We start from the raw sequence: 57101 nt of genomic DNA, 5'->3' as shown, positions 1-57101 counted from the left end.
CGACGGGCACGCCGTCGTACAGGTTCTTGACGGTTTCGGCCAGGATGGCTTCGGCATCCACGTGCGCCTCCAGGCCGACGCAGGCGGCGGCGATCAGGGCGCGCACTTCATTGATGTCCAGCGGACGGCTCTGGCCGTCTTCGGTCACGTGCAGTTGCGGTGCAGCCACTTCGGTCTTGGTGGCGGCGCCTTGCTGGGCACGCTCTTCCATGCGCTTGGCACGGTACAGCACATAGGCACGGGCCACGTCATGCTCGCCCGAACGCATCAGAGCCAGCTCGACCTGGTCCTGGATGTCTTCAATATGGAAGGTGCCACCGGTGGGCTGGCGACGCACCAGTGCCGAGACCACGCTGGTGGTCAGTTGCTCGACCATCTCGCGCACGCGCGCCGAGGCCGCACCCTGACCACCGTTGACGGCCAGGAAGGCCTTGGTCACGGCGATGGAAATCTTGGAAGGTTCGAAACCGACCACGGCGCCGTTGCGGCGGATGATGCGGTATTCGCCCAGGCCTGCGGTATGGGAGACGATGGACTGGCCTTCAGCGGAGCCTTCCTGCTCGGCGGAAACGCCAAACGGGGCGGGCGATTTAACGGAAATTTCTTGGGTTGAGCGCACTTAGCCTCCTGGGGTACATGGGCAGACGAACGGGGTGCATCGCCTGCGTTGCTGATAACTACCTCTGGATCCCCGAACTGCCGGGGATCGACGAACGACAGATGCGTCCCACAATGACTATCCCTTGCGTGGACATTCATGCTGACGCAAAAACTGCTTGAAACTGATGAGTGAAGCGACGGAATAAAAGAAGGAAGAACCGGGGCGTTATCGTACTTGGTTACTGCCTCGCGGGTCTTGCACCTTCCGAAGCACTGCCGGAACTAGGGCCCCTGAAGAGGGAGACCCGGCTACCACAATAAGTTCAACTGAACACTACATCTAGTACCAAAACATCGAATGGGACTAATTCTAGTGGCGCCCCAAGGAGGATGCAACCGCTATTTCGAGAATTTTTCTGCTGCTCAAGCTTGACTTTTGTGAAGGCCAAGAGGGAAGCGCAATTGCGCGTGGTTAATCATTTTTACCATTTCGTTGTGGTAGCCTGCCCAGTCGAAGAAGGGGCCGGGATCGGTCTTGCGTACCGGTGCGATGTGCTCGTGACCGACCACGGCGGTCAGGCCATAGCGACTTACCAGGGCCTGAGACAGCTTGACCAGCGCCGCATACTGGGCCTGGGCGAAGGGTTCGAAGTCGGTCCCTTCGAGCTCGATACCGATGGAAAAATCATTGCAGCGCTCGCGCCCCTCGAAGGTAGACACCCCGGCGTGCCAGGCCCGCCGATGGGCCGGGACGAACTGCACCACTTCGCCATCGCGACGGATCAGGAAGTGCGCAGAGACCCGCAGCGGCCGCAACTGCTCAAAGTAAGGATGGGCATCGTAGTCGAGACGATTGCAGAACAGGTCCGCTATATAAGGACCGCCGAATTGCCCCGGTGGCAGGCTGATGTTGTGGATCACCAGCAGATCGGTAACCGCTCCCTCGGGCCGGTCATCACAGTTGGGCGAGGGCTCGCGGCGGGCGATGTTGCACCAGCCGTCGCCATCGATGATCCAGGCGGCGGCGTCAGGCAGGACGGTATGCATGGCTTAGAAGGAGGCCAGTCGGCGATGCTCTTCCGAGCAATAGTGCGCACCGGAGGCATGAACCACTGCCTCGGAGGCCGGGAAGTGGATGCCGCAATGGGCACACTGCACCATGGTCTCGACATTGCTGTCGCTGCGGCGACGAAAGCGCGCCGGCTTGGGGGGCGGCATCCCGGGCTCGGCGTTGTTGGTGTCGGCGGCGGAGTCGTTACCGGCCAGCATGGATTTCTTGGCGCGCTGGAACCACACCACCACGGCCAGCAACACGACCAGCCAGATCAAATATTTCATGTCAGTACCCGATGCAGCACGACTTCAAGCACGAACCGGCTGCCTACATATGCCAATAAAAGGATGGCGAAACCGGCCAGCGTGAAGCTCAGCGCAGTCCGCCCCCGCCATCCCTGCCAGCGACGGCCGGCCAGGAGCAGGCCGAACAGCAGCCAGGACAGCATGGTGAAGATGGTCTTGTGATCCCACTTCAATGGCGTCCCGAACAACTGCTCGGAGAAGACCACGCCCGATAGCACCGTCAGCGTCAGCAAGGTGAAGCCGAAGGCGATCAGGCGAAACAGCAATTTTTCCATGGTCAGCAGCGCCGGCAGACGATCCAGCGCCAGCCCGAACCAGCTGGACTGGGCCACCGGACCCGGCCGGGTATGCAGACGCGACTCCTGCAATACCATCAGCACCGCATGGAAGGCGGCGATGGTCAGCGTGCTGTAGGCCAGAATGGAGATGGCGATGTGCGCCAGGAACCAGTCGGACTTGCCGGCCAGCGCCACCAGGTTGCCGGGGAAGACGGTCGGCAGGATCACCGCCAAGGCCGCCACCGGCAGCACCAGGACACGCATACTATCGAGTGAGAAATTGCGATTTTCCAGCCAGTAGGCGGCCACCGAAATCCACAAGGTAGAAGAGAGCATCACCGCAAAGCCCACCCGTAACGCGTCCGGGGCGAACATATCCGACAACAGTGCGCCGCCATGCAGCACCCAGCCCACCACGATACCCAGCGAAATCGGCGCGCGCCGCTGCGAGGGCATGAAGGCGCAGCCCAGGTAGAACAGCGCCGCCAGGATGAAAAAATAAGTTTGCATCGTCCAAGTTTACACTATCTCGGCCCGCCGCCCGCTTGCGCCGGGTCAGCCGGTGCCTGGATCGCTTCCCTGAAATGCGACACGGCAGGGGTTGCCTGCCGTGTCCGAGTACTGCTTACAGCAGGACGGCACCCACTCAATCGACGGCGGCGGCCTTCATCTCGGCATTGTGATGGCGCTGCTGCTCCTCCATCACCAGTTGGCCCAGCTCGCGCTTCAAGGCATTGAAATCCGGGTCGGCCGGATCGCGCAGGCGTGGCAGATTGACCAGCATGTCACGCTTGACGGTACCAGGTCGGTAGGTCATCACCACGATGCGGTCGGCCAGGTAGATCGCCTCTTCGATGCTGTGGGTGACGAAGACGATGGTCTTCCTGAACTCATCCCAGATGCGCAGCAGCTCATCTTGCAGGTTGCGGCGGGTCAGCGCGTCGAGGGCACCGAAGGGTTCGTCCATGAGCATGATGGGCGAATCCAGCGCCAGCACGCGGGCAATGGCCACCCGCTGGCGCATCCCGCCCGACAGATCCTTGGGGAAACGGGTGCGGAAGTCGATCAATCCCAGCTTGTCCAGCAACTGGCTCACGCGCTGGGCGATCTCGGCCTTGGGACGGCCCTTGATTTCCAGGCCGAAGGCGACGTTCTGCTCCACCGTCATCCAGGGAAACAGCGCATATTCCTGGAACACCATGCCACGGTCCGGTCCCGGCTCGGTCACCGCCTTGCCATCGGTGAGGATTTGGCCGGAAGAGGGCAGCGCAAAACCGGCAATGGCATTCAAGAGCGTGGACTTGCCGCAGCCGGAGGGCCCCAGCAGGCAGACGAACTGGCCATCGGGGATGGCGAGGTTGATGTCCTTCAAGGCCACCACCTCGCGCTCATCGGTCTTGAAGACCTTGTGCACGCTCTGTATACAGATGCGGGGAGACGAATTGCTCGGGTTCATGTCAGTTCTCCAGCCCGCGATGCCAGCGCAGCATGTAATTGTTGAGGCGGCTCATGCCCAAGTCGATGGCCAAGCCCAATAGGCCAATGGTGATCATGCCGGCGATGATCTTGTCCGACCAGAAATATTCACGCGCCTCCATGATGCGAAAACCCAGGCCATTGCTGACCGCAATCATCTCGGCCACGATCACCACGATGAAGGCGGTACCGATGCCGATGCGCACCCCCGAGAGGATGTAAGGAACGGCAGCCGGCAGCATCACCCGCAAGAACAGCGTGGACTGGCTCGCCCCCAGATTGCGGGCGGCGCGCAGGTAGATGCTGTCGACCTGGCGCACCCCGGCGATGGTATTCATCAGCACCGGGAAGAAGGCCCCCAGCGAGATCAGGAACAGCGCCGGCGGATTGCCCAGCCCGAACCACAGGATGGCCAGGGGGATATAGGCAATCGGCGGAATCGGACGGATCACCTGCACCGTCAGGTTCATCAAGCCATAGATGCGCTGGCTGGAGCCCATCAGCAACCCCAACGGCAAGGCCAGCCCGGCGCCGATCAGGAAACCCGCCACCACCCGGTACAGGCTGCCGATGGCATCCATGATCAGCTCGCCCGAAAAGGCCCAGGCCAGCCAGCTGCCGGCCTCGGGATCATAGGGTTTCAGAGGGGTGGCGTATTCCACCCATTTCTTCAGCACCGCCCAGGGCGAGGGCAGGATCTGTGGATTGATCCAGCCCGCCCGCGAGGCGCCCTCCCACAGGGCGATCACGATGATCGGCACCAGCAGCCCCTGCAGGAAGCTGCCCTTGTTTTGCTTGGCCATGCGCAATTTCCCCTTGGTTTACTTCAGGTTCATGCTCTTCTTGGCCTGCTCCAGCAGATCGGTCTTGACCCAATCCTTGGCCAGCGGCGGCTTGGCCATCTTGCCAGTGCCGTACTTGGCCATGGTGTCGGTGGTCACCTGAATGTGCTCGGCGGTGATGTCGTAGGCATAGGGCGAGTTGCCGATGGCGTCATAGAAGTCTTCCTTGGTGATCTGGTTCTTGAAGATCACTTCGCGCACGTACTTTTCGGCCACTTCCGGCTTGTCGATGAAGGTCTTGGTCGCCTCCAGGAAGCAGCGCATGAACTTCTCGGCCAGCGGGCGCTTCTCGGTATAGAACTTCTCGGTCATCACCATGGTGCGGTAGGGCTCGCCGATAGGGGTGTCGTAGGGCTTCATCACTTCCACCCCGAAGCCCTTGTTGATGGCCTGCGAGGATTGCGGCTCGCTCTGCATCATGGCATCGATGTTCTTGCCCAGCAGGGCTTGGTTCAGGTCGGCGAAGGCCAGGTAGACGATGGTGACGTCCTTGGCGGAGAGGCCGTTCTGGCCCAGTTCGGCGTCCAGCAGCACTTCATGGATGCCGCCGCGGGTCACGCCCACCTTCTTGCCCTTCAAGTCCTTGACCGACTTGATACCGGAATCCTTGCCCGCCACCAGGCGCGCGCCGCCCTTGGCGAAACCTGCCACCACATAGATCGGTGCACCGTTGGCGCGGCCCGAAATGGCCGCTTCGGAGGCGGTCGTGCCCACATCGAGCTCACCGGCCAGGATGCCCTGCATCACGTCCGGGCCCTTGGCGAAGACTTTTTCATCGACCTTGATGCCGCATTTGGGGGCGATCTCCTTGATATAGGACACCGCACCATAATGGGCGAACTTCAGGTTGCCCAGGCGGATCACGTCGTCGGCCGCATGACTGGGGGCCGAGAAACCGGCGCTGGCCAGCAGGACCAGGGCCATCCATTGTGTTGGTTTTTGCATTTCCACTCTCCTCTTGTGTGTATCGTTGTTGATACGGCGCGCCGGAACCAGCAGTGCAGGGCCGGCAGTCTCGATGGCGTTGGCCCCTGCTGCGTGGCGGGGGCCTTGGTTGTTCTATGCGCTTGGAAATTCAGCGCCCATGTATACACAAAGAGCGCAGGCTGTACAAGCTGTTAATTTTACGTAGCGTCCCCATCTGCAGCCCACGCGCCGGCAGGGGCGCAGCAGGGCTGATCGGTTAGAATGCAGGATTGCCCGCCGCCGCGCCTACCCTGTTCGTCCCGGCCTGCGGCCATCCACCTATTTGCAGATATCACCATGCTAGACAACCTGACCCAACGCCTCGCCAAAGTCGTCAAAACCATGCGCGGCGAGGCGCGACTGACCGAATCCAATACCGCCGAGATGCTGCGCGAAGTGCGCCTGGCCCTGCTGGAGGCCGACGTGGCCCTGCCCGCCGTGCGCGAATTCATCGCCAAGGTGAAGGAAAAAGCCATGGGCGAAGAGGTCATCGGCTCGCTCACCCCGGGTCAGGCGCTGGTCGGCGTGGTCCAGCGCGAGCTGGCCAGCCTGATGGGGGCCGACCTCGGTGCTGAAGCCTCGCAACTGAACTTTGCTACCCAGCCGCCAGCGATCATCCTGATGGCCGGCCTGCAGGGTGCCGGTAAGACCACCACCGTCGGCAAGCTGGCCAAGTACCTGCGCGAGAACAAGAAAAAGAAGGTCTTGACCGTCTCTGCCGACGTCTACCGCCCGGCCGCCATCGGCCAGCTGCAGACCGTGACCGGCCAAGCCGGCGCCGACTTCTTCCCCAGTCAGCCGACCGACAAGCCAGTCGACATCGCCCTGGCCGCGCTGGATTACGCCAAGAAGCACCACCACGAAGTGCTGATCGTCGACACCGCCGGACGTCTGGGCATCGACCAGGCCATGATGGATGAAATCCGTGCCGTGCACGCCGCCATCAAGCCCATCGAAACCCTGTTCGTGGTCGACGCCATGCTGGGCCAGGACGCCATCAATACCGCCAAGGCCTTCAACGACGCCCTGCCGCTGACCGGCGTGGTGCTCACCAAGCTGGATGGTGACTCGCGCGGTGGCGCCGCGCTGTCGGTGCGCCACATCACCGGCAAGCCCATCAAGTTCGCCGGTGTGGCCGAAAAGCTCGATGGCCTGGAAGCCTTCGATCCCTCGCGCATGGCCAACCGCATCCTCGGCATGGGCGACATCCTGGCCCTGGTGGAAGAGGCGCGCAAGGGCGTGGACATGGAAGCCGCGCAGGACCTGGCGCACAAGATCAAGGGCGGCGGCAAGTTCGACCTCAATGACTTCAAGGCGCAGCTGTCGCAGATGAAGAAAATGGGTGGACTCACCAGCCTGCTGGACAAGCTGCCGGCCCAGATGCAGGCCGCCGCCGGCAACGCCAACATGGACCAGGCCGAGAAACAGGTGCGCCGCATGGAAGGCATCATCAACTCCATGACCCCGCAGGAGCGCGCCAAGCCTGAACTGATCAAGGCCACCCGCAAGCGCCGCATCGCCGCCGGTGCCGGGGTGCAGGTGCAGGAAGTCAACCGCATGTTGTCGCAGTTCGAGCAGATGCAATCGATGATGAAGAAGCTCAAGGGCGGCGGCATGATGAAGATGATGCGCAGCATGAAGGGGATGCTGCCGGGTGGAATGCGCTGACCATCACCGGCCGCAAAGCCTTGCAGCAATTGGCTTTGCGGCTGCCCCCCAGTCCCGGGCAGCGTCCCCGCTGCCTGAAACCTTCCCTCCCCGCCTCGTTTTCCTCCTCTCTTTCGCAGCCTTTCGACGACCTCCTTCAGGGTGCAAAAGCATGTCCTTCTTGCATCGTCTGCATGAGTTCTCCGCGGCCCTGCAAGCAGCCCTTTCCCGAGCCTGGTCGATCCGCCGCGATCCCTTTACCGGCGCGGCTTGACGGCGGATCGCTGCGACTCGTTGTTTCCGCGCGCTTTGGCCTGGAAATCCTCTAAAAAATACTTGCGTGGCCGTGCAAAGAGCACCACTATTAGCGGTGCGTAAATGACGCATTCATCTCATTCTTGTGAGGAGTCTTTCCGATGGCCACAGCAAAAAAAGCAGCAGCCGCAGTAAAGAAGCCAGCAGCAAAACCCGCCGCCAAGGCCGCCGCCAAACCGGCAGCAAAGCCAGCAGCTAAAGCGGCAGCCAAACCGGCAAGCAAAGCCGCCGCCCCCAAGGCTGCAGCCAAACCCGCCGCCAAGCCGGCAGCAAAGGCAGCTCCGAAAGCCGCCCCGAAGGCAGCACCCAAGAAAGCCGCAGCAAAACCCGCCGCCAAGCCCGCTGCAAAACGTACTCCCAACGCCGCCTTCATGAAGCCGCTGACCCCATCGGCTGCCTTGGGCGAAGTGGTCGGCGCCAAGCCGCTGCCGCGCACCGAGGTGACCAAGAAGGTGTGGGAATACATCAAGAAGCACAAGCTGCAGAACGCCGAAAACAAGCGCAACATCGATGCCGATGACAAGCTCAAGGCAATCTTCGGCGGCAAGAAGCAAGTCACGATGTTCGAAATGACCAAGCTGATCTCGGCTCACCTGAGCTGATCGACGCCCGCGGTTTGCAAGCGACTTGCAAACAAAAACGCCCGCAGAAGCCATGCGGGCGTTTTTGTTTCCGGATGTTTCAGGAGTTCGTGCGTGCGCTGGCGCTGCGCCCGTCTTTTCCGCTTGTCTGACGCCTCTTGCAGCACTTCTCTGATGGCAGGCAGGTCGGGAGCCGCCTACCATGGCGGTTCTGGGCGGTGCGACGCTGCCTGCAATACCTTGTAACAAGCTTTCCGGTTCATATTGCGGCTCATCGAACAGAATAGAAGAACCGAAAAACAGAAAACGGGTCTACCCTGTGCCATTCACAGATGAGCTTGGAAGCTCATGACCAAGAGAAAGGAAATGACCATGCCAAATCAACCCGCGCCTACCACCTCCCTGCGCCACCAACTACTGCGCTCGGCCTGCGCTATCGTGATCGGCCTGGCCGCCCTGAGCGCTGCCTCGCATGTGTTCGCTGCCGGCAAGCCAGGCAATTCGGAATACCAGCAACAGATCGCCGCCTGCAAGAGCGGCAGCTCCACCGAGGATCGCGCCACCTGCCTGCGGGAAGCCGGTGCCGCCCAGCAAGCCGCCGCCCGTGGCACCCTGACCGACCCGAGCCCGGCGCAACTGAAGGAAAACGCCCTGCGTCGCTGCGAAGGCCTGCCGCAATCGGACCGCATCGATTGCGAAAAGCGCGTCAATGGCCAGGGCCGGGTGGACGGCAGCGTGGCTGAAGGCGGTATCTTCCGCGAGACCGTGACGATCGTCCCGGCCAAATAAGTAAGACATAAAGCGGACCGGCACCGAGCCACGCCTGCCAAGGCGCGGCCCAAAAACAAAGGCGGACGCCACGGCGCCCGCCTTTTTCATGCCTGTCTCTGCAATCCTCAGACGGCCAACTTGCCCTTGATGAAGGCCAGCGCCTCAGCCAGCGGCACCTGGGTGGCCTCGGTATCGCGGCGGCCCTGGTATTCGATGTTGCCATCCTTGAGGCCACGGTCACCCACCACGATGCGATGCGGCACGCCGATCAGTTCCCAATCGGCGAACATCGCGCCCGGGCGCTCGCCACGGTCGTCCAGCACCACGTCCACACCGGCTTCGGTCAATTGCGCATAGAGCTTGTCGATCTCGGTCTTGACCGCTTCGCTGCGGTCGTAGCCCATCGGGCAGAGCACCACTTCGAAGGGGGCAATCGAGGTCGGCCAGATGATGCCGCGGTCATCGAAGTTCTGCTCGATGGCCGCGCCCAGGATACGGGTCACGCCGATGCCATAGCAGCCCATCACCAACGGTTGCGGCTTGCCGGCTTCGTCCAGGTAGGTGGCCTTCATGGCTTCCGAATACGTGGTGCCGAGCTGGAACACGTGGCCCACTTCGATGCCGCGCTGGATCGCCAGCACACCTTTGCCATCCGGCGAGGCGTCGCCTTCGACCACGTTGCGGATATCGGCCACCTGCGGCTCGGGCAGATCACGGCCCCAGTTGGCGCCGGTGTAGTGGAAATCGGCTTCATTGGCACCGCAGACGAAGTCGGCCATGTTGGCCACCGTGCGGTCAGCCACCACCTTGACCGGCTTCTTGGTACCGATCGGCCCCAGGTAGCCGGGCGGGGTGCCGAACCATTCGACGATCTCGGCTTCGCTGGCGAAGCGATAGGTCGCCAGACCCGGTATCTTGCTGGCCTTCACTTCGTTCAATTCGTGGTCGCCACGCAAGAGCAGCAACCAGATTTCCTTCTTGGCCGGATCTTCATTGTCCACTGCCAGCACGATCGACTTGACCGTGCGCGTCAAGGGCAGGCCCAGCAGTTCGGCCACGGCTTCGCACTTGGATTTGGCCGGCGTGGCGGTCTTTTCCAGCGCCTGGGTGGCGGCACCACGGCTGCTGTCGGCGGGCAGTGCTTCGGCCGCTTCCATGTTGGCGGCGTAATCCGACGTCGGGCAATAGACCAGCGCGTCTTCGCCAGTGGCGGCAATGACGTGGAATTCGTGCGAGCCGGAACCGCCGATGGCGCCGTTGTCGGCGGCCACGGCGCGGAATTCCAGGCCGAAGCGGGTGAAGATGCGCACATAGGCGTCATACATGGCCTGGTAGGACTTCTTCAAGCCATCGACGTCGCGGTCGAAGGAATAGGCATCCTTCATCGTGAATTCGCGGCCGCGCATCAAGCCGAAACGCGGACGGCGTTCGTCGCGGAACTTGGTCTGGATGTGATAGAAGTTGACCGGCAACTGCTTGTAGCTGCGCAGCTCGGAACGGGCCACGTCGGTGACCACTTCTTCCGAAGTCGGCTGGATGGCGAAGTCGCGGCCATGGCGATCCTTCACGCGCATCAACTCGGCACCCATCTTGTTCCAGCGCCCGGTTTCCTGCCACAGCTCGGCCGGCTGCACCACCGGCATCAACAGCTCGACGGCGCCGGCGCGGTTCATTTCCTCGCGCACGATGGCCTCGACCTTGCGGATCACGCGCAGCCCCATCGGCATGTAGGTATAGATGCCGGCGCCCAGACGCTTGATCATGCCGGCGCGCATCATGAGCTTGTGGCTCACGATTTCAGCGTCGGAAGGGGCTTCTTTCAGGGTGGAAATAAAAAAACGTGAGGCGCGCATGACGGTCGGTTCTTTTTAAAAAGAGGAGGGTTATAATCATTCCAATTTTAAAGGATTAGCTGGCTGATGCGCCCTTTCTTTGCAGATTTGCTCCCAGTTTCAATGACATCCGTGCATCGATGTGATTGCTCCTGACCCGTCTGGCGTACCGGTTTTTCCGTGTATGCCCGCAGTCGCATGAGCCTGCCTGAAAGGGACTTCCAGCCGCAGAAAGTTTGAGGATCACCATGCTGGATCGAGAAGGCTTCCGCCCGAACGTCGGCATCATCCTGCTCAACGCCAATAACGAGGTGTGGTGGGGCAAGCGCGTGCGCGAGCACTCCTGGCAATTCCCGCAAGGCGGCATCAAGCACGGCGAGACCCCCGAACAGGCGATGTTCCGGGAACTGGAAGAAGAGATCGGCCTGCGTGCCGAGCACGTGAAGATCATCGGCCGCACCCGTGACTGGCTGCGCTACGAAGTCCCCGATCATTTCATCAAGCGCGAAGTGCGCGGCCATTACCGCGGCCAGAAGCAGATCTGGTTCCTGCTGCGCATGGTCGGGCGCGATTGCGACGTCAACCTGCGCGGCACCTCGCATCCCGAGTTCGACGCCTGGCGCTGGCACGACTACTGGGTGCCGCTGGACGTGGTGATCGAATTCAAGCGCGAGGTCTATCAGCAAGCCCTGCAGGAGTTGTCGCGCTTCCTGAACCGCCCCGGCCACGCAGCCCGCCGCCCCGAGCAAGCCGGCCGCGTCCTTGCTCCCCACAAGAAACCGGGCCAGGCACCGCAATGCCAGCCCAGCAACGGCGCGCCCACGCCCGAATCCAAGTGAACCAGCCCATGCCCTCTTTCCCGCAGATCGCCGCACCCACTTCCCTGTTCACCCCGCGCATCCTGCGCCGTGCCGTTCTGGCCTGCGCACTGCTGGCCGCTTGCGCCGGTGCGCTGGCGCAGAGCTTCGATGAAGACTTCGACGATGAAGACAAGCCCTGGCAGGAAATCGCCGTGCAACTGCCGCCCACACCGCAGCAGCAGAACCTGGCCGAGTTCTACCTCAGCCCGAATGCCACCATGAAGGCCTATGTCGACCTCAACTCGGTCTCCATCGGCACCGACAAGGTAGTGCGCTACACCGTGGAGACCAAGACCGAAGGTGGCGCCGTCAACGTGATGTACGAAGGAATGCGCTGCGAGACCTGGGAAAAGAAGACCTATGCCTTCGGCCACCCCGATGGCACCTGGTCGCGCTCGCGCCGCGACAAGTGGCAGCCGATCCGCGATATCGGTGTCAATCGCATTGATGGCGCCTTGTTCAGGGATTATTTCTGCGAAGGCAAGATGATTGCCGACAATGAAAACGTGAAGAGCATCATCAATCGTCTCAAGACCCAGACCCGCATCGATCCGGTGCGCCGCTGATGGCAAGCGGGGCAAGCAATAAAAAACGCGGCCAGGCCGCGTTTTTTTGTTTGAATCATCGATATCGTTTATATTCTTTATATCGTTTTGATGATTTAATTCACAGCAACACCAGGTTGTCCCGATGCACCAGCTCCGGCTCCTCCACGAAGCCCAGGATGGCCTGGATCTCGGAAGAAGGATGGCGAATGATGCGGCGCGCATCCGAACTGTTGTAGTTGCTCATGCCGCGCGCAATGGCGCGTCCAGCCGCATCCACGCAGGTAATCACGTCCCCGCGGCCGAATTCGCCGGCCACTTCCACCACGCCGATGGGCAGCAGCGACTTGCCTTCCTGACTCAGTTTCTGCACCGCCCCGGCATCCAGCACCACGCGACCGGCGGTCTTGAGATGATCGGCCATCCACTGCTTGCGCGCAGTCAGTTGCGCGGTCTCGGCATTGAGCTGGGTACCGATGGCCTCGCCGGCCGCCAGGCGGGTCAAGACCTGATCTTCACGGCCCCAGGCGATCACCGTATGGGCGCCGGAAGTAGCGGCCCGCTTGGCCGCCAGGATCTTGGTCAACATACCGCCACGCCCGATGCCGGTGCCGGTGCCGCCCGCAATCAACTCCAGCGAGGGGTCGCCAGCGCGTGCTTCGGCAATGAGAGTGGCATGGGGATCCTTGCGCGGATCGGCGGTAAACAAGCCCGGCTGGTCGGTCAGGATGATGAGCGCATCGGCTTCGATCAGGTTGGCCACCAGCGCGCCGAGCGTATCGTTGTCGCCGAACTTGATTTCATCGGTGACCACCGTGTCGTTCTCGTTGATGACCGGCACCACGCCCAGTTGCAGCAGGGCAAACAGGGTGGAGCGGGCATTGAGGTAGCGTTCGCGGTCAGCCAGGTCGGCGTGGGTCAGCAAGACCTGGGCGGTGTGCAGCTCATGCTTGCGGAAACTGGTTTCATAGATCTGCGCCAGGCCCATCTGGCCCACGGCGGCGCAGGCCTGGAGGTGATGGATGCCGGTGGGGCGCTTGTCGAAGCCCAGGCGCTGCATCCCTTCGGCGACCGCGCCGGAGCTGACCAGCACCACTTCCTTGCCGAGCGCGCGCAATTGCGCGATCTGCTCAGCCCAGCGGGCGATGGCATTGGCGTCCAGGCCCTTGCCATCATTGGTGACCAGGGAAGAGCCCACCTTGATGATGAGCCGCTTGGCGCGTTGAATGACCGATTGCATAGTGTTCCGGGTTCTGATTCTTCTGGGAGCGACGGAAAATCCGACAGGCAGAGATGATAGCCCGAACCGCCCCCGCGCGCACCCTGCCCGAGACAAGGTCGCACGCGTGAACTCACACTCAGTCCAGGACCTTGAAGCGCGGATCGTCCGGGTCGATGCTGGAGATGGCGCGGGCTTCCTCGGTCATCTGCGTCTCTTCCGAGCGATGCTCTTCGGCGCGCTTGGTTTCCAGATACTTGTAGATCTCGTTGATGAGATCTTCACAGCCATCGCGATTCAGTGCCGAGATCTCGAACACCGGCCCCTTCCAACCGAAGCGCTTGACGAAATCCTTCACCCGCTTGGCGCGCTCGGCCTCGGGCACCACGTCCAGCTTGTTCAACACCAGCCAGCGCGGCTTGTCGAACAGCGACTGGTCGTATTTCTTCAATTCCTTGACGATGGCCTTGGCTTCCTTGACCGGATCGACTTCGTCATTGAAAGGAGCCAGATCGACGATGTGCAGCAGCAGACCGGTGCGCTGCAGGTGGCGCAGGAACTGCACACCCAGGCCTGCACCATCGGCCGCACCTTCGATCAGGCCGGGAATGTCGGCGATCACGAAGCTCTTCTCGTGGCTCACGCGCACCACGCCCAGGTTGGGATGCAGCGTGGTGAAGGGATAGTCGGCGATCTTCGGACGGGCGTTGGAGACCGCCGTGATGAAGGTCGACTTGCCGGCATTGGGCATCCCCAACAGGCCCACATCGGCCAGCACCTTCAGTTCCAGACGCAGTTCGCGGCGCTCGCCTTCCTTGCCCTCGGTCTTCTGACGCGGGGCGCGGTTGGTGGAAGTCTTGAAGTGGATGTTGCCCCAGCCGCCCTCGCCGCCCTTGGCCAGCATCACGGTCTGGCCATGGAAGGTCAGGTCGGCGATGTGCTCGCCGGTATTGATGTCCACGATCAGCGTGCCCACCGGCATACGCAGGTAGACATCGTCGGCGCCCTTGCCGTAGCAATCCGAACCACGGCCGTTCTCGCCGCGACCGGCGCGGTGCAGCTTGGCGTAGCGATAGTCGATCAGGGTGTTGACGTTACGGTCGGCCACGGCCCAGATGGTGCCGCCCTTGCCGCCGTCGCCGCCGTCGGGACCGCCAAAGGGGCGGAATTTCTCGCGGCAGAAGCTGGCGACACCGTTGCCGCCATCCCCTGCCACGACTTCAATGCGTGCTTCGTCGATGAATTTCATGATATGGACGCCTCGTGGGAGCCGCTAACAAAACGTCGATCCATCCTGGACCTGGTGAGGACCAACCCCTGCATTGCATAGGAAGCAGAGGCTCGGCGCTTTGTTGACGGCTCTTCAAAAAACCAAAAAGGCTCCACCATCGGCAGAGCCTTTTTAAGCCTGGTTCCGGGCGAACCCGGATGACAGGAACGCTTACGCCGGAACGACGGTTGCGTATTGACGCTGTTGCAGACCCTTGACAACGAACTTGACCTTGCCGTCCTTCAGGGCGAACAGGGTGTGGTCCTTGCCGACGCCGACGTTTTCGCCAGCGTGCACGCGGGTGCCGCGTTGACGGACGATGATGCCGCCAGCGTTGATCACTTGGCCGCCATAAACCTTGACGCCCAGGCGTTTCGATTCTGAGTCACGGCCGTTGCGCGTAGTGCCGCCGCCTTTTTTGTGTGCCATTTAAAACTCCTTGATGACTTTGGATGAGCAGTTCGTTTGGTTCAACGCTTAGGCGTTGATCGAGACGATTTGCAGTTCGGTGTAGTTCTGACGATGGCCTTGACGCTTCTGGTAATGCTTACGACGACGCATCTTGAAGATCCTGACCTTGTCATGGCGACCTTGTGCTACCACAGTAGCCAGCACCGTAGCACCTGCGACCAGCGGCGCACCGAACTTCACGGTTTCGCCTGCGCCCACTGCGAGCACTTGATCCAAAGTGATTTCGGAGCCAATGTCAGCCGGTATCTGTTCTACTTTGAGTTTTTCGCCAGCAGCAACTTTGTATTGTTTGCCGCCGGTTTTTATGACCGCGTACATGTGAAACCTCACGAATGATTAATAAGAACGATTTTCCCCTGCCGAAACAGGAAAACCCCAAATTATACATGCACTTAGCGACACGGTCAAAAGACTTGACACTTTGCCGGGCCTCTGCACAACACAGTTTCCGGCAGGACAATGAGAAGCCCCTTGTCTGAATGGCAAGCAGGATTTTCATCCCGACAATGAAAAACCTACCCATCCCACCCACAGGCTCTTTGGCGTGCCCCCTGCTTGTCATCGTATAATCCGGGGAATAACCATTTCCCACAGGTTCCGCCTTGTCTGCCGCCGTACAAAACGCTTCGCAACAAACCATCATGCAACCGATCGTCGCCGACATGGAGGCGGTCAACGCAGTCATCCGCCGGCAACTGTACTCGGAGGTACCGCTGGTCAACCAGGTCGCCGAATACATCATCAGTGCCGGCGGCAAGCGCCTGCGCCCGGTGCTGGTGGTGCTCATCGCCAATGCCTTCGGCTACAAGGGCGAGCACCATCACTCGCTGGCGGCCGTGATCGAATTCATTCATACCGCCACCCTGCTGCATGATGATGTGGTCGACGAATCCTCGTTGCGCCGCGGCAAGCAGACTGCCAATGCCATGTTCGGCAATGCCGCCTCGGTGCTGGTGGGCGACTTCCTGTATTCGCGCGCGTTCCAGATGATGGTCGCGGTGGGTAACCCCCGCGTGATGGAAATCGTGGCCCACGCCACCAACGTCATCGCCGAGGGCGAAGTGCTGCAGTTGCTCAATATGCACAACCCGGATGTGGATGAAGCCGGCTACCTGCAAGTGATCCGCTCCAAGACCGCCAAGCTGTTCGAGGCCGCCAGCCAGATCGGCGCCTTGATTGCGGGCGCCGACGAAGCCGGCATCGAAGCCGCTGGTGAATACGGCCGCTCCATCGGCACCGCCTTCCAGTTGATCGACGACGTGCTGGATTATTCCGGCAACAGCACCGAGATCGGCAAGAACGTCGGCGACGACCTGCGCGAAGGCAAGCCCACGCTACCGCTGATCTGGCTGATGCAGCACGGCACCCCGCAGCAGCGCGAACTGGTGCGCACCTGCATCGAGAATGGCGACGAGCAGCATTTCGACGAAGTGCTCTCGGCCATCACCCATTCCGGCGCCCTGGCCTATACCCGCGAACAGGCAGAAATTGCTGCGCGACGCGCGGCGGACGCAATTATTTCACTTCCTGATAGCCAATTCAAAAAATCCCTGTTAGAATTATCGGCTTTCGCAGTAGATCGAAATCACTGACTTAGATCTCACTCGACGGGGTGTAGCTTAGCCTGGTAGAGCGCTACGTTCGGGACGTAGAGGCCGGAGGTTCGAATCCTCTCACCCCGACCAGAATTACCTTGTAGACCAAGGACAAGAAAGCCCAGCAGCGATGCTGGGCTTTTTTATTGCCCAATCAATTATTCACCATACCCTTCAAAACCAGGCCACTTCACTACTGTAGAAGAAGAATTCTTCATTTCGACAGCCTTGAGCCCTGTACCGCCCCCCTTCTGCATCACCTTGCGCCAAGCCGCTCAAATCCCCTAACCGTCGCTATTCACAGACACAAGTCGCCCAAGGTCCGCCATCGAGGACATTAAGCCGATAAAGACTGCGATTACGGACATGAAACGGGAAGAAGCCGCTTGTGGTAAGCCTCAGTAGCACAATAGAATAGCGCGGCATTCGATTCAATTTTGTTAAGAATCTGGGCCATGGCATCAAGCTGCGCGCAAAAACCTCAGCATCAGTCAGCATTTTTGCTGCACAGCAACAAATCGTCAATCCCTACGGATCCCGGCCCCGGTTCTCCCGCCCCTATGTCCGCGTATCAATCGGAATCAGTACAGGAGTTACTGCATGAGTATTCCCGTCACAGTCGGCAGCACCGCGGGTGCTGCGCGCTTTTCCGGCTATCGGCCCTGGCTTGATGGCGTCAGAGCGGTCGCCATTCTGCTGGTGCTGCTGGAGCATACGAATCTGTTCAAGCAGTACAACCTCGGTGGGGTCGGGGTCGGCATCTTCTTTGCCTTGTCCGGCTATCTGATCACCGGTCTGCTCTGGGATGAGTTCGCGCGGGAAGGCCGCCTGGCACTAGTACCGTTCTACATCCGGCGCTTCGCCCGGCTGGCGCCGGCCTTGCTGCTGGTGGCGCTGATCGCGGGGCTGGCCTTCTTGCTGGAAGGGCAGCGGCGCGCTGCTTTCAATGCCATCTTCGCCGTCACCTACACGACCAACTATGCCGCCATCTTCAGTGGTCACCACCTGGCGGGCTTCGGGCATACGTGGTCGCTGGCGGTGGAAGAACACTTCTACCTGATCTGGCCGCCGCTGATGTTGCTCCTGATGCGACGCATACCAACTGCCAGCTTCGTCAAGGCGGTGCTGGCCATTGCCGTGATGGTGCTGTGCTGGCGCGCTTTCCTGTTCGGGGTCTTTGGCGAGCAGGTCAGGCTGATGCTCTATGCCGGCAGTATCGAACGACTCGATTCCCTGCTCTATGGCTGTGCGGCCGCCGTGGCGGTCAGACAAGGCTGGCGTCCGGGTAACGGTGCGATGGCAGCGGGCGTGGTGGCGCTGGCGGTGAGCGTGCTCTGGATTGCGCCCTTGAGCAGCGTATTGGGCCCCACCCTGATCGGCGCTGGTGGCGCCTTGTTCATTGCGGCGATCGATTGCGAGCGCCGGGCAGTGCTGCAGCAGGTACTGTCGACCAAACTGATGGTGCGCACCGGGATACTGTCCTATGGCATCTATCTGTGGCATATCCCGCTGCTGCAACTGAGCAGCAAGAATGGCGAAGGAAGCTTGCCCAGCATCCTGGCGGCCATGGCATTGGCGGTGATCCTGGCGCATTTGTCGTACCGCTATTGCGAAGTGCCGATACGTGACAGCGTGCGACAACGACTGGCGCAGAAAAAAGAACCGGCCTTGACCTGAAACGCCCGGTCCGGTGCGACCTACGCCGCACCGGACCAGGTTCACCGTCTTACCACTTGTCGTCCTTGGCCGGTGCGCTGGGCTTGACTGCCTCGGTGGCTGGCGCAGCCGCTGCCGGCTTGGTGCTCTTGGCCTTGGCCGCTGCGGATGCAGTCGCAGCCGGAGTGGAGGCAGCCTTACCTGCCGCCGCACTGGCCTCGACCGGCGCAGCCTTGGGCAGTTGCCCCCGCAGTTCGATGGCGCCGGCCACGAAGGGCTTGTCTCCCAGCTTGCCGCCCTCTTCCACGGTGCCATACGAGGTCTGCGCGGCAACGCGGTCAATGCGGATCGTGCCCACCGGCGTCTCCTTGCGGCCCAGCGAATTGCCGGTCTGCGGATCCTTGAGCTCCTCGCCCAGATAGACCGCCTTCCAGCGCTGGCCCACTTGCAGTGATTCGCCACCCTGACTCAACACCACCTGATCGCCCTCCAGCGACACTACCGACACCGGGAAGATCTCGGTCACGATGGCGCCACCGATCTGGCTGGACAATGCATCCATCAGCCCGGATGCCATGCTCTTGCCATCGATCACGCGTGGCATCGTGCTGGGGTCGGCACTGGCCAGCTTGTGCTCGAAACTCTGCGACATCACGACCTGGCCGGTGGCCGCATTGACCAGGCGCAGCGTGATGCGCCCGCCCCCCGAGTACGACACCAGCTCTCGATCGGACATGCGCAGCTTGCGCACCGACTTCGGATATTCGAAGCGCTCGATGGTCGGGATCAGCAACAGATCCGTAGCCAGCTGCTGACCGATGCGTGCACTGTCCTGGGCACGCACATTGCCACTGTTGATGTGATCAATCTCGGCTTGCAGGTCGGCACCGAATTCGCGATCCAGCACGATGAAGCGCTTGGTCTGGGTGAGGATGTCCGACAGGCGCCCACGCACGGCGCGCGCCACTTCGTCGGCCGGCACCTGGCTATCACCCACCGGATAGGTCTGCATCAGGGTCTTGGGCAAGACCACCACGATCTTGGGCTGCCCCTTTTCGTCGGGCGCCTTGTACTGGGCGATCTCGGCGCGCAGCTTGACCTTCCAGTAGCTGCGCATCTTCTTGTGACTCAGGTCGGACGAATAGGAACTGGCACCCCGCTTGACGTCGACATTGGCCGATTCGCTGGAAGCGGACGAACCGGAATAGGAAGCGGAGGCACTGGCGCTGGCATCGCCGCCACGGGCACTGCCTTCGCCACTTGCCTTAAGCTTCACATTGCTTTCGGAAGAGGCCGATGCCGAGTAGCTGTAGCCGCCATCGCTGGCGCGAACCTTCGCTACCACCTCTTCATCGACCTTATCCACCTCTTCCTGGGACAGGATTTCGTAACCCAGCACGCTGCCCTGGGAACCGGCCACCATCTTCTGCTCGAAAGCATCGGCGCGGACCGAGCCTGCATTCTGACCATCCACGCTCACATCCAGCCCCTGGCGCAGGCTTTGCAACTGGCTGGCGACCTTCACACCATTGACCTGCGCCACTGCCGACTGCAAAGCCGAGACCACCGCCAGTTCCAGGGTACTGCCCACGGCCTCGACCTCGCGGCTGACCTTGGTGACGCCCCCGAAATCAGGCGCGCTGCGCTTGGGCTGCTGCGGCGCGGCCGCCACGGGCTCGGCCACTTTCTTCGGCTCTTCCTTTTTATCGCACGCCGACAGCAGCGCCATCGTCAACGCAATAACACCCACTCCAATTCGTCGCTGCATATCAAACTCTCTTGTCGGATGCGATCATCGGGAATCAGAGCACGCTGGTGGCGTCAGCCGGTACTGCCACGCCATTGCTCTTGGCGAAGTCCACCGCGTTCTTGAGCACGTCGGTCAGCGTGGAAACATTGGAGGGCAGGGTCTTGGCCACATAGGCACCGGCCTGCAGGCCAGGCAGCTGCATCGGCGAGGCACTGGACAGACCGTTGGCGAAGCTCTGGGCATCGTTGCGCAGGCCGATGTACTTCTTCAGACCGGTTGCCAGCGACAGCAAGCCCTGGGCGAATTTCTTCTTGGATTCGCCATCTTTCAGAGTGGCACCCTTCTTGAGCGCATCCGAAACCGATTGGGCGTTGGCGCTGATGGCCTTGTCCTTGGCTTCGAGCTCGCTGGCCGACAGCGAATCGGAGGTGGCCGAGGCATCAATGGATTGCAACTTGATACCCAGGGCCTCGCCGATGTGGGTGTTGGCGGTGCCCACATCCTGGCCCGCAGCCGCGTAGTTGCGCACCAGCTGAGTCTGCAGGCCCGACAGATCAGTACCGCCGGCTGCGGGCTTGCTACCGCCCAGCAGATTGCCCAACTGCGCCGACGCGGTCATCGGCAGGGTCATGGCGAGGGAAACAGCGGCCAGGGCGAGGATCTTTTTCATGGTTTTTCTTCCTTGATGAGGTAAGGGATGGATGAACAAACGGGAACTACAACGAGGGGAAATGCGCAGACAGCACAGCGCCATCAGGGTGCGAACGACATCCATGCGCACGCCATCAGCGCACGGATGCCATCCCGCCAGACCGGTAAGCTCAGCGCAGACCCATGGTGGTCATGCGGCTGGAGAGTTCTTGCGCGGCATTGCTGGCAGCGGCCTTGAGGGCATTGCCGCGTGCTTCATCTTCGGTAGGGCCGACACCGGCGTAGGCCACCGGCCCCACGGCCAGGCGGGTACGCGGGATGGGCTTGGTGACATCCCACACCTTGGCATTGACCGTGACGGCCACGCGCATGAGGCCGGTTTGCGGATCCTTGTCCGGCAGGCCGACGTCGAGCGTACCCAGGGCGATATAGGGAATCTGGTTTTCCTTCATGCCGGCCGCGATGGCGCGCAGGGTCTGCGGCTGCAGATCATTACCCGACTTGTAGTCGGCTTCGATGTTGGCGATCTTGAAGACGGCCGACTCCACCATGGCAGCCTCGATGACGTCATAGCCGGCTTCGGAGAACTTGGAGACGAACACCTGATTCAGGTTGGCGCTGGGCAGCACGCGCCAGGTGGTCTCGGTCGCCTTGCGGGTGGTACTGCCACCGGTTTCGGAAGTCACTGTGGTCTTGACCGACACGTCCACGTTCTGCCCTGTCTCGCGAGTGGCCGAACCGCTGGTGCTCACGCGCGACTTGCGCACTGACTCACCTTCGCTGGTGGATTCCTTGTAGCTATCCTTGCTCACCGCCGAGCCGGCCAGTTGCGCCGAGTTGTCCTGGCGCTTGTAGACGCGATCGTCATAGGACTTGGCCGAATCCACCTGGCGCGAGACGAAGACGAAGCTCATGGCTGACTTCTCGCCTTGCGCTGCCTTGCCGATGGCCGAGGATGCCTGCACCGCATTGCGCAGATTGGCCACGTTCAGCGAGACGCGCACCGCGACCGTGTAGCGCAATTCCTTCGGATCATCGGTCTCGGAGAGCACCGTGGTATCGAGGATGTAGCGATCCTGGTTTTCCAGGATCTTGGCGCGGATCGCATCGAAGTTGGCCGACTCCGATTGTCCAGCCTCGGCATAGTAGCTCTCGACAGCCTTGAGCGCCGCTTCCTGTCTGGCCTTCTGCTTGATGGGTGCCGGCGCTTCCTTGCGGTCGAACACGCCAAGCGCGTCCTTGTAATTGATCGAATACTGGCCGCGTGCCTGCTGGATCTGGGCGCTGGCCGGCAGCAGCAACATCGCCAGCATCAGCGCAATGAGGGTTCGGATTACTTGCATGACTTCATCAACTCCTTGGTTTGCACAATCTGCTGTTCAATGGCACTGGCCGCGGCCGCACTCTTGATCCACTTTTCGTCGCCAGTGCCATCGATGACCTGCGCCAGCTTGACGAACATGCCGTTGAGGGCGTCATAGAAATGCGGGAAGTCGTCCACGTACTGCTGGCTGGCCGGGATGATGCGGGTCTCGCCATTCTTCAGGGCGGTATCGAGATAGACCTTGTTGCCCAGCGGCTCGACGATGCGGATTGCACCATAGGCGCCATAGACGTAGGTGGTGGCACCACCGGCCACTTCACTGAACTTGATCTTCTTGAAGTTGGTCAGGTCCACGCTGATCTCGTAGTCGGGCTTGGGCAACTTGAGCTGCCATACCGTCCCATCGGAGACGCGCAAGGACATTACATTGCCGATGGCATAGCCCTTGGAATACGGCACGATGGGCACGCCGGCACGGGTGGAGATGGCTTCGCCCACCAGGTCGGCGGCCCAGGTCTCGACCGCCCCCGGCTCGGAGCGGAGCGACGCGGGAATCACCGCCTGCGCCTCGGGACTCACGCGTACATTGACCACCTGCAGGTAACGCGTGACCTGCGCCGGAATCTGCGCCTTGGCCACACTGTTGACGAAGCGCGCCAGGATGCCCGGCTTGTCGCCAGTCCCTTCGTAGACCAGCCTGACGCGCGCCATGATTTCATCTTCGCGGGCGGCATGATCCAGAACATCGACATAGGCAAAGCTGACCGGATACGAACGCACCACGTTCATCGACTTGAAGTCGAAGAACATCACCTGCGCACGAATGACCACCATCAGCTTGTGCACGTTGCCGAAGGTCTCATCGGAGACGGTCTCATTGCCCACCACCAGCGCCACGGCCAGGGCCTGGTCGCGCCCCTTGAGCTCATCGAGCTGGGTGGTGATGCGCAAGTGCGTCGGTGGTGTCGCCTGCAACTGCTGCATCAGCAACTGATAGACGGTCTTGCCGGCGCTCTGCTGCGTCGCTTCATAGCGCTGTGAATATGGGAAACGCGCCTTCATGGTGCTCTCGCCACCGGCGAAGGCAAACCCGGCAAAGGCCACGTCCGGTGGCTGTTGCGCCCCAGCGAAGGACGACATGATGGACAGCAGCAGCAAGGCCCCCAGCCGCTGCCGGAAATATCTGAAGTAAATCACCCACCCCCCAGTGGTTGAAATCGTTCATCTGGAATGAAGATGGAACGACTTGTTATCGTCCAGGATCATTGGATGGAAGGAGGATAGCGTTACCTCGCTGGCACGGCTCATGCACTGCTCATGTCGCGTTCCACCCCACATGGATCGCGACCACCATCCCAGTACAGTCGATGGTTGAAGCCTTGCCAGGAAATGCGCCGCTCCCCGCAGCCCTGTTTTCCCAGACTCTAAAAATTTTTTTCGGTACATTACCATCGCGCTTCACGTTTGCCAATCGCCTTACGTGATTTTGACGTAATCGATTATCTATCTTCAGCAAACATGACGTGAGGCAACGAAGAAGATCCGTCTTCTTCGGAAAAGGGCTCCACGTTCTTCCACGCCGGCATCTTATTTATAAAATATATTTAGATTCTATATTTATATAGACTAAACTTGACTTCGATCAGAAAAACTTTTCACGCGAACGGATGGATCGATGAGTCAAACTCCTTGCGCTCAACAACAGCACGCCCAGTCCGATGCTTCGGATTCTGGTGGTATTGATCATCTGGAAGATAGCCCCTTGATACGGATGCTGCAGTACTGGGGCCTGTTCACATTTAATCTGCAGAGGAATCAAGATGGGTGCTAACAAGCGAAAACGGCACATGGATATCTATGTGCGCTTTCTGGAACTCATAGAATCGATTCATGATCTGCCCACGCTGGAGCCACTGGAAAAGAAAATCTTCGACCACATCACCAGGGCACTGCACGCCGAGGACAGCCTGTCGGTGACCGACGTGACCGGGGATGCCTCGCTGGGCTCGCCGGTGACGGTGCACCTGCGACTGAAGTCACTGGTGGCAAAGGGGTGGATCGCCCTGTCCGAGACAGAGGACGGCAGGCGCAAGCAGATCAACCTCACCGAGGCGGCCCAGCAACATCTGGTGAAGGTCTCGCAATGCCTGATCAAGGCGGCCGATAGCGGACGTAGCCGCTAGGGGCAGAAGGCTCACGCGGACCACTCTCCATCCAGCGTCGGATCAAGCTGATCAATCACCGCCCTGGCCCACGCCATGCCACGGTCAATGGCATGGGCGGCGCTGTCGGAGCGACCGGGAAGCGGTCGCTTGGGAAACAGTGGTTCTCCCTGAGTCAGACTATCGACGATGCGCACGGCACTGACTTCCCACTGGTCTAGCCTGCCGGTGCAGCGCAGCCAGACCTGGAAACCCTTGTACTGCTCCTGATGCTCGACCGGAGTAGGCATATTGTTTTTCTTTCGCAAAACCGATCCGGTAAAGGGCTGACCCTCCCCCCAGGCAGCGCGCGTGCGCCGCAGTCTTAGCGGCGGCGGAAGCCCGGACGGGGGCCGCTGGGGCCGCGCTGCTCCAGGTGACGGAAGATGATGCGACCCTTGTTGAGGTCGTAGGGAGACAGTTCCAGCGTGACCTTGTCGCCCGCCAGGATCTTGATGAAATTTTTCTTCATGCGACCGGCCGTGTAGGCGATCAGCGAGTGGCCATTGTCCAGTGCCACACGGAAACGGGAGTCGGGGAGGACTTCGGAGACTTGTCCTTGCATTTCGATCAGTTCTTCTTTTGCCATTTTCTCTTTCTTGTGCGTGAGCGCGCGACCTCCAGCGAGGAAGGGCTCGGGGTATCAGCAATCTCTGGCTTTGACGGACTGGCCACGCAACGCGGCGGCCGGGAGCGTTAAGGTCGGAGGGCAGGTGAACGCGCTAGCGGTGAGGCCGGTAGCGCAGATTCTTTACTCGGGGAAGCGGATGAAGATGCGAATCACGCGGATTGCAGGGTTCGGGTACGACAAGGCGCGTGGGGATCAGGATTTCCGCTCTTTTCTTGAGCGATCCCTGCATTATACGCGCTTTTGCCCTTACTGCCAATGTGCGGCATTACTGCAAGGCAAGCCGCTCCGGCCTGCTTGCGGGATGCGCGCCCATCGTCTAGACTTTGGCGCTCGCTGGCCGCCCTGGCTTGCCTGTCATGACGACAAGCAAACAGGCCCGCCGACTCCCTCCCGTGCGCGAGGGCAATCAACTGACGGCAACGTTTGGATACCGTACCCATATGGGTGCAAGCTCTTGCACTCCTGATCCTGATCCTGCTCTCGGCCTTCTTTTCCATGACCGAGACCGCGCTGATGGCCGCCAACCGTCATCGCCTACGGCACCTGGCCAAACAGGGCAACCGTGCCGCCATCACCATCCTGTGGCTGCTGGACCGCACTGAACGGCTGCTCTCGCTGATCCTCATCGCCAATACCGTCATCAATGCACTGGCCACGGCGCTGGTGACTGCATTGGCCATCGCCGCCTTCGGCAACCACCAGCGTGTCATCACTGCGGCCACCGCCTTCGTGGCAGCGCTGCTGATCGTCTTTGCCGAGATCGTGCCCAAGGTGATCGGCGCTACCCATCCCGAGCGCATTGCGCTGTTCACCAGCTTCATCCTGAAACCGCTGATGCGAGTGGCCAAGCCGCTGGTGTGGTTCGTCAATATCTTCGTCTCGGCCATCCTCAAGCTGCTGCACATCAAGACCGGCGCGCGCGCCGCCGAGCAGCGCATCTCGCCCGAAGAACTGCGCTCCATCGTGCTCGAAGGCGGCAGCTTCATCCCGCAAAAGCACAAGAGCATTCTGCTGAACCTGTTCGACCTGGAAAAGATCTCGGTGGAAGACGTGATGACCCCACGCGCCCAGGTCGAGGCCCTGAACCTGGCAGCACCGGTGGAGGACATCCTGCACCAGCTGGCCACCTGCTATCACAACAAGCTGCCGGTGTTCGAGGGTGAGATCAACCACATCGTAGGCATCCTGCACGTGCGCAAGACGGTGTCGCTGTTCCGCCAGGAAGAAGAGATCAGCCACGACGACATCCGCGCCCTGCTCTCGGCGCCCTACTACGTGCCGGTGGAAACGGATATCTTCACCCAGTTGCAATACTTCCAGGAAAACCATGAACGCCTGGGCATCGTGGTCGATGAATACGGCGAGGTGCAGGGCCTGGTGACGCTGGAAGACATCATCGAAGAGATGATCGGCGAATTCACCACTTCCTCGCCCGGCTCTTCCGGCGAAGGCTTCAGCTGGGACAAGGAGGGTACCTGCCTGCTCGAAGGCAGCACCACCCTGCGCGATATCAACAAGCGCCTGGGCCTGAAGCTGCCGCTGGACGGTCCCAAGACCATCAATGGCCTGCTGCTGGAAACCCTGCAGGACATCCCCGAAGCCAGCGTGGCCGTGAAGATCGATGGCTGCGTGATCGAGATCGTGCAGGTGCAGAACCAGGCCATCCGCATGGTCAAGCTGATTGCCTTGCCGCCGCCCACGACACCCGACTAAGACGCTACGCTGGCGCCACATCGAACTCCACCGACATTGGCCCACGCAAACCGCTGACCCGCTTTGCCGCCGTCGCACTGCATGGGAGACTTGCGCTCCCTGTACGTTGCCCTGCGCGCGAGGTCTCCCATGCAAGCTCCCGATACGGCGGTAGCCGACGACGATGTCCCGGTGGTGCGCCTGCTGCACAAGCTGCTGGCCGATGCGGTCGGTCGGGGCGCCTCGGATCTTCACTTCGAACCCTTTGAATCGGTATTCCGGGTACGCCTGCGCGTGGATGGCGTGCTGCACGAACTGGCGCAGCCGCCCTTGAGTCTGCGCGAGAAGCTGGCCACCCGGCTCAAGATCCTGGCGCGCCTGGACATCGCCGAAAAACGCCTGCCCCAGGACGGCAAGATGCGCCTGGCGCTGGCCGAGCGCAGCGTGGATTTCCGCGTCTCCACGCTGCCCACGCAGTTTGGCGAAAAGATCGTGCTGCGCATCCTCGATACCGCCCAGGCCACGCTGTCGATTGCCGAGCTGGGTTACGAACCGGCCCAGCAGCAAGCCCTGCTGCACGCCATCACCAAGCCGCACGGGCTGGTACTGATGACCGGGCCGACCGGCTCGGGCAAGACCGTCTCGCTGTATGCCTGCCTGCAGCGGCTCAACCAGCCGGGCGTCAATATCGCCACCGCCGAGGATCCGGTGGAAATCAACCTGCCCGGGGTGAACCAGGTCAGCATCAATGAACGCACCGGGCTGGACTTCGCGCTGGCCCTGCGCGCCTTCCTGCGGCAAGACCCGGATGTGCTGATGGTGGGCGAGATCCGCGACCTGGAAACCGCCGACATCGCCGTCAAGGCTTCGCAGACCGGGCACCTGGTGCTGTCCACCCTGCATACCAACGATGCCCCGGCCACCCTGACCCGCTTGCTCAACATGGGCGTGCCGGCCTACAACATCGCCGCTTCGGTCAGCCTGATCGTGGCCCAGCGGCTGGTGCGCAAGCTCTGTCATTGCCGCCGCCCGGCCGGGGGCACGCCGGCCACCTTCGTCGCGCAGGGCTGCCCGGCCTGCAACCACACCGGTTTTCGTGGGCGCACCGGGATCTATCAGGTCATGCCGGTCAGCCCGGCCATGCAATCGCTCATCCTGGCCCAGGCCGGCACCCTGGAGCTGGCGCGCCAGGCGCAGGCCGAGGGCATCATCGACCTGCGCCGCGCCGGCCTGCTCAAGGTCTTGCGCGGTGAAACCAGCGTGGGAGAAATCCTTGCCTGCACCTGAACGCCAACCCTCGACTCGCCCCTTCCGCTGGGAAGGCCTGGACCGTCACGGCCGGCCGCAGCGCGGCCTGCTGCAAGCCACCGATGAGACCCAGGCGCGTGCGCAATTGCGGCGCCAGGGCTTGCGCGTGGCGCGCTTGCGGGCCGATGTGCAGGCGCACGCCCCTAACCACGCCGGCCCCCGCCCGCGCCCGCTCGCCAAGGGTCGCATCAGCGACAAGCAGATCGCGCTCTTCACGCGCCAGTTGGCCACCATGCTGCAAGCCGGCCTGCCGCTGCTGCAGGCGCTGGACATCGCCATCCGCGGGTCCGGCCAGGGCGCCATGGCCGGCCTGCTGACCTCGGTGCGCCAGGCGGTCTCGCGCGGCGACAGCCTGCACGCGGCACTGGCGCAGCATCCACGGCACTTCGATGCGCTCTTCTGCAACCTGGTGCGGGCCGCGGAGGACGCCGGCCTGCTCGACACCATGCTGGAACGCATCGCGCTCTATCGCGAGAAATCACTGGCCTTGAAGGGCAAGGTGCGCGCGGCATTGGCCTACCCTTGCGCGGTGGTACTGGTGGCCATCGTGGTGACGGTGGTCATCATGCTGTGGGTGGTACCGGCCTTCGAGCAGATGTTCCAGCAATTCGGTGCCGAGCTGCCGCTGGCCACGCGCATGGTCATGAGCACGGCACGCCTGCTGGGCCAGTACGGGCATCTGCTGTTGCTGTCAGGGATCGCGCTGGCCGTGCTGGTCCGACAGGCCTGGCTGCGCTACCCGCCCATGCGACGGGCAGCGCAGCGCCTGAGCCTGTCCCTGCCGCTGTTCGGCCCGCTGCTGCGTCAGGCGGCGCTGGCGCGCTGGAGCCGTACCTTCGGCGCGCTCTTCGGGGCCGGCATCGCCTTGGTGGAAGCGCTGGAGACGGTCGCGGGTGCCGCCGGCAACGTGGTCTATGCCGAGGCTTCGCTGGCGGTGCGCGATGCGGTACGCAATGGCGCTTCGCTGCATACCGCCATGCAAGCCAGCGGCGTCTTTCCCGACCTGGCCATCCAGATGACGGCCGTGGGCGAGGAAGCCGGCGCCCTCGACGCCATGCTGGGCAAGATCGCCGAACTCAATGAACGCGAGGTCGACGATGCCGTGGCCGCCCTCACCAGCCTGATGGAACCCGTTATCATGGCGGTGCTGGGTGTGGTCATCGGCGGCCTGGTAGTGGCGATGTACCTGCCGGTGTTTCGCATGGGTGCGCTGGTGTGAGCCGAGCTGGCGCCTTCTTCCTTTTTATTCACGATCAAGACGATTGAACCGACGATGCCTTTTCTGGAAGCCTATGCCGTCTCCGGCAGCCCCGTCCTGTCTGGCGTAGCTGCCCTGCTGGGCTTGCTGGTGGGCAGCTTCCTCAACGTAGTGATCCATCGCCTGCCGGCCATGATGCTGCGCGAAAGCGCCAACTTCGTCGCCCACGAACGCGGCGAGGCGCTGCCCCATACCGAACGCTACAACCTCTGGCTGCCGCACTCGGCCTGCCCGCATTGCGCCACGCCGCTGGCGCTGCATCACAAGCTGCCGGTCTTGAGTTGGCTGCTGCTGCGCGGACGGTGCGCCTACTGCAGCGCGCCCATCAGCCTGCGCTATCCGCTGGTGGAACTGCTGTGCGCCGTGCTCTTCGCGCTACTGGCCTGGCGCTATGGCCTGGGGCTGACCGGCTTGGCGCTCATGACCGGCGCCGCCTTCCTGGTGGCGCTGGCCTTCATCGACGCCCAGACCATGCTGCTGCCCGACGACCTGACCCTGCCGCTATTGTGGCTGGGCTTGCTGGTCAATCTCACGCATCGCCTGGTGCCGCTGCAGGATGCGGTGCTGGGGGCGATGGCCGGCTATGGCGTGCTGTGGCTGATCTTCTGGTGCTTCAAGCTGACGACCGGCAAGGAAGGCCTGGGCTATGGCGACTTCAAGCTGATGGCCGCGCTGGGCGCCTGGCTGGGCTGGCAGGCGCTACCCCTGGTGCTGTTGCTGGCCTCGGCGCTGGGTGCGGTGCTGGGCTTGGCGCTGATGCTGGGCGGACGGCATCAGCGCGGCCAGGCCATCCCCTTCGGCCCCTGCCTGGCCCTGGCCGGAATGCTGGCGCTGGTACTGGGCCACGACTGGCTGAACCTGATTCTCTACGCTTTCTGATCGACTTGATCCCATGACTTCTCTGACTGAACGCTTCACCGTCGGCCTGACCGGTGGCATTGGCAGCGGCAAGACCACGGTGGCCAATCTGTTCGCCGAACTCGGCGCCTCGCTGGTCGATACCGATGCCATCGCCCACGCCCTGACCGCTCCTGATGGCCTGGCCATCGCCCCCCTGCGCGAACACTTCGGCGACGACTTCATCGACGCCCACGGCGCCATGGACCGCACGCGGATGCGCCAACATGTCTTCGGCAATCCGGCCGCGCGCCATGCGCTGGAAGCCATCCTGCATCCGCTCATCCGTAGCGAGACGCTGCGCCAGGCCGAAGCCGCCACGGGCAGCTACGTCATCTTCGTGGTACCGCTGCTGGTGGAGTCCGGCACCTGGGTTGGGCGCGCCAGCCGCATTCTGGTGGTGGATTGCCCGGAAGAAGTACAAATTGCGCGGGTCATGCAGCGCAATGGCCTGCAACGCGCCGAAGTGGAAGCCATCATGGCCGCCCAGGCCAGCCGCCAGGCGCGGCTGGCCGTGGCGCATGACGTCATCGACAACGGTGGCGACAACGCCGCGCTGCCGGCCCAGGTAGATCGACTGCACGCGCATTACCTGGCCTTGACCGCAAGCTCCTGAGCCCCCCGAAGCGCGGCGAGAAGCCCATTGCAGCGCCAGCAGTACAGTCGGGCAGGCGGCCAAATCCGAGGCGCTAGCCCAGCTTCATTTGATGCCGCCTGCATTTGTATTTTTCTGCTGCATGGGTCAGAATCACAAACATTGCAATGTTGACGAGGTTTTTGCACACGCCTGGCCTGTCAGCGGCCTTAACCAGTCCGGTTCAACCAATAAAGGGATCATGCTTTGATCGTCTACGAATACCCTTTCAATGAGCGTATTCGCACGCTGTTGCGACTGGAAGACCTCTACGAAAAGTTCGTCTTCTTCCTGCACCAGGAAAGCCCGCATCAGCATCACATCGCCCTTGCCACCATTTTCGAAATGCTGGAGGTCGCCGGACGCGCCGACCTCAAGTCCGACCTGCTGCAAGAGCTGGAACGGCAAAAGCAGATCCTGCTGGCTTACCAGTCCAATCCCAATGTCGAGCCCGAGATGCTCAATGCCATCCTGGCCGAGGTGGACCAGGCCAGCAGCGCCCTGGCCGCCGCACAAGGCAAGACCGGCCAGAACATCCGCGACAATGAATGGCTCATGAGCATCCGCGGTCGCACCATCATCCCCGGCGGCGCCTGCGAATTCGACCTGCCGGCCTACTACGCCTGGCAACAGCATCCCTTCGAACGCCGTTTCAACGACATTTCCAACTGGTTCGCGCCGCTGGTGCCGCTGTTCGACGCCATCGGCATCGTCATGCGGCTCTTGCGCGAATCTGGTCATGCCGTAAAGATCAATGCAGAAGGCGGCAGTTACCAGCAGATGCTGCAAGGCAAGGTCTACCAGATGTTGCGCTTGTCGTTGGATATCGAACTGGGTGCGATTCCCGAAATCTCGGCCAACAAGTACATGCTGTGGGTGCGTTTCACCCAGCAGGATGGCGACGAGAAGCCGCGCTCCTTCGAGGGTGAAGTGCCCTTCGAACTGGCGCTGTGCGGCTTTTGACCTGTAAATTGAATTGAATGAAGTGAAGTAGACGTATGGCAACGATCGTAGACTGCCCGACCTGTGGCACCAAGGTGGAATGGAGCGAGAAGAACAAATTCCGCCCTTTCTGTTCCGAACGCTGCAAGCAGATCGACCTAGGTGCCTGGGCGGAAGAAAAGTACACCATCCCCGCAGTGAACCTGCCCCTGGAAGACGAAGATGACAAGCCCGTGCAGTGATCACGGGCTTTTTCCTTCATATCGCCTCAAACCCACCCATCTTCAAACCTGGTCGCCGTACCTCAGCTGATCGAGCCATTGGATCAGCGGGATGGTGGCCGGCAGCAAGGGTTCCACGCCCACGCTGCCCTGCCAGGCGAAGGCCTGTCCCTCCAGGCTCTGCGGTTGGCCGCGCCACTGACGGCTGATGTAGAAGTGCAGCCGTACGTGGGCATGGGGATAGACGTGCTCCACCCCGCACCAGGGCTCGCCATCGATGACCTCGATGCCCAGCTCTTCCTTGAACTCGCGCTGCAGGGCCGCAAAGATGCTTTCGCCCGGCTCCACCTTGCCGCCCGGAAATTCCCAGTAACCTTCATAGGGCTTGCCTGCCGGGCGCTGCCCCAGCAGCACGTCGCCATTGGGCTGCATCAGGATGCCCACGGCCACGTCGATGGGCTTGCTCGGGCCACTCATCAGGATTGCGCCCGACCGGCATAATCGCGCGCGAACTGCCAGGCCACGCGACCCGAACGGGAACTGCGTTGCAGCGCCCAGCGCAGGGCATCGGCGCGGGCTTCGGCGATCTGGTCGTCAGTGCAGCCGAAGTGGCGCAGCCAGTGCGCGACGATGTCCAGGAAATCGTCCTGCTTGAACGGGTAGAAAGTCACCCACAGACCGAAGCGCTCGGAGAGCGAAATCTTTTCTTCCACCGTCTCACCGGGATGCAGGTCGCCATCCTCGGTGTGGGTGTAGGTGCTGTTGTCGGAGAGGCGCTCCGGCATCAGGTGACGGCGGTTGGAAGTAGCGTAGATCAGCACGTTGTCGGACTGCGCAGCGATGCTGCCATCCAGCGCCACCTTCAGGGCCTTGTAGCCGCCCTCGCCTTCCTCGAAGGAGAGATCATCGCAGAAGACGATGAAGCGCTCCGGGCGCGTGGCCACCAGTTCGACGATGTCCTGCAGATCGTGCAGGTCATCCTTGTCCACCTCGATCAAGCGCAGACCCTGGTCAGCGTACTGGTTCAAGCAAGCCTTGATGAGCGAGGACTTGCCGGTACCGCGTGCGCCGGTCAGCAGTACGTTGTTGGCCGGGCGGCCGGCGACGAACTGGCGCGTGTTCTGGTCGATCTGTTCCTTTTGCGGGCCGATATTGTGCAGGTCGGACAGAGCGATCTGCGAGATATGGCCCACCGCCTGCAGGTAACCGGGACGCTGGGCGGTGGCGCCGCGCCAGCGGAAGGCGACGGCGGCGTTCCAGTCCGGTTCACGGGTAGCGGCCTGGGGCAGGATGGCTTCGACGCGTGCCAGCAAGGCTTCGGCACGCTGCAGGAATTGGTCTAGCTGGGTCATGAGGCGGCCATCAGGAACGGTAGTCGGCGTTGATCGACACGTAGTCGTGCGACAGGTCGCAAGTCCAGATGGAAGCCTTGGCACTGCCGCGCGCCAGCTTCACGCGCACCACGATCTCGGCCTTCTTCATGACGCGCTGGCCATCTTCTTCGCGGTAATCCGGGTTGCGGCCACCGTCCTTGGCGACCCACACATCATCCAGCCACAGGTTGATCTTGGAGACATCCAGGTCATCGATGCCGGCATAGCCGATGGCGGCCAGGATGCGGCCCAGATTCGGGTCGGAGGCGAAGAAGGCGGTCTTGACCAGCGGCGAGTGGCCGATGGAGTAAGCGATCTGGCGGCATTCCTCGACGCTCTTGCCATCTTCCACGGCCACTTCGATGAACTTGGTGGCGCCTTCGCCATCGCGCACGATCTGGTGCGCCAGGTGTTGCGACAGGTCGGTCACGGCAGCGGCCAGTTGCTGATATTCCTCGCTGTCGGCGCTGGTGATCTCCAGTTCGCCGGCACCCGTGGCCATGAGGATAAAGGAATCGTTGGTCGAGGTATCGCCATCGATGGTGATGCAATTGAAGGAATGATCGGCGGCATCCTTGACCAGCTGGTTCAAGAGCGCCTGCGGCAGCTTGGCGTCGAAGGCCAGGAAGCCCAGCATGGTGGCCATGTTGGGCTTGATCATGCCAGCCCCCTTGCTGATGCCGGTCATGACGACCTGCTTGCCAGCGATGGTCAGGGTACGCGAGGCGGCCTTGGGCTGGGTGTCGGTGGTCATGATGGACTCGGCCGCATTGAACCAGTTGTCGGCATTGAGGTTAGCGATGGCTTGCGGCAGGCCGGCGATGATGCGATCGGCCGGCAGCGGCTCCAGGATCACCCCGGTGGAGAACGGCAGGATCTGTTGTGGTTCCAGGCCCATCTGCTCGGCCAGCGCGGCACACACCGACTTGGCGCGCTGCAGGCCTTCTTCGCCGGTGCCGGCATTGGCGTTGCCGGTGTTGATGACCAGAGCGCGGACGGGCTTGTCGGCGCTCAACTGGGCCAGGTTGGCCTGGCAGATCTGCACCGGCGCGGCACAGAAACGGTTCTTGGTGAACACACCCGCCACGGTGGCCGTCTCGGCCAGCTTCATGACCAGCACGTCCTTGCGATTGGCCTTGCGCACGCCCGCTTCGGCATGGCCGAGTTCGATGCCGGCAACGGCTTTGAGGTCGGAGGAAACGGGAATCGGGGAATTGACGGCCATGGCGAGCTTTCAGCGTAAAAATCGGAACGCGTATTTTAAACACTTTCCGTCACCGGCTGATGACGGGGCGCGCCGCTTTCAGGATTTAGGGCAGCAGGTTCTTGACCACCACCAGCCAGGGCCGCTGGGCGATCGGCTGGGCCCGCCCGCCGGAGTCGACCGGGATCAGCGATTCGGACACCGAATTGAAGACGTTGCCGCCAATCACCCCGGCCCAGCCATCATCGGCGTGGACTTCCACCACCAGATCGCAATGCCCGGCCAAGCCTGGGCGGATTTCATCGATGGAGGTGATGTTGTTGTTGCCGCGCGGGGCGCAGATCAGGTCGCCGGGGGCGATGGATTCGGTCTCGGCCGGACGCAGCACGAACTGCGGCGAGGGGCGCGACTGGCGCTCCTTGAGGAAGCTCAGGTAGTTGAAATGGGTTTCACTGGGCGCGAAGTCCTGCGGCGGCACGTTGGTGGAGACCATCAGCCAGGAAATGAAGGCGGCCGACCAGGCCTGTTCGCAATCGGCACCGGTCAGGTTCTTGCCCACCGCGTGCCAGTATTCGGCCACCCGCTGCACGGCCTCGCCTTCATCCTCCAGCAAGCCCAGGCGCGGCGCGCTGAAGGGTTCGTGCCGCATGTCGATCTGCTGGTTGCCGAAGAAATCCCACTCGGCCTTGGCCGCCTCCACCAATGCCGCGCGGGTGGGCGGGGCGGTGCTGATGGCTACCGCCGGCACGGCGGTATCGGTCACCGGAATGGACGGCGTGACCGGGGCATAGCCGGCATTGGCGTTGTCGCGCCATTGCGGCAAGGGCGAAGAGGCGCAACCAGCCAGCAGCAAGGCACTGGCAAGTGCGCCGGCGAGCGCGGGACGGGAAAGCTTGGCGAATGTCATCTTCTTGTTCTCCTGGACGGCAGGCGGTGGCGATGGGAGCGCTCATGATAAGGCCAGCCGGGTGAACCATGCACAAGCCTTCACCATGCCCCCAGAAAAAAGGCCGTACACCTGGACAGGTGGACGGCCTCTTCACTTTTGGCTAACTAGCGATCAAGCCAGCTTGCCATGGCATTGCTTGTACTTCTTGCCGCTGCCGCAGGGGCAGGGATCGTTGCGCCCCACCTTGGGGTATTCCGAACCATCGTCGGAGGTCGCTTGCACGGTGGGTGCCAACAGTTCTTCCGGGGCCGCTTCGGGGTCGAAGTCGGCGTGCTGGTAGTTGACGTTGATGGGCGAGCCACCGGACAGGCTTTCCTCGGCCGCTTCGATTTCTTCGCGGCTCTGGATGCGCACGGTCATGACCACCTTGATCACTTCGTTCTTGATCAGGTCCAGCATCTGGGCGAACAGCTCAAACGCTTCACGCTTGTATTCCTGCTTGGGGTTCTTCTGCGCATAGCCGCGCAGGTGGATACCCTGGCGCAGGTGATCGAGCGCGGCCAGGTGTTCGCGCCAGTGGTTGTCGATGGCCTGCAGCATGACGCTGCGCTCGAAGCCGGCAAAGGCTTCCACGCCGACCACGGCAACCTTGGCATCGTAGGCCTCCTTGGCGGCCTTCAAGAGATGCTCCAGCAGTTCGTCGTCGGCCATGTCGGGCTCGGCCTTGAGCGTGGCGTCGAGATCGACGTCCAACTGCCATTCGTTCTTGAGCGCGGCCTGCAGGCCGGGGATGTCCCACTGCTCTTCCATCGACTCGGCCGGCACGTGTTGGCGGAACAGGTCGGTGAAGACGCCATCGCGCAGGGAGGCGATCATCTCGGCCATATCGACCGATTCCAGCAATTCGTTACGCTGCTGGTAGATCACCTTGCGCTGGTCGTTGGCGACGTCGTCGTATTCCAGCAATTGCTTGCGGATGTCGAAGTTGCGGGCTTCCACCTTGCGCTGGGCCGATTCGATGGAGCGGGTCACGATGCCGGCTTCGATCGGTTCGCCTTCGGGCATCTTCAGGCGGTCCATGATGGCGCGCACGCGGTCGCCGGCGAAGATGCGCAAGAGCGCATCGTCCAGCGACAGGTAGAAGCGCGAGGAACCCGGATCGCCCTGGCGGCCGGAACGGCCACGCAGCTGGTTGTCCACGCGGCGCGATTCGTGACGCTCGGTACCGATGATGTGCAGGCCGCCGGCATTGACCACGTGGTCGTGCAGGGATTGCCATTCATCGCGCAGTTGCTGCGACTTGGCGGCCTTGTCGGCATCCGACAGGGAATCGTCGGCTTCGATCAGCTGGATCTGCTTGCCCACGTTGCCGCCCAGCACGATGTCGGTACCGCGACCGGCCATGTTGGTGGCAATGGTGATCATCTTGGGACGGCCGGCCTGCGCCACGATTTCCGCTTCGCGCGCGTGCTGCTTGGCGTTCAGGACGTTGTGCGGCAGCTTGGACTTGGTCAGGATGCCCGAGAGTAGTTCCGAATTCTCGATCGAGGTGGTGCCCACCAGCACGGGTTGGCCGCGCTCGTAACAATCCTGGATGTCCTTGACCATGGCCATGTACTTCTCTTGCGCGGTCTTGTAGACCTGGTCCTGGCGGTCCTTGCGGGCATTGGGACGGTTGGGCGGGATCACCACGGTTTCCAGGTGATAGATTTCCTGGAATTCGTAGGCTTCGGTGTCAGCCGTACCGGTCATGCCGGACAGCTTGGCATACATGCGGAAGTAGTTCTGGAAGGTGATCGAGGCCAGGGTCTGGTTCTCGTTCTGGATCTTCACGCCTTCCTTGGCTTCGACCGCCTGGTGCAGGCCATCGGACCAGCGGCGGCCGGTCATCAGGCGGCCGGTGAATTCGTCGACGATCACCACCTCACCGTTTTGCACCACGTAGTGCTGGTCGCGGTGATACAGGGTGTGCGCGCGCAGGGCGGCGTACAGGTGGTGGATCAGGGTGATGTTGGCGGCGTCGTACAGCGAAGCGCCTTCGGGCAGCAAGCCCATCTGGGTCAGGATCTCTTCGGCCTTGTCGTGACCGGCTTCGGTCAGCAGCACCTGGTGGCTCTTCTCGTCCTTGGTGTAGTCGCCGGGGACTTCGACCTTGCCCTTGCCGTCCGGCGTTTCTTCGCCGATCTGCAGGGTCAGGAGCGGCGGCACCGCATTCATCTTGTGGTACAGCTCGGTATGGTTCTCGGCCTGGCCGGAGATGATCAACGGGGTACGCGCTTCGTCGATGAGGATCGAGTCCACTTCGTCGACGATGGCGAAGTTCAGGGCGCGCTGCACGCGGTCGTCGGCGTCGAAGACCATGTTGTCGCGCAGGTAGTCGAAACCGAATTCGTTGTTGGTGCCGTAGGTGATGTCGGCGGCGTAGGCTTCCTGCTTGACGTCGTGTTCCATCTGCGACAGGTTCACGCCGGTGGTAAGACCCAGCCAGCTGTAGAGGCGGCCCATGTCTTCGGCATCGCGCTGGGCCAGGTAGTCGTTGACGGTGACCACGTGCACGCCCTTGCCGGCCAAGGCATTGAGGTAGGCCGGCAGGGTCGCCATCAGGGTCTTGCCTTCGCCGGTACGCATTTCGGCGATCTTGCCGAAGTGCAAGGCCATGCCGCCGATCAGTTGCACGTCGAAGTGGCGCATCTTGAGCACGCGGCGGCTGGCTTCGCGGCAGACCGCAAAGGCTTCCGGCAGGATCGCGTCGAGCGTCTCGCCGCCGGCGATGCGTTGCTTGAATTCGGGCGTCTTGGCTTGCAGTTCGGCGTCGGTCAGCTTCTCGACCGAGGGCTCCAGCGCATTAATCTGGCGGACGATTTTTTGATATTGTTTGAGCAGTCGCTGGTTACGGCTGCCGAAAATCTTGGTCAGGAATGACATGCTTGGATTCTATAAAAGCGCCGATGAACGATCCGGCAGAGTGACGTTGGGCTCCCGGCCGCCGGGTTCCAGCCGGCCACGCCCGAAAATGAACCATGGATTTTAGCACGCAGGCCGGTGGCATAGGCTTGACGGACGGACCACAAACGCCGCGTTCGCTCTAGATCGGGCGTGTTTGCAAGGTTTCAATGGGGAGATGGAGGTGGGCGGGAAACTTCATGCCTGGCTTGTCAAACATGCACTAACGCGCAGGAAATGCGCTTGGGCGGCCACCCCTGCCGCCTGCAAACGCCCGCCGGACGGCGGCGAGCGGCTGACGACTAACGACTAACGACTAACGGCCTGCCACGAACACCGGCAACTGCTTGGGCTGGTTGCCGCCCGTGGCGCCGAGCGCCAGGAACTTGCGCGGATCCTGGGCAATGCCGCGGATACGCACCTCGAAATGCAAGTGGGCGCCGGTTGAGCGGCCGGTGGAACCGACATCGGCCACGTGCTGGCCGCGCTTGACGATGTCGCCCACCTTCACGTACAGCCGCGAGGCGTGGGCGTAGCGGGTGATGATGTTGTTGCCGTGGTCGATTTCCAGCATGTTGCCAAACTGATAATGATATTCTGAGGCAATGACCACCCCGGCAGCGGCGGCGACAATGCGCGTGCCCACCGGGGCCGGGAAGTCCAAGCCTTCGTGGAAGGCATTGTGGCCGGTGAAGGGGTCCAGGCGCCAGCCGAAGCTGGAGGAATTGTAGGCGACGTTGACCGGTTGGTTGGTCGGCAGCAGGCGCGACTTGATCTTGTCACCCATCAGGGTGGATTCCACGGCATTGAGGTAATCGGCGCGGTGACCGGCGTCCACCGCCAGGCTATCCAACATACGGCGCAGCTCATCCATGCTAACATCACGCGCCGGACCGGCCTGGCTGGAGACTTCGGCACCGCCGCGACCGGGCGCTTCCTTGAAGTTGAACTCCTCGGGGCGGATGCCAGCCAGGCCCTGCACCCGCTCGCCCAGCGCATCCAGGCGCATCATCTGGGCTTGCATCTCGCCGACCTTGACGGCCATCATGGCCAGGTTTTCCTTCAGGTATTTCTCGTTGCGGCCGTCTTCTTCCTGGCTCATCGACACGGCCAGCTTGTGCAGCATGGGCGAGGCATCGGGGTTGCCGGCGCGGTTGAGCAGGAAATAGGTGATCCCCATGGAGGAGCCGGCCACCATGGTCAGCATCAGCAACAGCAGCAGCAAGATGTGCTTGGTACCCAGCGTAATGGAGCGGGCTTTGGTGAAACGGGGGTGCAACAGGATAATTTGCATCTTTGCTCCTTGGTCTCCGGCCGGTCAGACACCGGATGTGATAAGGTTTAAAGATGAAGTACCCATCTACGTTCACCCCTTATCGGCCTGCTCCCACGAGCGCTCAACGCATGGCGAAGAGCACGAAGGGAGCCGCGGATTTCTTGCGGTCGAATTCGACGATGGCGGCGCTCTTGCCCGCCCTGGCTCGCATGGGCACGCTGCAGCAGTCGGTCGCCGCGAACTTGCCGGCGATGTTTGCCGCGTGTCAGATCTTGCAGTTTGAAGCTGGCGTGCTGGTCATGAGCGCCCCCAATGCAGCGCTGGCGGCCCGGTTGAAGCAGCAAACCCCGAGGCTGCAGGACCGCCTGCTGAAGGACGGATGGCAGGTTAATTCAATCCGAATCAAAGTGCAAGTTGGCCGCATGGCCCCCCCGCCGCCGCCAAAACGGGTGCTCGAACTGACCGACAACGCCCTCTCTTCCTTCGCCGAACTCAGCAGTACGCTGGCCAGCGATCCGCGCAGCCAGGGCTTGAAGGAAGCCATCGATGCCATGATACGGCGCCGCCAGACGCGCGCAGCGACACAACAGGGCAAGGAAGACACGCCATTTTCTTGAAATGGTCCGCGATGCCCTCCCTGCCGCGTAGCTCATCATGCGTAATGATTTATCACTTTTCCGGCAAGCCGTGGCCGGCGTTGCCCGGGCTTACATCGGCGCGGCATCCCGGGCATGGTTGAGCAGGAATTCCAGCACCGACTTTTTCTGCCCCTCGTCCAGTCCGGCGCGCGGGAACATGCTCTCGGTAATGCCGAGCCACTGCTTCTGGGTATAGTCGCCGGGCTCGCGCGGGACATGGCAGAGCGTGCAGCGTTCATAGAAGAGTTTCTCGCCCGGCGACAAATGGGTGATCGCATCACCCTTGATCGCGGCCGCCCGCTCGGCCAGCCGCAGCGCCGCCACATCGATGCCGAGCTTGCCGGTGCGTTCGATGGCCGGCGGTTCATAGGCGCGGTTGGGGGATTCGGCATCGTCGCAGCGGCGCAGCGTGGCCAGGCAGGTGTTGGCGCTGGTCGCCTGGCTCAGCCCGCTGGCGGCGATGCTGCTGGTGATCATGTTGATGGAACCGCTGTTGCAGCGTCCGCGTGAATCCAGCTGAATCCAGTTGCCCTCTTCCAGACTGACCACGCCCTGCATGATACGACCGGTGATGGCGGCGCCGGCGATGAGGGTGCCGCGCGCATTGCTCAACTCCACCAGATCGCCGTCCCGGATATCCAGTGCGGCCGCATCCTGCGAATTGATCAGCACATGCTGCCGCCCCTGCACGTTCTGCTCGAAGCGCACGTCAGCCTGGGCCATCTGCGAATGGACGCGGTTCCACGGATGCGGACTTACCACATGGACCTGGCCCGGCTTGGCATTGCCCAGGAACTCGGCGGGTTCCAGATACTTGGGCATGGGCGGGCAGTCGGGCAGCTTGAAACTGTCGATCTGGGCGCAATACAGTTCGATCTTGCCCGAGCGGGTATGCAGGGGATGTTGCTCCGGGTCCCGGTAGAAGTCCCCATGGCGGACCCAGCCCCGCATTTCCTGCGGCACCGGCAGCCTGGCCACGCCCTCGCGCCAGAAGCGCTGGAAGGATAGCGTGGGCTGCGCCGCCTGGAAGGATTCCGTCAGGATCTGCATGATGCTCTTGCCCTCGGTAAATTGGTAACCCACGCCCATCAGGCCAGCCAGGCGGCTGAATATCTCCAAGTCGTCCAGGCTCTGCCCATAGGGTTGGATCACCTGACGCATCGCATAGATCTTGTCGTTGCTGTAGGTGCCACCGCTGCTGATGTCATTGCGCTCCAGCTCGGAGGTGGCCGGCAGCACGATGTCGGCAAAGCGCGCCGAGGCACACCACCAGGGGTCCTGGCAAATGATGGTCGGGACCTGCCGGTTCAGGGCGCGGATCAGTTCATTGGTGTTCTGCTGGTGCGAGAGGAAATTATTGCCGGCGTTGTAGATCAGCCTGACATCGGGATAGCTGTGGGTGGCGCCATCGCGGGTGTACTTGCCGCCCGGATTGAGCAGCATCTCGCTGATGCGCGAAGCGGGGCAGCGCGTGGTCACGGGATTACGTCCCTGCGACAGCCCGACCGGCATGATGGCATTGGATTGCACCATGCCACCGCCACCGTAATGCCAACTGAATCCCACGCCCTGGCCGGGCTTGCCGATCTTGCCGACCATGGCGGCGAAGTTGATGATGGCCCAGTGCGTCATCTCACCATGATGCGCACGCTGCAGCGACCAGGCCCCGGCGAACTGCACTCGCTGCGGGCCAGAGAACAGCTCGGCCAGCGTCCTGATCTGCGCTGCCGGTACTCCCGTGATGGCGGCGGCCCACTCCGGCGTCTTGGGGGGAGAACCATCCGCGTCCCGCCCCAGCAGGTAATCGCGGAACCGTTCGAAGCCGACCGTGTACTTCGCCAGATAGGCCTGGTCCTGCCGTCCCGTGCTCAGGACGTGGAAGGCCATGGCCAGGAACAGGGCGGTATCGGTATTGGGGACGATCTTGATCCACTCGGCTTGCAGCAGCTCGTCGGTGGCGGTGTACTGGGGATTGATGGAAATGAATTTCACGCCGCGCGCACGGATCTTCTTCCAGTTTTCCGTCATCTGGTGATCGGCCACCGTGTATTCGATGCGATTGTTCTTGATCGGGTCGGCCCCGACCCAGACCATGATGTCGGTATGCGCGGCCACGACTTCCCAGGAAGTTTGCGGCGAATAGACTTCCATGTCGCCGATGACGTAGGGCAGGCTGATCTGCGAAGCGCCGCCGGAATAATCGCCAGTCGTCGTGGAGTGGCCGCCGATCAACCCGAACAACCGTCCCTGCAGCACCTGCGGGCGCATCAGTCCGGCGTGCGACCAGCCGCCGTAGGAAGAACTGAACAGCGCCTGGTTGCCATGCTGCTCGGCGGTGCTGAGGATGGCCTCGGCCACCAGGGCCAGCGCTTCGTCCCAGCTCACCTGCACGAAGGGCTCGTGGCCACGCAGGTGGCGCGTGGCGGCATCGGCGCCGCGTCTGGCCAGCCACGACTTGCGCACCATCGGCGCAGCCACCCGGGTCTTGCTGTAGACCCGGCTTAACACGCCCTTGGTCAGCATGGTGGTTGGCGTGGCGTCGAGCTCCGGCAGCGGCTGGATGCCGCCCAATACGCCTTTCTTCACGACCGCCTTGAACGGTCCCCAATGACAGGCGCTGGGAATGAGGGTGGTGTCCTTGCCGAACACCTCATGGGTGCCGAACAGGGTCAGTCCGCCTGCGGCGATGCTGGTGGCGGCGGTGGTCTTGAGAAAGTCGCGTCGACTCAATGGCATGATGGTCTCCCGAAAAAAATGACATGCGGGAGACCTTACAGAGAAGTCGCGACGGGTTCTTTTACCTGGTCGCTTGACAGGTAATTCGCAGCAGAAGAAGATGCGATAGCGGCGAAATATCGAAAAATGACGAAACCTGACATGTCGCCGCGCCGCCCTTCAGGTCGGCTGCACGGCGCATCGGATCAGTTCAATGCCCACTCCTGCTGGGCTTGCATCACGTAGGTCTGCGGGGCCTGTTCGAGCTTGTCGAAGCTGACGATTTCATAGGCATCCGGCTGCGACAGCAATTCACGCAGCAGCAGATTGTTCAGACCGTGGCCGGACTTGTGGGCGTCATAGCTGGCTAAGAGCGGATGGCCGATGATGTAAAGGTCGCCGATGGCGTCGAGGATCTTGTGGCGCACGAACTCGTTGTCGTAGCGCAGGCCATCGGCATTGAGGATGCGGTACTCATCCATGACGATGGCGTTCTCGAAGGAACCACCACGGGCCAGGCCCATGCCGCGCAGGGTTTCCACGTCCTGCATGAAGCCGAAGGTGCGCGCGCGGGCGATTTCCTTGACGTAGGAGTCGATGCCGAAGTCGACCTCGGCCACCTGTCCGGTGCCATCCACGGCGGGATGGTTGAATTCGATGAAGAACTTCAGGCGGAAACCGTCATAGGGTTCCAGGCGCGCCCATTTCTCCTTGTCGCCCCTTCCTTCGCGTACTTCCACCGGCTTTTTCACGCGGATGAATTTCTTGGGCGCGTTCTGCTCCTGCAGGCCGGCCTGCTGCAGCAGGAACACGAAGGACGATGCCGAACCATCCATGATGGGGATTTCTTCGGCGGTCAGATCGATATAGAGGTTGTCGATGCCCAGGCCAGCACAGGCCGACAGCAGGTGTTCGACGGTGGATACCTTGGCACCATCCTTGGTCAGGGTCGAGGCCATGCGGGTGTCGCCCACGCCGGTGGCGATCATCGGCAGCTCGACCACCGGGTCGAGATCGATACGGCGGAAGATGATGCCGGTATCGGGCGCGGCCGGACGCAGGGTGAGCTCGACCTTGGTGCCCGAGTGCAGGCCCACGCCAGTGGTCTTGACCAGATTCTTGATTGTGCGCTGTTTCAACATCCGGCCATTATAGCCAAGATGCCCTGCCCTCGCCCCGGCCAGCGCGGCGGTGTTGCAAATCGTTCCCATCTGCAAGCGCCGTCAGGACTGCGTCAGATGGACGTGATGCGGCACGACTCATTTCCACACAGGAAAAATGCCGTGCCGCCCCACGTCCGCCATGCAGGGAGGGCTGCGATCAGCCCAGTTGGGCCAGCAGGGTCTCGGCGTTGGAGACTTCGAACTTGCCGGCAGCTTCCAGGTTCAGTTGCTTGACCACGCCGTCTTCCACCAGCATGGAGTAACGCTGCGAGCGCACCCCCATGTTGCGCTCGGTCAGGTCGAATTCCATGCCCAGGGCCTTGGTGAAGGTGGCGCTGCCGTCGCCGAACATGCGCACGATGCCGGTGGCCTTCTGGTCGCGGCCCCAGGCGCCCATGACGAAGGCGTCGTTGACCGAGATGCACCAGATCTCATCCACACCCTTGGCCTTGAACTGGTCAGCCAGTGCGATGTAGCCCGGCACATGCTTGGCCGAACAGGTCGGGGTAAAGGCGCCGGGCAGCGCGAATAGGGCGATCTTCTTGCCCTTGACCAGATCCGACACCTTGAAGGCATTGGGGCCCAGGCTGCAGCCTTCGGTTTCGGTCTCGATGAATTCGGTCAGGGTGCCTTCGGGCAGGTGCTCGCCAATCTTGATGGTCATGATCTTTCCTCGTCTGGTTGTATGAATATGGATATGAATAGGGGAGATAAAAAAACGCCGCGCACCAGGCGCGGCGTTAGTATGCCTTGGAACCGGCCAGCCTGCTGTGAAGCTGCAGACCCGCCTTGGCAGAGCAGGATCAGTCCGCCTGCTTGCGCAGGAAGGCCGGGATGTCGTAGGTTTCCATCCCGTTCTTTTCCAGCGCGCGTACGGTGTCGGAGGCCGACTCGCGACGCCACACCGCCGGCGCCTTCAAGCCACCGAATGGCGCACCAGCGGGTTGGGCTGCGCCTTGCTGCAGGTTGCCACCGACGGCCATCATCGGCTCGTTGTGGGTACCGGTGCGCATGACCGGGGTCTGCACCAGTTGCACTGCCTTGCGGGCACGGCCCAGGCCGGTGGCCACCACGGTCACGCGGATTTCATCGCCCATGCCATCATCGTAGGCGATACCTTGTGCGATGGAGGCGTCGGGAGCGGCGAAGGCACGCACGGTGGCCATGACTTCCTTGATTTCCTTACCCTTCAGGCTGCGGCTGGCGGTGACGTTGACCAGCACGCCACGCGCGCCGGACAGGTCGATGCCATCCAGCAGCGGCGAAGCCACGGCCTGCTCGGCAGCCACGCGGGCACGGTCCACGCCGGCCGCAGTCGCGGTACCCATCATGGCCTTGCCCTGCTCGCCCATGATGGTCTTGACGTCGTTGAAGTCGACGTTGATATGGCCCGGCACGTTGATGATTTCGGCAATACCGGCCACCGCATTGTTCAACACGTCATCGGCGTGCGACAGCCATTCGATCATGCTGTCGTCTTCGTAGATCTCTTCCAGTTTTTCGTTGAGGATGATGATGAGCGAATCGACGTGCTGGGACAGCTCTTCCAGACCGGCATCGGCGATGTCCATGCACTTCTGGCCTTCATACGAGAACGGCTTGGAGACCACGGCCACCGTCAGTGCGCCCAGCGACTTGGCCACTTGCGCCACCACCGGAGCAGCACCGGTGCCGGTGCCACCACCCATGCCAGCCGCGATGAAGACCATGTGCGCGCCGCGCAGGGAGTCTTCGATGCGGGCGCGGGTTTCCTCGGCCAGGCGGCGGCCGATTTCCGGCTGCATCCCTGCTCCCAGGCCGGTGTCGCCGATCTGGATGACGTTGTGCGCCTTGGATTGCTTCAACGCCTGGGCATCCGTGTTGGCGGCGATGAATTCGACGCCGGACACACCCTTGTTAATCATGTGCTGCACGGCATTGCCGCCAGCACCGCCAACGCCCACGACCTTGATGATCGTACCCAGCGTCGCATTGTCGACCATATCGATTTCCATGATGACTCCTTAAAATATATGTGTCCTGCAGCTGGCAGTTGATAGGCATCACGCGGTGTGACGACTAGCAACTGACCACTGCTGTCTAGAGGTTCAATTCCCTGTTATTGCTTTTTGATGCGTATGCTGCCGATGCTGCCACTGCTGCGAGTCATGCCTTGATACCGCTATTCTAAAAAAACTGTCCTGCCAGTTTGCTGCCATTCTTGTCATTTTTGCTGCCTGAACCCTACAACTGATACGCCAGCAACTACCAATGCTTTTACATCCTGATGCATTCACTACCGGTCATGCGCAAGCGCCTGCGCAGCCGCTTCAAAAATTGCCCAGGAACCATTCCTTCATACGCTGCCAGACCGCCTTCACCGACCCTTCCTGACGGGTCACGATGTAACCGCGCAGGTATTGCTTCTTGGCTTCCTGCAACAGACCCAGCACGGTCGAGTAACGCGGGCTACGCACCACATCGGCCAACTGGCCGCTGTACTCGGGCGTGCCCAGGCGGGCCGGTTTGAGGAAGATGTCTTCGGCCAGTTCGGTCATGCCCGGCATCATGGCCGAGCCACCGGTCAAGACGATGCCCGAGGACAGCACTTCTTCGTAACCCGATTCGCGTACCACCTGGTGCACCAGCGCAAACAGCTCTTCCACCCGCGGCTCGATCACGGCGGCCAGCGCCTGGCGCGACAAGGTGCGCGGATTGCGGTCCCCCAGGCCCGGCACTTCCAGTGTCTCGGTGGGGTCGGCCAGGATCTGCTTGGCCACGCCATAGCGCAGCTTGATCTCTTCGGCTTCCAGGGTCGGCGTGCGCAAGGCCATGGCGATATCGTTGGTGATCTGGTCACCGGCAATCGGGATCACGGCGGTATGGCGGATCGCGCCTTCGGTGAAGACCGCCACATCGGTGGTGCCACCACCGATATCGACCAGCACCACGCCCAGCTCGCGCTCATCGGTGATCAGCACCGAATCGGCCGAGGCCATCGGTTGCAGGATCAGGTCCGACACTTCCAAGCCGCAGCGGCGCACGCACTTGACGATATTCTGCACCGCCGACACGGCCCCGGTGACGATGTGCACCTTCACTTCCAGGCGGATGCCGCTCATGCCGATGGGCTCGCGCACGTCTTCCTGGTTGTCGACGATGAATTCCTGCGGGACCGTATGCAGCAGTTGCTGGTCGGTCGGGATGTTGACCGCCTTGGCAGTCTCGATCACGCGCGAGACGTCAGCCGCGGTCACTTCCTTGTCCTTGATGGCGACCATGCCGCTGGAATTGAAGCTGCGAATGTGGCTGCCCGCAATGCCGGTATAGACATTGCGGATCTTGCAGTCGGCCATGAGCTCGGCTTCTTCCAGCGCACGCTGGATCGATTCGACGGTGGCCTCGATGTTGACCACCACGCCTTTCTTGAGCCCCTTGGATTCGGACTGCCCCAGCCCGATCACTTCATGGCGGCCATCGGGCAGCACCTCGGCCACCACCGCCACCACTTTCGAGGTGCCGATGTCCAGACCGACGATCAGATTTTTTGCGTCTTTTGTCATAGCGTTCCGCTTATTTCTTTTTCCCGTTCATTGCCGCCAGCACCAGGCCATCCGCCTTCAAGGCCATCCCGTTGGGATAGCGCAAGTCGACGCTTTCTATCTTTCCTTGCAATCGTTCCATCAGTTGCGGATATACCGCCACCAGCCTTGCCACACGTTCCTTCAAGACGGCATCACCCTGCTCGCGCCCCAGCTCCACCGTCATGCCATTGTCCAGCCGCACGGTCCAGGCATAGCGATTGGACAGCACCACCGACTCCGGCTCCAGCTTGATCGGGGCAAACCACTGGCGAAACTGCGCCAGCCGCGCCACCACCTGCTTCTCGCTGCCGGGCGGGCCATCGAACTCCAGCAGGTCACCGTCGTCCTCGGCCTCAGCCAGGTTGGCGGTGAACACGTCACCCTTCTGCGACAACAACTTGCCATCTTCACCCCAGGTACCCAGGGCCTTGTGTTCCTCGATCTTCACCACCAGCCGGTCCGGCCATTCACGCCGCACCATGGCCTTGCGCACCCAAGGCACGGCCTCGAAGGCCGCGCGCACCGCCGTCAGGTCGGCAGTGAAGAAATTGCCGTGGATGCGCGGCACCGCGGTCGCTCGCACCGTCAACGCATTGACCTTTTCCAGCGGCAAGTCGCTGGCGCTCTCAATGCGTATCGTGTGCAGCGTAAACATCGGCCGCTGCGCCACCCACCATAAACCGGATGCCAGCAAGGCCAGCAGCACCAGCGCAAAGAGCGCACTGCTGATGGCGTTGAGCATCTTGACGTCCTGCCACATCGACGCGTGCTTCCTTAAACCTGTGCCATCACGACTGTGCCACCTGCGGCGTCCAGTCCTTGGATGGCCTCATGTCCAGCGCGGCCATCTGCAGAATTTCACAGCACAGATCTTCATAACTCATGCCCACCGCCTTGGCCGCCATCGGCACCAACGAATGGCCGGTCATGCCGGGTGAGGTATTGATTTCGATCAGGTAAGGCTCGGCCTTGCCATCCCCCTCGCGCAGCATGAAGTCCACCCGGCTCCAGCCGCGGCAACCCAGCGCATTGAAGGCCCGTACCGCCAGATCCTGGATATGGCGCGTCAGTTCCTCATCCAGCGGGGCGGGGCAATAATATTTCGTGTCGTCGGTGAAATACTTGTTCTGGTAGTCGTAATTGCCACCCGGCGCGCAGATCTCGATGATCGGCAAGGCCCGCGCATCGCGTCCTTTGCCCAGCACCGGCACCGTCAGTTCACGGCCACGGATGAATTCCTCGGCCAGCACCACGCTGTCATAGCGAGCGCACATGTCGAAGCTGACCTGCATGTCGGAATAACCATTCACTTTGGCAATGCCGATGGTCGAACCCTCGTGCGGTGCCTTCAACATCAGCGGCAGGCCCAGCTCATCGGGGACCACGCGCAATTGTTCACGTGTGGTGCTCTTGGCATCCAGGCTCAGGAAGCGCGGCGTGACCAGGCCGTGCGAGAGCCAGATGCGCTTGGTCATGATCTTGTCCATGGCGATGCTCGAGGCCATCACGCCCGGGCCGGTGTAGGGCAAGCCCATCTGTTCCAGCGCGCCTTGCAGCGTACCGTCTTCGCCATAGCGACCATGCAGGGCGATGAAGACGCGGTCGAACTGCTCGGCCTGCAACTCGCCCAGGCTGCGTTCGGCCGGGTCGAAGGGATGCGCATCCACGCCCTTGCTGCGCAAGGCCTGCAGCACGCCATTGCCCGACATCAGCGATACTTCGCGCTCGGCGGAACGACCACCGAAGAGCACACCGACACGGCCAAAGGCCTTGATCTGGTCCTGGCTGATCATGCTGCCCCCTGTTCGTTCTTGCCACCGGCCTGCGCCACCAGGCGCCCCGGCACTGCGGAAATCGATCCCGCCCCCATGGTCATGACCACATCGCCATCGCGCACCACGTTGCGGATGGTCTCGGGCATGTCGCCGATATCGTCCACGAACACCGGCTCGACCTTGCCGGCCGCACGCAACGCATGGGCCAGCGAACGGCCATCGGCGGCCACGATGGGCGCTTCACCGGCGGCATACACCTCGCCCAGCACCAGCACATCAGGCGAGGACAAGACCTTGACGAAGTCCTCGAACAGGTCGCGCGTGCGGGTATAGCGATGCGGCTGGAAGGCCAGCACCAGGCGGCGGCCCGGATAGGCGCCACGGGCGGCGGCGATGGTGGCGGCGGTCTCGACCGGGTGATGGCCGTAGTCGTCGACCAGGGTGAAATGACCGGCCGGATTGCCCTGGGCGTCGGTGATGGGCACCTCGCCATAACGGGTGAAGCGGCGACCCACGCCATTGAATTCGGTCAGCGCCTTCTGGGTGGCGGCATCGTCCACGTCCAGCTCGCGCGCAATGGCAATGGCGGCGCAGGCATTCTGGACGTTGTGCATCCCGGGCTGGTTCAGGCTCACCTTCATGGGCGCATAGCCGTCCTGGATCACGGTGAATTCCATCTTGCCATCAACCGCGCTGGCCTCGATGGCGCGCACATCGGCGTCGGCATGAAAGCCATAGGTCAGGATGGGCTTGGAGACCATCGGCATGATCTCGCGCACGTGCGGATCATCCAGGCAGAGCACGGCCACGCCGTAGAACGGCAGGCGCTGGGTGAACTCGACGAAGGCCTGCTTCAGGCGCGCGAAGTCATGGTTGTAGGTTTCCATGTGATCGGCATCGATATTGGTGATGACTTCGATCACGGGCGTCAGATTCAAGAACGAGGCATCTGATTCATCGGCCTCGGCCACGATGAATTCGCCGGTCCCCAGCTTGGCATTGGCACCGGCGCTGGTGAGGCGACCGCCGATGACGAAGGTCGGGTCCAGTCCGCCTTGCGCCAGCACGCTCGCCACCAGGCTGGTGGTGGTGGTCTTGCCGTGGGTGCCGGCAATGGCGATACCCTTCTTCAGGCGCATCAGTTCGCCCAGCATCACCGCACGCGGCACGATGGGGATGTGCTTCTTGCGCGCGGCCAGCACTTCCGGGTTGTCGCCCTTGACGGCGGTGGAGGTCACGATGGCGTCGGCGCCTTCGATGTTCTCGGCGGCGTGACCATAGCGGATGCACGCACCCAGTTGCGCCAGGCGCTGGGTGGCGGCGTTGCTGCCGAGGTCCGAGCCCGAGACGCCATAGCCAAGGTTGAACAAAACTTCAGCAATGCCGCTCATGCCTGAGCCGCCGATGCCCACAAAATGGATGTTCTTGACACGATGCTTCATGGTGTTACCAGTCCTTCCAGCACCCGCGCGATCGCCTCGTTGGCATCGCGCCGGCCTTGTTCGTATGCCGCCTGCGCCATCTCCTGACAGGCAGCGCGGTCCAGTTTCTGTAGCAAACCGGCCAGGTGCTCCGGCGTCAGTTCGCGTTGCGGCAAGTGAATGGCCGCCTTGTTTTCTGCCATCCACCTGGCGTTATCAATCTGGTGCGAGGTGGTCGACACCGCCAGCGGGACCAGCACGCTGGCCACGCCAGCTGCCGTCAGCTCGGAGACCGTGATGGCCCCGGCGCGGCAGATCACCAGATCGGCCTGGGCATAGCGGCGCGGCATATCGTCGATGAAATCGACCACTTCGGCCTGCACGCCTGCGGCCTCGTAAGCGGCGCGCAAGGCCGCGATGTGCTGCTTGCCCGATTGATGCGTCACTTGCGGGCGCAACTCGGCGGGCAACTTCGCCAGCGCCGCGGGAACGTTGTCATTCAAGACCTTGGCACCCAGGCTGCCGCCCACCACCAGGATCTTCAGCACACCGCTGTGGCCGGCGTAACGCTGGGCCGGCGGCGGCAGCGCAATGATTTCCTTGCGCACCGGATTGCCGGTGACCTCGGCCTTGCCCGCTGCCTTGCCAAAATCGGCAGGGAAGCCGAACAGCACCCTGGTCGCCATCGGCGTCAGGGTCTTGTTGGACAGCAGCAGCGCCGCATCCGCATTGACCAGCACCAGCGGCTTGCCGCGCAGGCGCGCCATCATGCCGCCCGGCACGGTCACGTAACCGCCCATGCCCAGCACCACATCGGGGCGCCGACGACCGAGGATGGCATGGCAATGCAAGAAGCTTGCCGCCAGACGCCACACGCCCTTGAGCGTATGCATCAGACCCTTGCCGCGCAGGCCGGCGAAGACGATGCTGTCCATCTCCACGCCATGGCGCGGCACCAGCTCGCGCTCCATGCCATGCGAGGTACCCAGCCAGCTCACTTGCCAGCCACGCGCACGCATGGTGTCGGCAATGGCCAGGCCGGGGAAGATATGCCCGCCGGTGCCGGCGGCCATGATGAGCAACTTGCGCGGCGCGTTCATAGGCGACCTCCGCGCATCAAGACCCGGTTTTCATAATCGATACGCAACAGGATGGCCAGGCCCACGCAATTCAACAGCACACCCGAGCCACCATAGCTCATCAGCGGCAGCGTCAGACCCTTGGTGGGCAGCAGACCCAGGTTCACCCCCATGTTGATGAACGCCTGCACGCCCAGCCAGATACCGATGCCCTTGGCCACCAGGCCGGCAAAGGTCAGGTCCAGGGCGATGGCCTGGCGACCGATCTCGAAGGCGTGCTTGACCAGCCAGTAGAACAGCAGCACCACCACCAGCACGCCGGCAAAGCCGAGTTCCTCGCCGATGACGGCCAGCAGGAAGTCGGTATGCGCCTCCGGCAGGTAATGCAATTTCTCCACACTGCTGCCCAGGCCCACGCCGAACAGCTCGCCGCGCCCGAAGGCGATCAGCGAGTGCGACAACTGGTAAGCCTTGCCCAGCGCATTGTCTTCTTCCCAGGGATTCAGATAGGCGAAGATACGCTCGCGCCGCCACGGCGAGGTCACAATGACCAACGAGAACACGCCCACCAGCGTGGCGCCGATGCCGCCGAACCAGACCCCGTTGATGCCCCCCAGGAACAGGATGCCCATGGCAATGCAGACGATCACGCCGAACGCGCCCAGGTCGGGCTCCAGCAGCAGCAGCAAACCGACCAGGCCGACAGCTGCGGCCATCGGGAAGAAGCCCTTGACCAGCTTGTGCATCACCGCCTGCTTGCGCACCGTGTAGTCGGCGGCGTAGAGCACGATGAAGAGCTTCATCAATTCGGACGGTTGCAGGTTGATGATCTTCAGCGACAGCCAGCGCTTGGCGCCATTGACACCCTTGCCCACGCCCGGGATCAGCACCAGCAGCAGCAGGATCAGGGTGACGGCGAACAGGTAGGGCGCCCACTTCTGCCAAGTCTCGATGCGCACGCGGAACACCAGGGCGCCGGCGATGATGGAGAGCACGATGAAGATCGCCTGGCGCACCAGGAAGTGATAGTTCGAATAGGCGGCGTACTTGGGCGAATCCGGCAACGCCACCGACGCCGAATAGACCATCACCATGCCGAACAGCATCAGCAATACCACCACCCAGATCAGCGGCTGGTCGTATTCCATCATGCGCGAACGCTGTTCCAGACCAATGCTGCCCGATGCGCTGCCACGGCCGGCACGTATGCGCCCAGCCGCCACCGGGGCGGCTTGCTTGACGCCTCCCAACCAGTTACGCAACGAAGACAGGCCCAGTTTCATACCAGCACCTCACCGCGCGAGAGCGCCAGTTCATGCACCGCGTCCACGAACACCTCGGCGCGATGGGCATAGTTGCGGAACATGTCCAGGCTGGCGCAAGCCGGCGAGAGCAGCACGATGTCGCCCGCCTTGGCGATCTGTCCGGCCTGCTCCACTGCCTGTTCCAGGCTGGCGCAATCGATCAGTTCGACACCGCTGTCGGCCAGCGCAGTGCGCACGGCGGGGGCGTCGCGGCCGATCAGCAGGACGGCGCGTGCATATTTCTGCACCGGCAGGTCCAGCGGCGAAAAGTCCTGGCCCTTGCCATCGCCACCGGCAATCAACACGATGCGATTGGGACGACCGCCCAGACCCAGGCCGTTCAAGGCTGCCACGGTGGCACCCACGTTGGTGCCCTTGCTGTCGTCGTAGTACTCCACTTCCTGGATCACGCCCACCAGTTCCACCCGGTGCGGTTCCCCCGTGTACTCGCGCAGACCGTGCAGCAGCGGCGCCATCGGCAGGTCGATGGCGCGGCACAGGGCCAGCGCGGCCAGCGCATTCATGGCGTTGTGGGCGCCGCGGATCTTGAGAGCGTCGGCCGGCATGAGGCGCTTGACCGTCACCGGCGGCGGCAGCATGTCCTTCTGCTTGCGGCGGCGCTTGCCTTCCGGCACTTCGTCATCTTCGTGGACGAAGGCATTGGCCAGCCACAACATGCCATTGTCGTTGACCAGGCCGAAGCTGTTGGGCGTGTCCGGCTCATCCAGCCCGAAGGTGGACAGCGGCGCGGCGGTGGAAGCCATCTCCATGACCAGCGCGTCGTCGCGATTGAGCACGCGCACGGTGTCCTGGCCGAAGATGCGGGCCTTGTCGGCGGCATAGTGCTCCATGCTGCCATGCCAGTCCAAGTGATCCTGGGTCAGGTTCAGCACGGTGGCCGCGTGCGCCTGCAGGCTGTGGGTGGTGTGCAACTGGAAGCTGGAGAGCTCCAGCACCCAGGCCTGCGGCATGGAACCACGATAGGTCGGCTCCGGCGGCGGCGGGGGCGGCACTTCGACCAGCGCCTCTTCCTCGGCCTTGCGCGAGACTTCCATGAAGTCGCCCAGGCTCATTGCTTCACCTGTGGTAGCCGGCGCGTCGGGATCGGCTTGCGGCACCACGTCGGAAGCCACTTGCAGCGTGGCTTCCACGGTGGAGGTGACGAAATCTTCATTTGCTGCATTACCCACCTCGGCCTCGGCCACGGCCTCGCTCCCGGCCTCCGCTTGCGCTTCGCTGGCTGCCTCGGCACTGTCTGCCGGTGCGTCGGTGGCGGGCTGGCCGTTTTCTGGCTCTGGGCCGTCTACGGTCGGCGCCAGCAGGTCCAGTTGTGACTCAGGCTGTTCGGGCGGCGCGTTAGGCGCCGCCTGCTGCGCCATGACCGGCACCGCGATGGCCGCAGCCTCCTCGATGCGGGCGGCGGCGCGGCGGTGCTTTTCGGCTTCGGCGGCCTGCTGGGCATCCAGCACGGCTTGCTGCGCGGCTTGCGCTTCGGCTTCAGCCTGTGCCTGGGCGGCAGCCAGTGCATCCTGCTCGGCCAGTTCGGCCAGGAAAACTTGGTCTTTGATGACCGCTTCGCGCAGCACGTCCAGTGCGGCCGGGCTGATATTGCCCGCCACTTGCACCGACAGGCCGGCGCGCTGGCACAGCAGGCCGGTCAGGCGCGTCACCGTGGTCTTGCCGTTGGTGCCGGTAATGGCCAGGATCTTCGGTTGATACAGGGTTTCTTCGCGCAAGGCGAGCAGCGCCTGCGCGAACAATTCGATCTCGCCCCATAGCGGCAGGCCGCGCTCGGCGATGACCGGCATCAGCGGTGCCAGCTCACCCTCGGGGGCCAGGCCCGGGCTGACAGCGACGAAATCGATGCCATCGAGCAAGGCCGCTGCCAGCGGCTGGCCCAGCACGGCCTGGGCCTCGGGCGCATCAGCGCGCAAGGCGGCCAGGCGCTCGGCCAGCGCCGCTTCGCTGCGGGTATCGGCCACGCGCACGCTGGCGCCGCAGTAGACCAGCCACCGCGCCATTGCCAGGCCGGACTCACCGAGTCCGAGCACCAGAACGTGTTTGCCCGAGTAATTCATCGTTGTTTCCAGACTCACTTCTTCACAGACTTCTTCAATTGCATCAACCACAAAGGGCGCCGCTTGGCATGAATCGCAAGGGGCGCCGTTTTTTCCTTCATACAGCGCGCCGTCAGCGCAGTTTCAGCGTCGACAGACCCAGCAGCACCAGCATCATGGTGATGATCCAGAAGCGCACCACCACCTGGGTTTCCTTCCAGCCCTTCTGCTCGTAGTGATGGTGCAGCGGCGCCATCAACAACACGCGTCGGCCCGTGCCGAAGCGCTTCTTCGTGTATTTGAAATAGGCCACCTGGATCATCACCGACAGCGTTTCCACCACGAAGATGCCGCCCATGATGAAGAGCACGATTTCCTGACGCACGATGACGGCGATGGTGCCCAGCGCGCCGCCCAGCGCCAGCGCACCGACGTCGCCCATGAACACCTGCGCCGGGTAGGCGTTGTACCAGAGGAAGGCCAGGCCTGCGCCACCCATGGCGCCGCAGAAGATCAGCAATTCACCCGCACCGGGGATGTGCGGGATGAACAGGTACTTGGCATAGGCGGCGTTACCGGTCAGGTAGGCGAACAGGCCCAGAGCCGCACCCACCAGCACGGTGGGCATGATGGCCAGGCCATCCAGGCCATCGGTCAGGTTGACGGCGTTACTGGTGCCGACGATGACGAAATAGGTCAGCGCGATGAAACCCCACACGCCCAGCGGATAGCTGACCGTCTTGAAGAAGGGCACGATCAGGTCGGCCTTGGGCGGCAAGTCCAGGCTGAAACCGGAACGCACCCAGGCCACGAACAGGTCGAAGACCTTCATATTGCTCACTTCGGACACCGAGAAGGCCAGGTAGAACGCCGCCACCAGGCCGATCAGGGATTGCCAGAAATATTTTTCACGCGAGCGCATTCCTTCGGGATCGCGGTAGACCACCTTGCGATAGTCATCGACCCAGCCGATGGCGCCAAAGCCGAGCGTGACGATCAGCACGATCCAGACGAAACGGTTGGACAGATCCGCCCACAGCAGCGTGGAAATGCCGATGCCGATCAGGATCAGCACGCCGCCCATGGTCGGGGTGCCGGACTTGATCAGGTGGGTCTGGGGGCCATCGGTGCGCACCGCCTGGCCGACCTTCATGCGGGTGAGCATACGGATCACGGCGGGGCCGGCGATCATGCCGATCAACAGCGCCGTCAACGTGGCAAACACCGCGCGGAAGGTGATGAAGTTGAACAGGCGCAGAAAACCGAAATCCTGTTGAAAATTCTGTGCGAGCCAGACCAGCATGTTAATGGGTCTCCTGTTGATGTTGCGTGAGGGATTCAACGTTGACCAGATGCTGTACAACTCGCTCCATCTTCATGAAGCGTGAACCTTTTACCAAAACGGTCGCGCCTTGCGGCGCGGCCTGCTCCACCGCTGCATTGAGGGTGGCGATATCGTCGCAATGCATGGCCTGGGCCACGCCTTGCAGCGGGGCGCCATACGCAGCGACGGCGTGTTTCGTCAATTCGCCCAGTCCGAAGAAGAGCGGGATACCACGACTGCGCGCATAGGCGCCGATCTCGGCATGGAACTGCGGCCCCTGGTCGCCGACCTCGCCCATGTCGCCCAGCACCAGCACACGCGGGCCGGCGATGCTGGCCAGCACGTCGATGGCAGCGCGCACCGAATCGGGGTTGGCGTTGTAGGTGTCGTCGATCACCAGAGCACCGCTCTTGGCCTGTTTGCGTTGCAACCGGCCATTGACCGGGGCGAAGCTCTGCAAGCCACGCACCACGGCGTCCACCGCGATACCGGCACCCAATGCACAGGCGGTGGCAGCCAGGGCATTGCGCACGTTGTGTTCGCCGACGGCGGCCAGCTCGACCTTGAACTGGGCCGGTGGCACAG

53 protein-coding genes and 1 tRNA gene (2 of these 54 only partly in view) are annotated in these 57101 nt (G+C 62.3%); 17 read left to right on the top strand and 37 right to left on the bottom strand.

What is annotated here, in order from left to right; all coding sequences use genetic code 11:
• The 7 genes from RC54_RS01810 to RC54_RS01780 all read right to left on the bottom strand — a co-directional run.
• On the bottom strand, positions 1-619 hold the 5' portion of the coding sequence (locus RC54_RS01810) for a ribonucleoside-diphosphate reductase subunit alpha (protein ID WP_061789498.1). Its footprint begins 2366 nt before the window's first position; only the first 619 of its 2985 coding nucleotides appear in the window; it begins with the start codon at positions 617-619; the stop codon falls past the left edge of the window.
• A 404-nt stretch (positions 620-1023) separates the two neighbouring features.
• On the bottom strand, positions 1024-1647 hold the full coding sequence (gene ampD / locus RC54_RS01805; protein WP_061789497.1) for a 1,6-anhydro-N-acetylmuramyl-L-alanine amidase AmpD: 624 nt from the start codon (positions 1645-1647) through the stop codon (positions 1024-1026).
• 3 nt (positions 1648-1650) lie between these two features.
• Positions 1651-1938: a PP0621 family protein gene (locus RC54_RS01800; RefSeq protein ID WP_017451979.1), complete on the bottom strand. Its 288-nt coding sequence runs from the start codon at positions 1936-1938 to the stop codon at positions 1651-1653.
• Positions 1935-2747: a cytochrome C assembly family protein gene (locus RC54_RS01795; protein WP_058894030.1), complete on the bottom strand. Its 813-nt coding sequence runs from the start codon at positions 2745-2747 to the stop codon at positions 1935-1937. Before RC54_RS01795 ends, RC54_RS01800 begins: the two co-directional genes overlap by 4 nt.
• 136 nt (positions 2748-2883) lie before the next feature.
• Complete coding sequence (locus RC54_RS01790) at positions 2884-3693, bottom strand: ABC transporter ATP-binding protein (protein ID WP_058894029.1); 810 nt, start codon at positions 3691-3693, stop codon at positions 2884-2886.
• Between the two features lies 1 nt (position 3694).
• On the bottom strand, positions 3695-4516 hold the full coding sequence (locus RC54_RS01785) for an ABC transporter permease (RefSeq protein ID WP_017451976.1): 822 nt from the start codon (positions 4514-4516) through the stop codon (positions 3695-3697).
• Between the two features lie 18 nt (positions 4517-4534).
• The gene (locus RC54_RS01780) at positions 4535-5500 is read right to left on the bottom strand and encodes an ABC transporter substrate-binding protein (RefSeq protein WP_058894028.1); all 966 of its coding nucleotides are present in this window, start codon (positions 5498-5500) and stop codon (positions 4535-4537) included.
• A 318-nt stretch (positions 5501-5818) separates the two neighbouring features.
• Here RC54_RS01780 and ffh point away from each other — a divergent pair, with 318 nt between their 5' ends.
• The 3 genes from ffh to RC54_RS01765 all read left to right on the top strand — a co-directional run bounded on the left by ffh (position 5819) and on the right by RC54_RS01765 (position 8853).
• Entirely contained in the window at positions 5819-7189 is a 1371-nt protein-coding gene (gene ffh, locus RC54_RS01775; RefSeq protein WP_017451974.1) for a signal recognition particle protein, read from the top strand.
• Positions 7190-7584: 395 nt separating this feature from the next.
• The gene (locus RC54_RS01770) at positions 7585-8085 is read left to right on the top strand and encodes an SWIB/MDM2 domain-containing protein (protein WP_082685957.1); all 501 of its coding nucleotides are present in this window, start codon (positions 7585-7587) and stop codon (positions 8083-8085) included.
• A gap of 351 nt (positions 8086-8436) precedes the next feature.
• On the top strand, positions 8437-8853 hold the full coding sequence (locus RC54_RS01765; RefSeq protein ID WP_058894026.1) for a hypothetical protein: 417 nt from the start codon (positions 8437-8439) through the stop codon (positions 8851-8853).
• Positions 8854-8960: 107 nt separating this feature from the next.
• Here the strand turns inward: RC54_RS01765 and RC54_RS01760 are convergent, their stop codons facing one another.
• Positions 8961-10688 carry a proline--tRNA ligase gene (locus RC54_RS01760; protein WP_058894025.1) on the bottom strand — a complete coding sequence of 576 codons (1728 nt, stop codon included), beginning with the start codon at positions 10686-10688 and terminating at the stop codon, positions 8961-8963.
• Between the two features lie 227 nt (positions 10689-10915).
• On the opposite strand from RC54_RS01760, the gene RC54_RS01755 reads away from it, so the two are divergent.
• On the top strand, positions 10916-11506 hold the full coding sequence (locus tag RC54_RS01755; protein ID WP_017451969.1) for an RNA pyrophosphohydrolase: 591 nt from the start codon (positions 10916-10918) through the stop codon (positions 11504-11506).
• 8 nt (positions 11507-11514) lie between these two features.
• Positions 11515-12093 carry a CNP1-like family protein gene (locus RC54_RS01750; RefSeq protein ID WP_058897456.1) on the top strand — a complete coding sequence of 193 codons (579 nt, stop codon included), beginning with the start codon at positions 11515-11517 and terminating at the stop codon, positions 12091-12093.
• Between the two features lie 100 nt (positions 12094-12193).
• Here the strand turns inward: RC54_RS01750 and proB are convergent, their stop codons facing one another.
• The 4 genes from proB to rplU all read right to left on the bottom strand — a co-directional run bounded on the left by proB (position 12194) and on the right by rplU (position 15350).
• Positions 12194-13312: a glutamate 5-kinase gene (proB, locus tag RC54_RS01745; RefSeq protein ID WP_058894024.1), complete on the bottom strand. Its 1119-nt coding sequence runs from the start codon at positions 13310-13312 to the stop codon at positions 12194-12196.
• A gap of 118 nt (positions 13313-13430) precedes the next feature.
• Positions 13431-14540, bottom strand: a complete 1110-nt coding sequence (gene obgE / locus RC54_RS01740; protein WP_017451966.1) for a GTPase ObgE — start codon at positions 14538-14540, stop codon at positions 13431-13433.
• 192 nt (positions 14541-14732) lie between these two features.
• Complete coding sequence (rpmA, locus tag RC54_RS01735) at positions 14733-14990, bottom strand: 50S ribosomal protein L27 (protein ID WP_013232410.1); 258 nt, start codon at positions 14988-14990, stop codon at positions 14733-14735.
• A 48-nt stretch (positions 14991-15038) separates the two neighbouring features.
• Complete coding sequence (gene rplU / locus RC54_RS01730) at positions 15039-15350, bottom strand: 50S ribosomal protein L21 (protein WP_006713215.1); 312 nt, start codon at positions 15348-15350, stop codon at positions 15039-15041.
• Positions 15351-15673: 323 nt separating this feature from the next.
• Here rplU and ispB point away from each other — a divergent pair, with 323 nt between their 5' ends.
• From ispB to RC54_RS01715, 3 genes are all read left to right on the top strand, one after another.
• Positions 15674-16624: an octaprenyl diphosphate synthase gene (ispB, locus tag RC54_RS01725; RefSeq protein ID WP_174526096.1), complete on the top strand. Its 951-nt coding sequence runs from the start codon at positions 15674-15676 to the stop codon at positions 16622-16624.
• 16 nt (positions 16625-16640) lie between these two features.
• Positions 16641-16717, top strand: a tRNA-Pro gene (locus tag RC54_RS01720).
• Positions 16718-17227: 510 nt separating this feature from the next.
• On the top strand, positions 17228-18304 hold the full coding sequence (locus RC54_RS01715) for an acyltransferase family protein (protein WP_061789496.1): 1077 nt from the start codon (positions 17228-17230) through the stop codon (positions 18302-18304).
• A gap of 49 nt (positions 18305-18353) precedes the next feature.
• Here RC54_RS01715 and RC54_RS01710 read toward each other — a convergent pair whose 3' ends face one another.
• The 4 genes from RC54_RS01710 to RC54_RS01695 form a co-directional block, all read right to left on the bottom strand.
• Positions 18354-20051 carry a CsgG/HfaB family protein gene (locus RC54_RS01710; RefSeq protein ID WP_058894021.1) on the bottom strand — a complete coding sequence of 566 codons (1698 nt, stop codon included), beginning with the start codon at positions 20049-20051 and terminating at the stop codon, positions 18354-18356.
• A 34-nt stretch (positions 20052-20085) separates the two neighbouring features.
• Entirely contained in the window at positions 20086-20703 is a 618-nt protein-coding gene (locus RC54_RS01705; protein WP_058894020.1) for a hypothetical protein, read from the bottom strand.
• 151 nt (positions 20704-20854) lie between these two features.
• Positions 20855-22027: a hypothetical protein gene (locus RC54_RS01700; RefSeq protein WP_058894019.1), complete on the bottom strand. Its 1173-nt coding sequence runs from the start codon at positions 22025-22027 to the stop codon at positions 20855-20857.
• Complete coding sequence (locus RC54_RS01695; protein ID WP_244216429.1) at positions 22018-23205, bottom strand: hypothetical protein; 1188 nt, start codon at positions 23203-23205, stop codon at positions 22018-22020. The genes RC54_RS01700 and RC54_RS01695 overlap by 10 nt, the downstream gene beginning before the upstream one ends.
• Before the next feature lie 650 nt (positions 23206-23855).
• On the opposite strand from RC54_RS01695, the gene RC54_RS01690 reads away from it, so the two are divergent.
• Positions 23856-24191, top strand: coding sequence for a winged helix-turn-helix domain-containing protein (locus RC54_RS01690; protein WP_306305689.1), 336 nt, complete (start codon positions 23856-23858; stop codon positions 24189-24191).
• A gap of 11 nt (positions 24192-24202) precedes the next feature.
• On the opposite strand, the gene RC54_RS01685 is transcribed toward RC54_RS01690, so the two are convergent.
• Positions 24203-24460, bottom strand: coding sequence for a hypothetical protein (locus RC54_RS01685; protein WP_058894017.1), 258 nt, complete (start codon positions 24458-24460; stop codon positions 24203-24205).
• 74 nt (positions 24461-24534) lie between these two features.
• The gene (infA, locus tag RC54_RS01680) at positions 24535-24798 is read right to left on the bottom strand and encodes a translation initiation factor IF-1 (protein WP_006713209.1); all 264 of its coding nucleotides are present in this window, start codon (positions 24796-24798) and stop codon (positions 24535-24537) included.
• A gap of 465 nt (positions 24799-25263) precedes the next feature.
• Between infA and RC54_RS01670 the strand changes: the two genes are divergently transcribed.
• From RC54_RS01670 to yacG, 7 genes are all read left to right on the top strand, one after another.
• The gene (locus tag RC54_RS01670; protein ID WP_061789494.1) at positions 25264-26553 is read left to right on the top strand and encodes an HlyC/CorC family transporter; all 1290 of its coding nucleotides are present in this window, start codon (positions 25264-25266) and stop codon (positions 26551-26553) included.
• Between the two features lie 129 nt (positions 26554-26682).
• Positions 26683-27819, top strand: a complete 1137-nt coding sequence (locus RC54_RS01665; protein WP_017451954.1) for a GspE/PulE family protein — start codon at positions 26683-26685, stop codon at positions 27817-27819.
• On the top strand, positions 27806-29059 hold the full coding sequence (locus RC54_RS01660; protein ID WP_058894014.1) for a type II secretion system F family protein: 1254 nt from the start codon (positions 27806-27808) through the stop codon (positions 29057-29059). Before RC54_RS01665 ends, RC54_RS01660 begins: the two co-directional genes overlap by 14 nt.
• A gap of 54 nt (positions 29060-29113) precedes the next feature.
• A complete protein-coding gene (locus RC54_RS01655; RefSeq protein WP_058894013.1) occupies positions 29114-29977 on the top strand; it encodes a prepilin peptidase in 864 nt (287 codons plus the stop codon).
• 13 nt (positions 29978-29990) lie between these two features.
• Positions 29991-30611, top strand: coding sequence for a dephospho-CoA kinase (gene coaE, locus RC54_RS01650; RefSeq protein ID WP_058894012.1), 621 nt, complete (start codon positions 29991-29993; stop codon positions 30609-30611).
• 225 nt (positions 30612-30836) lie between these two features.
• Positions 30837-31592 (top strand): cell division protein ZapD, encoded by a 756-nt coding sequence (gene zapD, locus RC54_RS01645; RefSeq protein WP_017451950.1) that lies wholly within the window; start codon positions 30837-30839, stop codon positions 31590-31592.
• A gap of 35 nt (positions 31593-31627) precedes the next feature.
• The gene (gene yacG, locus RC54_RS01640; protein WP_058894011.1) at positions 31628-31813 is read left to right on the top strand and encodes a DNA gyrase inhibitor YacG; all 186 of its coding nucleotides are present in this window, start codon (positions 31628-31630) and stop codon (positions 31811-31813) included.
• A 42-nt stretch (positions 31814-31855) separates the two neighbouring features.
• On the opposite strand, the gene RC54_RS01635 is transcribed toward yacG, so the two are convergent.
• The 6 genes from RC54_RS01635 to RC54_RS01610 all read right to left on the bottom strand — a co-directional run bounded on the left by RC54_RS01635 (position 31856) and on the right by RC54_RS01610 (position 39495).
• Positions 31856-32269: an NUDIX domain-containing protein gene (locus RC54_RS01635; RefSeq protein WP_061789493.1), complete on the bottom strand. Its 414-nt coding sequence runs from the start codon at positions 32267-32269 to the stop codon at positions 31856-31858.
• Positions 32269-33144: an ATP-binding protein gene (locus RC54_RS01630; protein ID WP_017451947.1), complete on the bottom strand. Its 876-nt coding sequence runs from the start codon at positions 33142-33144 to the stop codon at positions 32269-32271. Before RC54_RS01630 ends, RC54_RS01635 begins: the two co-directional genes overlap by 1 nt.
• Before the next feature lie 10 nt (positions 33145-33154).
• Positions 33155-34390, bottom strand: a complete 1236-nt coding sequence (gene argJ, locus RC54_RS01625) for a bifunctional glutamate N-acetyltransferase/amino-acid acetyltransferase ArgJ (RefSeq protein WP_061789492.1) — start codon at positions 34388-34390, stop codon at positions 33155-33157.
• A gap of 85 nt (positions 34391-34475) precedes the next feature.
• Positions 34476-35276 (bottom strand): DUF2272 domain-containing protein, encoded by an 801-nt coding sequence (locus RC54_RS01620; RefSeq protein WP_017451945.1) that lies wholly within the window; start codon positions 35274-35276, stop codon positions 34476-34478.
• A 153-nt stretch (positions 35277-35429) separates the two neighbouring features.
• A complete protein-coding gene (secA, locus tag RC54_RS01615) occupies positions 35430-38183 on the bottom strand; it encodes a preprotein translocase subunit SecA (RefSeq protein ID WP_058894007.1) in 2754 nt (917 codons plus the stop codon).
• A gap of 334 nt (positions 38184-38517) precedes the next feature.
• Complete coding sequence (locus RC54_RS01610) at positions 38518-39495, bottom strand: M23 family metallopeptidase (protein ID WP_058894006.1); 978 nt, start codon at positions 39493-39495, stop codon at positions 38518-38520.
• 53 nt (positions 39496-39548) lie between these two features.
• Between RC54_RS01610 and RC54_RS01605 the strand changes: the two genes are divergently transcribed.
• Positions 39549-40094 (top strand): DciA family protein, encoded by a 546-nt coding sequence (locus RC54_RS01605; RefSeq protein WP_061789491.1) that lies wholly within the window; start codon positions 39549-39551, stop codon positions 40092-40094.
• A gap of 90 nt (positions 40095-40184) precedes the next feature.
• Here the strand turns inward: RC54_RS01605 and RC54_RS01600 are convergent, their stop codons facing one another.
• The 13 genes from RC54_RS01600 to RC54_RS01540 all read right to left on the bottom strand — a co-directional run.
• Positions 40185-42851: a molybdopterin-dependent oxidoreductase gene (locus RC54_RS01600; protein WP_061789490.1), complete on the bottom strand. Its 2667-nt coding sequence runs from the start codon at positions 42849-42851 to the stop codon at positions 40185-40187.
• A 185-nt stretch (positions 42852-43036) separates the two neighbouring features.
• Positions 43037-43972 (bottom strand): UDP-3-O-acyl-N-acetylglucosamine deacetylase, encoded by a 936-nt coding sequence (lpxC, locus tag RC54_RS01595; RefSeq protein ID WP_058894003.1) that lies wholly within the window; start codon positions 43970-43972, stop codon positions 43037-43039.
• 178 nt (positions 43973-44150) lie between these two features.
• Complete coding sequence (locus RC54_RS01590) at positions 44151-44657, bottom strand: peroxiredoxin (RefSeq protein ID WP_043347182.1); 507 nt, start codon at positions 44655-44657, stop codon at positions 44151-44153.
• Between the two features lie 139 nt (positions 44658-44796).
• Positions 44797-45987 (bottom strand): cell division protein FtsZ, encoded by a 1191-nt coding sequence (ftsZ, locus tag RC54_RS01585; RefSeq protein ID WP_061789489.1) that lies wholly within the window; start codon positions 45985-45987, stop codon positions 44797-44799.
• A 315-nt stretch (positions 45988-46302) separates the two neighbouring features.
• Positions 46303-47535, bottom strand: a complete 1233-nt coding sequence (gene ftsA / locus RC54_RS01580; RefSeq protein ID WP_061789488.1) for a cell division protein FtsA — start codon at positions 47533-47535, stop codon at positions 46303-46305.
• Between the two features lie 10 nt (positions 47536-47545).
• Positions 47546-48316 carry a cell division protein FtsQ/DivIB gene (locus tag RC54_RS01575; RefSeq protein ID WP_058894002.1) on the bottom strand — a complete coding sequence of 257 codons (771 nt, stop codon included), beginning with the start codon at positions 48314-48316 and terminating at the stop codon, positions 47546-47548.
• 28 nt (positions 48317-48344) lie between these two features.
• Entirely contained in the window at positions 48345-49349 is a 1005-nt protein-coding gene (locus tag RC54_RS01570) for a D-alanine--D-alanine ligase (protein WP_061789487.1), read from the bottom strand.
• Complete coding sequence (murC, locus tag RC54_RS01565; RefSeq protein ID WP_017451935.1) at positions 49346-50773, bottom strand: UDP-N-acetylmuramate--L-alanine ligase; 1428 nt, start codon at positions 50771-50773, stop codon at positions 49346-49348. Before murC ends, RC54_RS01570 begins: the two co-directional genes overlap by 4 nt.
• The gene (gene murG / locus RC54_RS01560; RefSeq protein ID WP_058894001.1) at positions 50770-51852 is read right to left on the bottom strand and encodes an undecaprenyldiphospho-muramoylpentapeptide beta-N-acetylglucosaminyltransferase; all 1083 of its coding nucleotides are present in this window, start codon (positions 51850-51852) and stop codon (positions 50770-50772) included. The genes murC and murG overlap by 4 nt, the downstream gene beginning before the upstream one ends.
• A complete protein-coding gene (gene ftsW, locus RC54_RS01555; RefSeq protein WP_044531744.1) occupies positions 51849-53114 on the bottom strand; it encodes a putative lipid II flippase FtsW in 1266 nt (421 codons plus the stop codon). Before ftsW ends, murG begins: the two co-directional genes overlap by 4 nt.
• Positions 53111-55213 (bottom strand): UDP-N-acetylmuramoyl-L-alanine--D-glutamate ligase, encoded by a 2103-nt coding sequence (murD, locus tag RC54_RS01550; protein WP_061789486.1) that lies wholly within the window; start codon positions 55211-55213, stop codon positions 53111-53113. Before murD ends, ftsW begins: the two co-directional genes overlap by 4 nt.
• Before the next feature lie 112 nt (positions 55214-55325).
• Complete coding sequence (gene mraY / locus RC54_RS01545) at positions 55326-56495, bottom strand: phospho-N-acetylmuramoyl-pentapeptide-transferase (RefSeq protein ID WP_058893999.1); 1170 nt, start codon at positions 56493-56495, stop codon at positions 55326-55328.
• A gap of 1 nt (position 56496) precedes the next feature.
• Positions 56497-57101, bottom strand: the 3' end of a protein-coding gene (locus RC54_RS01540; protein WP_061789485.1) for a UDP-N-acetylmuramoyl-tripeptide--D-alanyl-D-alanine ligase. 856 nt of this gene lie beyond the right edge of the window; the window shows 605 of its 1461 coding nt (coding positions 857-1461); its start codon lies beyond the right edge, outside the window; the stop codon is at positions 56497-56499.

Origin of the sequence: Herbaspirillum rubrisubalbicans, from assembly GCF_003719195.1 — a bacterium.
Lineage (GTDB): Bacteria > Pseudomonadota > Gammaproteobacteria > Burkholderiales > Burkholderiaceae_D > Herbaspirillum > Herbaspirillum rubrisubalbicans.
Note: the sequence above shows the minus strand (reverse complement) of the source record. Positions and strands in the feature narration are given on the sequence as shown.

Coding starts and splice junctions, on each gene's coding strand:
- ampD (WP_061789497.1), bottom strand. CDS start 1,647: ATGCATACCGTCCTGCCTGACGCCGCCGCCTGGATCATCGATGGCGAC.
- RC54_RS01800 (WP_017451979.1), bottom strand. CDS start 1,938: ATGAAATATTTGATCTGGCTGGTCGTGTTGCTGGCCGTGGTGGTGTGG.
- RC54_RS01795 (WP_058894030.1), bottom strand. CDS start 2,747: ATGCAAACTTATTTTTTCATCCTGGCGGCGCTGTTCTACCTGGGCTGC.
- RC54_RS01790 (WP_058894029.1), bottom strand. CDS start 3,693: ATGAACCCGAGCAATTCGTCTCCCCGCATCTGTATACAGAGCGTGCAC.
- RC54_RS01785 (WP_017451976.1), bottom strand. CDS start 4,516: ATGGCCAAGCAAAACAAGGGCAGCTTCCTGCAGGGGCTGCTGGTGCCG.
- RC54_RS01780 (WP_058894028.1), bottom strand. CDS start 5,500: ATGCAAAAACCAACACAATGGATGGCCCTGGTCCTGCTGGCCAGCGCC.
- ffh (WP_017451974.1), top strand. CDS start 5,819: ATGCTAGACAACCTGACCCAACGCCTCGCCAAAGTCGTCAAAACCATG.
- RC54_RS01770 (WP_082685957.1), top strand. CDS start 7,585: ATGGCCACAGCAAAAAAAGCAGCAGCCGCAGTAAAGAAGCCAGCAGCA.
- RC54_RS01765 (WP_058894026.1), top strand. CDS start 8,437: ATGCCAAATCAACCCGCGCCTACCACCTCCCTGCGCCACCAACTACTG.
- RC54_RS01760 (WP_058894025.1), bottom strand. CDS start 10,688: ATGCGCGCCTCACGTTTTTTTATTTCCACCCTGAAAGAAGCCCCTTCC.
- RC54_RS01755 (WP_017451969.1), top strand. CDS start 10,916: ATGCTGGATCGAGAAGGCTTCCGCCCGAACGTCGGCATCATCCTGCTC.
- RC54_RS01750 (WP_058897456.1), top strand. CDS start 11,515: ATGCCCTCTTTCCCGCAGATCGCCGCACCCACTTCCCTGTTCACCCCG.
- proB (WP_058894024.1), bottom strand. CDS start 13,312: ATGCAATCGGTCATTCAACGCGCCAAGCGGCTCATCATCAAGGTGGGC.
- obgE (WP_017451966.1), bottom strand. CDS start 14,540: ATGAAATTCATCGACGAAGCACGCATTGAAGTCGTGGCAGGGGATGGC.
- rpmA (WP_013232410.1), bottom strand. CDS start 14,990: ATGGCACACAAAAAAGGCGGCGGCACTACGCGCAACGGCCGTGACTCA.
- rplU (WP_006713215.1), bottom strand. CDS start 15,350: ATGTACGCGGTCATAAAAACCGGCGGCAAACAATACAAAGTTGCTGCT.
- ispB (WP_174526096.1), top strand. CDS start 15,674: ATGCAACCGATCGTCGCCGACATGGAGGCGGTCAACGCAGTCATCCGC.
- RC54_RS01715 (WP_061789496.1), top strand. CDS start 17,228: ATGAGTATTCCCGTCACAGTCGGCAGCACCGCGGGTGCTGCGCGCTTT.
- RC54_RS01710 (WP_058894021.1), bottom strand. CDS start 20,051: ATGCAGCGACGAATTGGAGTGGGTGTTATTGCGTTGACGATGGCGCTG.
- RC54_RS01705 (WP_058894020.1), bottom strand. CDS start 20,703: ATGAAAAAGATCCTCGCCCTGGCCGCTGTTTCCCTCGCCATGACCCTG.
- RC54_RS01700 (WP_058894019.1), bottom strand. CDS start 22,027: ATGCAAGTAATCCGAACCCTCATTGCGCTGATGCTGGCGATGTTGCTG.
- RC54_RS01690 (WP_306305689.1), top strand. CDS start 23,856: ATGGATATCTATGTGCGCTTTCTGGAACTCATAGAATCGATTCATGAT.
- RC54_RS01685 (WP_058894017.1), bottom strand. CDS start 24,460: ATGCCTACTCCGGTCGAGCATCAGGAGCAGTACAAGGGTTTCCAGGTC.
- infA (WP_006713209.1), bottom strand. CDS start 24,798: ATGGCAAAAGAAGAACTGATCGAAATGCAAGGACAAGTCTCCGAAGTC.
- RC54_RS01665 (WP_017451954.1), top strand. CDS start 26,683: ATGCAAGCTCCCGATACGGCGGTAGCCGACGACGATGTCCCGGTGGTG.
- RC54_RS01655 (WP_058894013.1), top strand. CDS start 29,114: ATGCCTTTTCTGGAAGCCTATGCCGTCTCCGGCAGCCCCGTCCTGTCT.
- coaE (WP_058894012.1), top strand. CDS start 29,991: ATGACTTCTCTGACTGAACGCTTCACCGTCGGCCTGACCGGTGGCATT.
- yacG (WP_058894011.1), top strand. CDS start 31,628: ATGGCAACGATCGTAGACTGCCCGACCTGTGGCACCAAGGTGGAATGG.
- RC54_RS01635 (WP_061789493.1), bottom strand. CDS start 32,269: ATGAGTGGCCCGAGCAAGCCCATCGACGTGGCCGTGGGCATCCTGATG.
- RC54_RS01630 (WP_017451947.1), bottom strand. CDS start 33,144: ATGACCCAGCTAGACCAATTCCTGCAGCGTGCCGAAGCCTTGCTGGCA.
- argJ (WP_061789492.1), bottom strand. CDS start 34,390: ATGGCCGTCAATTCCCCGATTCCCGTTTCCTCCGACCTCAAAGCCGTT.
- RC54_RS01620 (WP_017451945.1), bottom strand. CDS start 35,276: ATGACATTCGCCAAGCTTTCCCGTCCCGCGCTCGCCGGCGCACTTGCC.
- secA (WP_058894007.1), bottom strand. CDS start 38,183: ATGTCATTCCTGACCAAGATTTTCGGCAGCCGTAACCAGCGACTGCTC.
- RC54_RS01610 (WP_058894006.1), bottom strand. CDS start 39,495: ATGCAAATTATCCTGTTGCACCCCCGTTTCACCAAAGCCCGCTCCATT.
- RC54_RS01605 (WP_061789491.1), top strand. CDS start 39,549: ATGAAGTACCCATCTACGTTCACCCCTTATCGGCCTGCTCCCACGAGC.
- RC54_RS01600 (WP_061789490.1), bottom strand. CDS start 42,851: ATGCCATTGAGTCGACGCGACTTTCTCAAGACCACCGCCGCCACCAGC.
- lpxC (WP_058894003.1), bottom strand. CDS start 43,972: ATGTTGAAACAGCGCACAATCAAGAATCTGGTCAAGACCACTGGCGTG.
- RC54_RS01590 (WP_043347182.1), bottom strand. CDS start 44,657: ATGACCATCAAGATTGGCGAGCACCTGCCCGAAGGCACCCTGACCGAA.
- ftsZ (WP_061789489.1), bottom strand. CDS start 45,987: ATGGAAATCGATATGGTCGACAATGCGACGCTGGGTACGATCATCAAG.
- ftsA (WP_061789488.1), bottom strand. CDS start 47,535: ATGACAAAAGACGCAAAAAATCTGATCGTCGGTCTGGACATCGGCACC.
- RC54_RS01575 (WP_058894002.1), bottom strand. CDS start 48,316: ATGTGGCAGGACGTCAAGATGCTCAACGCCATCAGCAGTGCGCTCTTT.
- RC54_RS01570 (WP_061789487.1), bottom strand. CDS start 49,349: ATGATCAGCCAGGACCAGATCAAGGCCTTTGGCCGTGTCGGTGTGCTC.
- murC (WP_017451935.1), bottom strand. CDS start 50,773: ATGAAGCATCGTGTCAAGAACATCCATTTTGTGGGCATCGGCGGCTCA.
- murG (WP_058894001.1), bottom strand. CDS start 51,852: ATGAACGCGCCGCGCAAGTTGCTCATCATGGCCGCCGGCACCGGCGGG.
- ftsW (WP_044531744.1), bottom strand. CDS start 53,114: ATGAAACTGGGCCTGTCTTCGTTGCGTAACTGGTTGGGAGGCGTCAAG.
- murD (WP_061789486.1), bottom strand. CDS start 55,213: ATGAATTACTCGGGCAAACACGTTCTGGTGCTCGGACTCGGTGAGTCC.
- mraY (WP_058893999.1), bottom strand. CDS start 56,495: ATGCTGGTCTGGCTCGCACAGAATTTTCAACAGGATTTCGGTTTTCTG.